Annotated in this window: 52 protein-coding genes and 4 tRNA genes (1 of these 56 running past the window's edge); 47 read left to right on the top strand and 9 right to left on the bottom strand. The window is 63.5% G+C overall.

The genetic code is table 11. The features are described 5' to 3' along the window. Positions 1–1,239, top strand: the 3' end of a protein-coding gene (gene gyrA, locus KHZ24_07740) for a DNA gyrase subunit A (GenBank protein MBS5451084.1). 1,581 nt of this gene lie to the left of the window's left edge; the window shows 1,239 of its 2,820 coding nt (coding positions 1,582–2,820); its start codon lies off the left edge, out of view; it ends in the stop codon at positions 1,237–1,239. A gap of 283 nt (positions 1,240–1,522) precedes the next feature. Here the strand turns inward: gyrA and KHZ24_07735 are convergent, their stop codons facing one another. Both KHZ24_07735 and KHZ24_07730 read right to left on the bottom strand, forming a co-directional pair. After that, on the bottom strand, positions 1,523–2,029 hold the full coding sequence (locus KHZ24_07735; GenBank protein MBS5451083.1) for a GNAT family N-acetyltransferase: 507 nt from the start codon (positions 2,027–2,029) through the stop codon (positions 1,523–1,525). Between the two features lie 17 nt (positions 2,030–2,046). Next, positions 2,047–2,547, bottom strand: a complete 501-nt coding sequence (locus tag KHZ24_07730) for a bifunctional nuclease family protein (protein ID MBS5451082.1) — start codon at positions 2,545–2,547, stop codon at positions 2,047–2,049. A 136-nt stretch (positions 2,548–2,683) separates the two neighbouring features. Between KHZ24_07730 and KHZ24_07725 the strand changes: the two genes are divergently transcribed. The 8 genes from KHZ24_07725 to KHZ24_07690 all read left to right on the top strand — a co-directional run bounded on the left by KHZ24_07725 (position 2,684) and on the right by KHZ24_07690 (position 8,477). Beyond that, positions 2,684–2,760 (top strand) — tRNA-Ile (locus tag KHZ24_07725). A gap of 62 nt (positions 2,761–2,822) precedes the next feature. After that, positions 2,823–2,898, top strand: a tRNA-Ala gene (locus KHZ24_07720). Between the two features lie 212 nt (positions 2,899–3,110). After that, positions 3,111–3,953, top strand: coding sequence for a hypothetical protein (locus KHZ24_07715; GenBank protein MBS5451081.1), 843 nt, complete (start codon positions 3,111–3,113; stop codon positions 3,951–3,953). Then, positions 3,950–4,447: a hypothetical protein gene (locus KHZ24_07710; protein MBS5451080.1), complete on the top strand. Its 498-nt coding sequence runs from the start codon at positions 3,950–3,952 to the stop codon at positions 4,445–4,447. The genes KHZ24_07715 and KHZ24_07710 overlap by 4 nt, the downstream gene beginning before the upstream one ends. 93 nt (positions 4,448–4,540) lie before the next feature. After that, entirely contained in the window at positions 4,541–6,394 is a 1,854-nt protein-coding gene (gene typA / locus KHZ24_07705; protein ID MBS5451079.1) for a translational GTPase TypA, read from the top strand. A gap of 195 nt (positions 6,395–6,589) precedes the next feature. Next, on the top strand, positions 6,590–7,861 hold the full coding sequence (locus tag KHZ24_07700; protein MBS5451078.1) for a DNA recombination protein RmuC: 1,272 nt from the start codon (positions 6,590–6,592) through the stop codon (positions 7,859–7,861). A gap of 60 nt (positions 7,862–7,921) precedes the next feature. After that, on the top strand, positions 7,922–8,212 hold the full coding sequence (locus KHZ24_07695; GenBank protein ID MBS5451077.1) for a hypothetical protein: 291 nt from the start codon (positions 7,922–7,924) through the stop codon (positions 8,210–8,212). A 37-nt stretch (positions 8,213–8,249) separates the two neighbouring features. After that, positions 8,250–8,477 carry a type II toxin-antitoxin system RelE/ParE family toxin gene (locus tag KHZ24_07690; protein ID MBS5451076.1) on the top strand — a complete coding sequence of 76 codons (228 nt, stop codon included), beginning with the start codon at positions 8,250–8,252 and terminating at the stop codon, positions 8,475–8,477. Between the two features lie 107 nt (positions 8,478–8,584). On the opposite strand, the gene KHZ24_07685 is transcribed toward KHZ24_07690, so the two are convergent. Further along, a complete protein-coding gene (locus tag KHZ24_07685; protein ID MBS5451075.1) occupies positions 8,585–9,481 on the bottom strand; it encodes a nitroreductase family protein in 897 nt (298 codons plus the stop codon). 202 nt (positions 9,482–9,683) lie between these two features. Between KHZ24_07685 and KHZ24_07680 the strand changes: the two genes are divergently transcribed. From KHZ24_07680 to KHZ24_07670, 3 genes are all read left to right on the top strand, one after another. Then, positions 9,684–11,027, top strand: a complete 1,344-nt coding sequence (locus KHZ24_07680) for an adenylosuccinate lyase (GenBank protein ID MBS5451074.1) — start codon at positions 9,684–9,686, stop codon at positions 11,025–11,027. A 158-nt stretch (positions 11,028–11,185) separates the two neighbouring features. Further along, positions 11,186–12,595 carry a cation:proton antiporter gene (locus KHZ24_07675; GenBank protein ID MBS5451073.1) on the top strand — a complete coding sequence of 470 codons (1,410 nt, stop codon included), beginning with the start codon at positions 11,186–11,188 and terminating at the stop codon, positions 12,593–12,595. Positions 12,596–12,763: 168 nt separating this feature from the next. After that, a complete protein-coding gene (locus KHZ24_07670; GenBank protein ID MBS5451072.1) occupies positions 12,764–13,999 on the top strand; it encodes a peptidylprolyl isomerase in 1,236 nt (411 codons plus the stop codon). On the opposite strand, the gene KHZ24_07665 is transcribed toward KHZ24_07670, so the two are convergent. Further along, the gene (locus tag KHZ24_07665) at positions 14,000–14,914 is read right to left on the bottom strand and encodes a trimeric intracellular cation channel family protein (protein ID MBS5451071.1); all 915 of its coding nucleotides are present in this window, start codon (positions 14,912–14,914) and stop codon (positions 14,000–14,002) included. 177 nt (positions 14,915–15,091) lie between these two features. Here KHZ24_07665 and KHZ24_07660 point away from each other — a divergent pair. From KHZ24_07660 to KHZ24_07575, 18 genes are all read left to right on the top strand, one after another. Further along, positions 15,092–15,182 (top strand) — tRNA-Ser (locus KHZ24_07660). A 48-nt stretch (positions 15,183–15,230) separates the two neighbouring features. Then, positions 15,231–15,323: transfer RNA gene (locus tag KHZ24_07655), tRNA-Ser, on the top strand. A 324-nt stretch (positions 15,324–15,647) separates the two neighbouring features. Next, on the top strand, positions 15,648–16,193 hold the full coding sequence (locus KHZ24_07650) for a hypothetical protein (protein ID MBS5451070.1): 546 nt from the start codon (positions 15,648–15,650) through the stop codon (positions 16,191–16,193). Between the two features lie 349 nt (positions 16,194–16,542). After that, a complete protein-coding gene (gene pstC, locus KHZ24_07645) occupies positions 16,543–17,436 on the top strand; it encodes a phosphate ABC transporter permease subunit PstC (protein ID MBS5451069.1) in 894 nt (297 codons plus the stop codon). A 15-nt stretch (positions 17,437–17,451) separates the two neighbouring features. Then, the gene (gene pstA, locus KHZ24_07640; GenBank protein ID MBS5451068.1) at positions 17,452–18,417 is read left to right on the top strand and encodes a phosphate ABC transporter permease PstA; all 966 of its coding nucleotides are present in this window, start codon (positions 17,452–17,454) and stop codon (positions 18,415–18,417) included. Positions 18,418–19,190: 773 nt separating this feature from the next. Beyond that, positions 19,191–20,138, top strand: a complete 948-nt coding sequence (locus tag KHZ24_07635) for a phosphate ABC transporter substrate-binding protein (protein ID MBS5451067.1) — start codon at positions 19,191–19,193, stop codon at positions 20,136–20,138. 307 nt (positions 20,139–20,445) lie between these two features. Then, positions 20,446–20,745 carry a 30S ribosomal protein S6 gene (locus tag KHZ24_07630; protein MBS5451066.1) on the top strand — a complete coding sequence of 100 codons (300 nt, stop codon included), beginning with the start codon at positions 20,446–20,448 and terminating at the stop codon, positions 20,743–20,745. Between the two features lie 47 nt (positions 20,746–20,792). Next, positions 20,793–21,269 carry a single-stranded DNA-binding protein gene (gene ssb, locus KHZ24_07625; protein ID MBS5451065.1) on the top strand — a complete coding sequence of 159 codons (477 nt, stop codon included), beginning with the start codon at positions 20,793–20,795 and terminating at the stop codon, positions 21,267–21,269. Between the two features lie 96 nt (positions 21,270–21,365). Beyond that, positions 21,366–21,629, top strand: coding sequence for a 30S ribosomal protein S18 (gene rpsR / locus KHZ24_07620; GenBank protein MBS5451064.1), 264 nt, complete (start codon positions 21,366–21,368; stop codon positions 21,627–21,629). Between the two features lie 9 nt (positions 21,630–21,638). Beyond that, positions 21,639–22,637: a DUF2232 domain-containing protein gene (locus KHZ24_07615; GenBank protein MBS5451063.1), complete on the top strand. Its 999-nt coding sequence runs from the start codon at positions 21,639–21,641 to the stop codon at positions 22,635–22,637. A gap of 90 nt (positions 22,638–22,727) precedes the next feature. Continuing rightward, entirely contained in the window at positions 22,728–23,273 is a 546-nt protein-coding gene (gene rplI / locus KHZ24_07610) for a 50S ribosomal protein L9 (protein MBS5451062.1), read from the top strand. A gap of 152 nt (positions 23,274–23,425) precedes the next feature. After that, positions 23,426–24,817 (top strand): replicative DNA helicase, encoded by a 1,392-nt coding sequence (gene dnaB / locus KHZ24_07605; GenBank protein ID MBS5451061.1) that lies wholly within the window; start codon positions 23,426–23,428, stop codon positions 24,815–24,817. Between the two features lie 148 nt (positions 24,818–24,965). Then, positions 24,966–26,249, top strand: coding sequence for an adenylosuccinate synthase (locus tag KHZ24_07600; GenBank protein MBS5451060.1), 1,284 nt, complete (start codon positions 24,966–24,968; stop codon positions 26,247–26,249). Between the two features lie 133 nt (positions 26,250–26,382). Further along, positions 26,383–27,681, top strand: coding sequence for a phosphoribosylamine--glycine ligase (gene purD, locus KHZ24_07595; GenBank protein ID MBS5451059.1), 1,299 nt, complete (start codon positions 26,383–26,385; stop codon positions 27,679–27,681). Between the two features lie 5 nt (positions 27,682–27,686). Continuing rightward, positions 27,687–28,286, top strand: a complete 600-nt coding sequence (locus KHZ24_07590) for an NUDIX hydrolase (GenBank protein ID MBS5451058.1) — start codon at positions 27,687–27,689, stop codon at positions 28,284–28,286. A 93-nt stretch (positions 28,287–28,379) separates the two neighbouring features. After that, complete coding sequence (locus tag KHZ24_07585) at positions 28,380–30,230, top strand: ABC transporter ATP-binding protein (GenBank protein ID MBS5451057.1); 1,851 nt, start codon at positions 28,380–28,382, stop codon at positions 30,228–30,230. 576 nt (positions 30,231–30,806) lie between these two features. Next, positions 30,807–31,508 (top strand): hypothetical protein, encoded by a 702-nt coding sequence (locus KHZ24_07580; GenBank protein ID MBS5451056.1) that lies wholly within the window; start codon positions 30,807–30,809, stop codon positions 31,506–31,508. A gap of 334 nt (positions 31,509–31,842) precedes the next feature. Next, positions 31,843–33,093 (top strand): ATP-binding protein, encoded by a 1,251-nt coding sequence (locus KHZ24_07575; protein ID MBS5451055.1) that lies wholly within the window; start codon positions 31,843–31,845, stop codon positions 33,091–33,093. Positions 33,094–33,305: 212 nt separating this feature from the next. Here KHZ24_07575 and KHZ24_07570 read toward each other — a convergent pair whose 3' ends face one another. Beyond that, on the bottom strand, positions 33,306–34,982 hold the full coding sequence (locus tag KHZ24_07570) for a hypothetical protein (protein ID MBS5451054.1): 1,677 nt from the start codon (positions 34,980–34,982) through the stop codon (positions 33,306–33,308). A gap of 260 nt (positions 34,983–35,242) precedes the next feature. Between KHZ24_07570 and KHZ24_07565 the strand changes: the two genes are divergently transcribed. From KHZ24_07565 to KHZ24_07555, 3 genes are read left to right on the top strand one after another with little or no spacing between them, the layout of a single operon-like run. Next, positions 35,243–36,880: a molybdopterin-dependent oxidoreductase gene (locus KHZ24_07565; GenBank protein MBS5451053.1), complete on the top strand. Its 1,638-nt coding sequence runs from the start codon at positions 35,243–35,245 to the stop codon at positions 36,878–36,880. Further along, positions 36,873–37,775 (top strand): molybdopterin-dependent oxidoreductase, encoded by a 903-nt coding sequence (locus tag KHZ24_07560; protein ID MBS5451052.1) that lies wholly within the window; start codon positions 36,873–36,875, stop codon positions 37,773–37,775. The genes KHZ24_07565 and KHZ24_07560 overlap by 8 nt, the downstream gene beginning before the upstream one ends. 12 nt (positions 37,776–37,787) lie before the next feature. Beyond that, positions 37,788–38,069, top strand: coding sequence for a molybdopterin-binding protein (locus KHZ24_07555; GenBank protein MBS5451051.1), 282 nt, complete (start codon positions 37,788–37,790; stop codon positions 38,067–38,069). Between the two features lie 18 nt (positions 38,070–38,087). Here the strand turns inward: KHZ24_07555 and KHZ24_07550 are convergent, their stop codons facing one another. Next, positions 38,088–39,203: an endonuclease/exonuclease/phosphatase family protein gene (locus KHZ24_07550; GenBank protein ID MBS5451050.1), complete on the bottom strand. Its 1,116-nt coding sequence runs from the start codon at positions 39,201–39,203 to the stop codon at positions 38,088–38,090. 173 nt (positions 39,204–39,376) lie between these two features. After that, the gene (locus KHZ24_07545) at positions 39,377–40,243 is read right to left on the bottom strand and encodes a bifunctional hydroxymethylpyrimidine kinase/phosphomethylpyrimidine kinase (GenBank protein ID MBS5451049.1); all 867 of its coding nucleotides are present in this window, start codon (positions 40,241–40,243) and stop codon (positions 39,377–39,379) included. A gap of 123 nt (positions 40,244–40,366) precedes the next feature. Between KHZ24_07545 and KHZ24_07540 the strand changes: the two genes are divergently transcribed. The 8 genes from KHZ24_07540 (at position 40,367) to KHZ24_07505 (ending at position 48,517) form a co-directional block, all read left to right on the top strand. After that, complete coding sequence (locus tag KHZ24_07540; protein ID MBS5451048.1) at positions 40,367–41,740, top strand: coproporphyrinogen III oxidase family protein; 1,374 nt, start codon at positions 40,367–40,369, stop codon at positions 41,738–41,740. Positions 41,741–41,936: 196 nt separating this feature from the next. After that, positions 41,937–42,590, top strand: coding sequence for a hypothetical protein (locus KHZ24_07535; GenBank protein MBS5451047.1), 654 nt, complete (start codon positions 41,937–41,939; stop codon positions 42,588–42,590). Positions 42,591–42,907: 317 nt separating this feature from the next. After that, a complete protein-coding gene (locus KHZ24_07530; protein MBS5451046.1) occupies positions 42,908–43,174 on the top strand; it encodes a hypothetical protein in 267 nt (88 codons plus the stop codon). Positions 43,175–43,198: 24 nt separating this feature from the next. Beyond that, positions 43,199–43,909, top strand: coding sequence for a helix-turn-helix transcriptional regulator (locus tag KHZ24_07525; protein ID MBS5451045.1), 711 nt, complete (start codon positions 43,199–43,201; stop codon positions 43,907–43,909). A 123-nt stretch (positions 43,910–44,032) separates the two neighbouring features. Next, positions 44,033–44,893, top strand: a complete 861-nt coding sequence (locus KHZ24_07520; GenBank protein ID MBS5451044.1) for a methyltransferase domain-containing protein — start codon at positions 44,033–44,035, stop codon at positions 44,891–44,893. 166 nt (positions 44,894–45,059) lie between these two features. Next, complete coding sequence (purE, locus tag KHZ24_07515; protein MBS5451043.1) at positions 45,060–45,527, top strand: 5-(carboxyamino)imidazole ribonucleotide mutase; 468 nt, start codon at positions 45,060–45,062, stop codon at positions 45,525–45,527. A 192-nt stretch (positions 45,528–45,719) separates the two neighbouring features. Beyond that, positions 45,720–47,615, top strand: a complete 1,896-nt coding sequence (locus tag KHZ24_07510) for a molybdopterin-dependent oxidoreductase (protein ID MBS5451042.1) — start codon at positions 45,720–45,722, stop codon at positions 47,613–47,615. A gap of 5 nt (positions 47,616–47,620) precedes the next feature. Further along, positions 47,621–48,517, top strand: a complete 897-nt coding sequence (locus KHZ24_07505) for a molybdopterin-dependent oxidoreductase (GenBank protein ID MBS5451041.1) — start codon at positions 47,621–47,623, stop codon at positions 48,515–48,517. Here the strand turns inward: KHZ24_07505 and KHZ24_07500 are convergent. Further along, positions 48,514–49,491, bottom strand: a complete 978-nt coding sequence (locus tag KHZ24_07500; protein MBS5451040.1) for a MerR family transcriptional regulator — start codon at positions 49,489–49,491, stop codon at positions 48,514–48,516. The two genes, KHZ24_07505 and KHZ24_07500, sit on opposite strands and share 4 nt — an antisense overlap. A 117-nt stretch (positions 49,492–49,608) precedes the next feature. On the opposite strand from KHZ24_07500, the gene KHZ24_07495 reads away from it, so the two are divergent. The 4 genes from KHZ24_07495 (at position 49,609) to KHZ24_07480 (ending at position 54,181) form a co-directional block, all read left to right on the top strand. After that, a complete protein-coding gene (locus KHZ24_07495) occupies positions 49,609–50,046 on the top strand; it encodes a helix-turn-helix transcriptional regulator (GenBank protein ID MBS5451039.1) in 438 nt (145 codons plus the stop codon). A 161-nt stretch (positions 50,047–50,207) separates the two neighbouring features. Continuing rightward, entirely contained in the window at positions 50,208–51,026 is an 819-nt protein-coding gene (locus tag KHZ24_07490) for a tyrosine-protein phosphatase (protein ID MBS5451038.1), read from the top strand. 508 nt (positions 51,027–51,534) lie between these two features. Further along, a complete protein-coding gene (locus KHZ24_07485) occupies positions 51,535–53,589 on the top strand; it encodes an indolepyruvate ferredoxin oxidoreductase subunit alpha (GenBank protein MBS5451037.1) in 2,055 nt (684 codons plus the stop codon). After that, positions 53,582–54,181, top strand: a complete 600-nt coding sequence (locus KHZ24_07480; GenBank protein ID MBS5451036.1) for a 2-oxoacid:acceptor oxidoreductase family protein — start codon at positions 53,582–53,584, stop codon at positions 54,179–54,181. The genes KHZ24_07485 and KHZ24_07480 overlap by 8 nt, the downstream gene beginning before the upstream one ends. A gap of 21 nt (positions 54,182–54,202) precedes the next feature. Here the strand turns inward: KHZ24_07480 and KHZ24_07475 are convergent, their stop codons facing one another. Next, a complete protein-coding gene (locus tag KHZ24_07475; protein ID MBS5451035.1) occupies positions 54,203–55,255 on the bottom strand; it encodes a carbohydrate kinase in 1,053 nt (350 codons plus the stop codon). A gap of 320 nt (positions 55,256–55,575) precedes the next feature. On the opposite strand from KHZ24_07475, the gene KHZ24_07470 reads away from it, so the two are divergent. Both KHZ24_07470 and KHZ24_07465 read left to right on the top strand, forming a co-directional pair. Continuing rightward, positions 55,576–57,195: a molybdopterin-dependent oxidoreductase gene (locus KHZ24_07470; GenBank protein MBS5451034.1), complete on the top strand. Its 1,620-nt coding sequence runs from the start codon at positions 55,576–55,578 to the stop codon at positions 57,193–57,195. 17 nt (positions 57,196–57,212) lie between these two features. Further along, positions 57,213–57,671 (top strand): molybdopterin-dependent oxidoreductase (locus KHZ24_07465; GenBank protein MBS5451033.1); only part of this gene is annotated, 459 nt, incomplete at its 3' end.

Below are 57,671 nucleotides of genomic sequence, written 5' to 3'. Positions count from 1 at the left end.
CACCCCGTTAAGATCCTGGGCGTCATCAAGGAGGAGATGCTCGAGATCAAGGAGAAGTTCGCCGATCCGCGCCGCACGGAGATCTCCGTCGAGGGCACGAAGGAGCTCAACGTCGAGGATCTCATTGCCGACGAGGACATGGTCGTCACGATCACGCACTCCGGCTACGTCAAGCGCCTGCCTGTGGCAACGTATCGCTCGCAGCACCGCGGCGGCAAGGGCATGCAGGGCGTCAGCCTCAAGGACAACGACTTCGTCGAGCGCATCTTCGTGGCCTCGACGCACGAGTACGTGCTGTTCTTCTCGACGAAGGGCAAGGTGTACCGCCTCAAGGTGCACGAGCTGCCGTTGGCGAGCCGCACGGCGCGCGGTACGGCAATCGTGAACCTCGTGCCGTTCGAAGAGGGCGAAAAGATCTCGGCCGTCATCAACACGCGCGACTTCCCCGAGGACGACTACCTCATGTTCGCGACGCGTGAGGGCATGGTCAAGAAGACGTCCATGAGCGAGTACAGCCGCAGCCGCCGCGACGGCATCATCGCCATCAACCTGCGCAGCGACGACGAGCTCATCGCCGTGCGCCGCGTCCAGGCCGGCGACAAGGTTATCCTCGTGAGCGATGCCGGCAAGGCCATCAAGTGGGACGAGTCGCAGGTCCGCGGCATGGGACGCGCCACGTCGGGCGTCAAGGGTATGACGCTGACTGACGGGGCTCACCTGCTGGGCATGGAGATCTCCAACGACAAGGGCGACCTGTTTGTCATCACGGAGAAGGGCTACGGCAAGCGCACGCCCGTCGCGGACTACCCCGAGCAGAACCGCGGCGGCCAGGGCGTGTTCACGATCCAGATGACGATCAAGAAGGGCCTGCTCGCTGCTCTCAAGGTCGTGGGCCCGCAGCATGAGCTCATGATCGTGAGCGTCGAGGGCGTCGTCATCCGCGTGAAGGTCAAGGACATCAGCCAACTTGGCCGCTCGACGCAGGGCGTCAAGATCATGGATGTGGCCGAGGGTGACAAGGTGGCTGCGCTTGCTCGCATGAAGCAGGCCAAGCCCAAGGCTGCAAAGCCGCTGCCCGAGGGCCAGAGCGCGCTCGACCTGGGTGCCGTGACGGAGAACCCCGACGAGGTCGACCTGGGCGACGGCGAGGACGACACGATCGACGAGGAGCTTGACGGCCTGTCTGAGGGCACGAGCGGTGCCGACGACGAGCCCGCTTCCGAGGGCGACGCCGAGTAGGGGTCGCTGAGCGTTTCGGATTGAAGGGGGAGGACGGGGATCGAACCGTCCTCCCTTTTTTGTGCGACAGGGGGCGAGATGTGGCCCGAAAGCGGACCTGTGTATGGCCTACCGATCGTCAGCGTGCCTGGCTGGGCGCAAACTCCCAGGTCGCAACCGGACGTCATCGCCTATTCGGGAATGTCCCCATACATAAGGTCATTTCTTGCCCGCGAGGTACCCCCTACGAGCAGAAATACCAAGAAGCCGACCGGGGCATGTCAGTGAGGTTCGGGCGCGTCCTCTAGAGCGAGATCCAATACCGTTTCACGGCGACGTTCTCCTCAGGATCGAACAGCTCATTCTCGAAGACGCCGCCGTTGTTGAGAATGACGCGCTCCGAGGCGATGTTGTCCTCGTCGCAGACGCACAGGACGCGCGAAAGTCCAAGCTGGCGCGCCTTCTCCAGTCCCTGTCGAAGTATCCGCGTCGCCAGGCCGCGGTTTCTCACGGACGGGCGAACGGCGTAGCCAACGTGCCCGCCGAAGTTCAGCAGATAGTCGGTCAGCTCGAACTTCAGGCTGAATACGCCAACAAGGCGGTCACCGTCGAAGCAGAGGTAGAAGTCCTCTTGGACATATCCCTCCGGCAGGTCCTGCCCCGTATGCCTGTTCTGCATCCCGAGGAGCCAGGAGTCGTATTCTTCGTATCCGGCGTGACCGATGCATGCGTCTCCGGCCAGCCCGCATTCCCGATAGAACGACAGCACGTCGTCCCTGTCATCGACGGTTGGCATACGTAGGATCAGCACAGGCCGCCTCTCCGGAGCTATAGAGTAAAGTCGCTGGGGGAGAGATGTTCCACGAAGTCGTGGAACTCGCGCATCTCGGCCTCGTCGCGCTCTTTTTTGACGTTGACCCACGCGGGGAAGCTCGCTGCCTCCATGACGTCCTCGCTAACGTACATGGGTACCTTGAGCCTCACGGCGAGCGCGATTGCGTCGCTGGGACGGGCATCGATCTTGTGGGTGACATCACCCTGCTTCACGTGGAGGTTGGCGTAGAACACCGTGCCGCGCACGCGCGTAATCACGATGCGCTGGAGCTTGCCACCGAGCGTGCCCATGACGGTAGACAGCAGGCCATGCGTCATGGGGCGCGTACTCGGCTCGCCGGATACGGCCTTACCGATGGCAGCCGCCTCGACCGGCCCTATGCAGATCGGCAGGACGCGGTCGTGCTCTCCCTCGCGAGAAATGGGACGCAGGATGAGCATGGAGGCACCGGGGATGGCACCCATCACGAGAGTCTCGAGCGTGACGCGTATCATGCGAGCCCTCCCCTCTGTCGACACGGCTCTCGTTTCGCATTCTATCCAAAGAATGTGATGAATTGTGATGATGGCAAATTCTCAAAATTCGTTGTTGACCTGACGGGATTCCTTGCATATGATAATCCAGAACTTCGGGCCCGTAGCTCAGTTGGTCAGAGCGTACGGCTGATAACCGTAAGGTCACAAGTTCGAACCTTGTCGGGCCCACCATTTCTTTTACAATAAACGTCCCAGCGTGAGCCGAGTCGCCGCTGGGACGTTTATTACTAACTGGGGATGTAGCTCAGCTGGGAGAGCGCGGGCTTTGCAAGCCTGAGGTCGTGGGTTCGAACCCCATCATCTCCACCAGGTGTGATTGACGGGCCGAGGCGGATTCCTCGGCCTTTTTTTGTGCGCGCCCGCATAGTGGCCAGATCTTGTCCTTGCGGAATTCGGTTCGCCCCGCCGGTCGTTTGCCTCCCTTTACCCTGTTCTGCTGGTACCTCAGCCAGATGGTGTATCGTTACATAAACGTCCACACGTGGAACGAGCCGCTCGTATGTCGTGAGAAGGGGGCCGTCGTGAACAGGTTCGAGGCGCTCAATGTGCTCGGTTTGGACGAGCAGGCATCCGACACCGACATCCGCATGGCGTACTACGGTGTCCAGAAAGCGGCCGAGACTCAGGACTTCTCCGACAACGAGCACATCGCCGTGCGCGTGAACGCCCTCCTGGACCGCACGAAAGAGGCGCGCGACTTTCTGCTCACGCACGGCACGGGCGCACCGAAGCCCGGATCGTCTTCCGGCCCTCGCCGTACGGGAGGCGCCGTCGGTGCGGCGTTCGGGCGTAAAAAGAGGGCTCCCGAAAAGCTTTCGGTCACGAGCGACGAGGAGAAGAAAGCCCGCCTCGACGGACTCGAGTCCCTGCGCGTTTGCCTGCTGACGTATCGCGACGGCCAAGCCTCGCGTAGACTTACGTGCCTGGTCATCATCCTGTGCTGCATCGTTGTCGGCTTCATCGTGCTGCGTTATATCCGCGCTATGCCGCCGCGTATTGTGTCGTTCTCTGCCATCGCCATTGCCGCCATTGCGGGCTCAACGGGCTTTACGGCCGCTCACCTGCAGTGCCGCAACACGAAGCGTCACGTGCTCGACATAGATGAGCGCATCCATGAGCTGAGGGTCGACCTCGGTCTTGACGATCCCGACGGCGATTTCGACGGCGACGGCATCCCTAACGGGGACGAGAAGCGTACGGGTATGGCGGGGCTTGCTGCGGCGCATGCGGGGAGTGCGTTTGGCTCGGCCGTCGTGGACGATGTTCTTGACGATCTGGAAATACCCATCGACGAAGATGCTGACGAAGAAGACGACGAGAGCGATCCGCGCGCATCTCACGCGGAGAAGGAGGTCACTCGATGATACAGGAGCGTCGCAGCTCGGGTGCTGCTGAAGAGCCCGAGCCCATATCGGCTGAGATGGAGGCGCTGGCTGACGCACTTATCGACTATGGCCTTGACCTCCTGGGAGAGACAGGTCAGCTCGTTCCCACCGTTGCGGTCGAAGATGCGTCAGGCGGGCAGGCCATTCTGTCGCTTGACGGGGACGAGGATATCGAGGAGTGCCTGGACGAGGCACACGATCTCGTGCGATCGGCTGCGCGCGGCAAGGGGGCCTCTTCGGGCCGTCGCATCGACGGGCTGTCCGGACGCCCGGTGCGCTATGCCATAGCGTATGACGGCGCCATTCGCGAGGAAGAGGGGGGCGCCTACCGCCCGGCCCTCATCGTGGAGTACGGTGAGCAGGGCCTGGCGAGCGGTTACTCGGCCTACCTGCTGTACAAGCATGCGGGACACCCTCAAAAATTTGTGTGGACGGACCCCGCCGCAGCCGGGGAAGTCGAACTGCTCGTGTGATTGGGATTATAGTTCGTAGGTTATCGACGAAACTCTACCCATCACTTACCAGCCCATCCGCCGATGCCTTATTGCACGAAAGGTAGCCTCGCTATGCGTCAGGATCATTTGAGGAATATCGCCATCATCGCGCACGTCGACCACGGCAAGACAACGCTGTGCGACAAGCTTCTGCGCGCGACGGATGCTTTCCGCGCCAACCAGGAGGTGCAGGATCGCATCCTCGACTCCAACGACCAGGAGCGCGAGCGCGGCATCACGATCCTCGCCAAAAACATCTCCATCGAGTACCAGGGCGTCAAGATCAACGTCATCGACACGCCTGGCCACGCGGACTTCGGCGGAGAGGTCGAGCGCGTCCTGCGCATGGCCGACGGCGCCTTGCTGCTCGTCGACGCCTTTGAGGGCCCGATGCCCCAGACGCGCTTCGTGCTCCAGCACGCTCTGAGCTGCGGCCTGTTCGTCATGATCGTCGTCAACAAGATCGATCGTCCCGGCGCTGACCCCGATAAGGCGTACAACGACTGCCTCGACCTCATGGCAGACCTGGGCGCCAACGACGAGCAGCTCGAGTTCGCCATGGAGCACGTCGTGTACTGCTCGGCCATGAACGGCTACGCGCGTCTCGATCCCTCTGACGACAACATGAACATGTATCCGTTGCTCGACATGATCGTCAACGACATGCCGGCGCCCGATGTCGACGTGGATGCTCCGCTTGCCATGCAGGTTGTCAACGTCGACCACTCGCAGTTCGTCGGCCGTATCGGCGTGGGCCGCATCTACTCGGGCACCATTCACGACGGCGACCAGATCAAGGTCATCAAGAACGACGGTTCCGAGTCAACGGCGTCCGTGCGCAAGCTGTACACGTTTGACTACCTGGGCCGCAAGGAGTGCACCGAGGCTGTCGCCGGCGACATCTGCGCCGTCGTTGGTGTCGAGGGTACGGACATCGGCGACGTCTACACCTCGCCTGAGAATCCCCAGCACCTCGAGCCCCTGCGCGTTGATCCGCCGACGCTCTCCATCATCTTCGAGGCTTCGACGTCGCCGCTCGTGGGCCGCGAGAGCCAGAACAACATCGTGGGCGCCCGCCAGCTCAAGGAGCGCCTCATGCAGGAGAAAGAGGCCAACATCACGATGGCCATCAACGAGACGGAGGACCACACCGGTGTCGTCGTCTCGGGCCGCGGCATCCTGCACCTCTCCGTCCTGATGGAGACGATGCGTCGCGAGGGCTATGAGTTCCAGGTCGGCCGCCCCCAGGTCATCTACAAGAAGGAAGGCGGCAAAACGCTCGAGCCGTACGAGGAGGCCGTCGTTGAGGGCCCGGCCGAGTACGCCGGCAAGGTCATCGAGCTGTTCGGCAACGTCGGCGGTCTCATGACGCACATGGAGACGTACGACGACCGTGCAAACGTCAAGTTCAAGATCCCGACGCGCGGCCTCATGGGCATGAAGACGCGCGTGCTCAACGTGAGTCACGGCGAGTCGATGATGTACCACACGTTCCTCGAGTACGGTCCGTACGCTGGTGATATCAACGCCCGCAAGAACGGCCTCATGATCTCGATGACGACGGGCAAGGCCGTGGCCTACGCCCTTGGCACGCTGCAGGATCGCGGTCAGCTGTTCGTGGGCCCCGGTGACGAGTGCTACGAAGGCATGATCGTCGGCGAGCGTCCGCGCGAGGGGGACATGGTCGTCAACGTCGAGCGCTCGAAGAACCTGGGCAACCAGCGCTCCTCGACGGCCGACATCGCCGTGCAGCTGACGCCGCCGCGCACGTTCACGCTCGAGGAGTCGCTCGAGTACATCGCGGACGACGAGCTCGTTGAGGTCACGCCGCAGCACATCCGCATGCGCAAGCGTCTGCTCACGGAGACGGAGCGTCGCAAGGCGAAGGTGCGCGCGATGAACGCGGCCGCCGGCGAGCTGGGCTAGGCGATTAAGGGGCGTTGCCTCAGCGGGATTGAGGTCGTCGTACGGGCGAGCACTGCTCCGACGGATAGCTGAGCATTTCTGTCGGAGGCATGGCGTAGCATAGGGGCGGCTGCAGGCCTGGATTTCCAGGCAGTGCAGCCGCCCTTTTTCGTACGCGCGCGAAAGACTGCGCGATGATAGTGGGAAGGTGAGGGCATGGAATCCATAGTGGACATTCCCGGGTTTGGTGAGGTGCCGGTCGGCGTGCTCATCGCCGTTGTGGTGCTTGTCGCTCTGCTGGTGGTCGCGGTCGTGCTGTTGGCGCTCGTCCTGGTACGCCTGCCGAGGCGTGGGGTTCCGGGACAGCCGGGCCCCGACGGCCTGTACGCTGCCGACCAGATGCGTCAGGCCGTCGGCGGCTTGGTGTCTCAGAACCAGGCAACGACGCAGTGGCTTGCCGACAGTCTCTCTGCCATCAGTGGCGGCCTGTCGACGCAGGGCGCCTCAACGGCGGAGACGGTGCGTCAGGTGCAGGAGCGCCTCGTGCAGCTTGCTGCTCAGCTCGAGCCGCAGGCTGCCTCGACGGCGACGGACGTGCGCGGCGTCCAGGAGCAGCTGCGCTCTCTGGCCGCCTCGCTTACGCCGTCTGCCGAGGCAACGCGGGTTTCCGTTACCGAGCTGCAGCGCGGTCTTGCCGACCTGCGGGCTTTTGTGGGGGCTCAGGGCACGCAGACGTCGGACACGCTGGCGAGCGTGCGGCGCAGCGTCGAGGACATGGGCGCCATCATGCTCAACCACAAGACGCGTGGGACGTGGGGCGAATATCAGCTCGACGTACTGCTCGGGGACTATGCCGGGGCGAGTCGCGATGTCTATGAGACGCAGTATCACCTCGCCAACGGAACGATTGTCGACGCGGCACTTCACCTGCCGGGGACGGACTGCGTGCTGGCCATCGATTCGAAGTTCCCTCTCGAGAACTACGTGGCCATGCAGCAGCCGGGACTTGACGAGGCGGCGCGCAAGGCTGCCCACCAGCGCTTCGTGGCAGACGTCAAAGAGCGCATCCGCGAGGTGGCGGACAAGTACGTCAATGCCGAGACGGACGACCACGCGCTGATGTTCGTGCCGAGCGAGGCCGTGTTCGCGCAGATCTGCGCCGATGATGCCGATCTATTCGACGTAGCACTGCGCCGGCACGTGGCCATCGTATCCCCGACGACACTCATGGGCACGGTCACGACGATCGTCGCGCTGACGAATGACTTCAACCGCTCGCAGAACGTGCGCGAGGTCGTCGAGCTCATCGTGGGGCTCCAGGAGAACGCGCTACGCCTCGCCGAGCGCATGGAGGATGTCGAGCGTTCGTTCAACGCGCTCGATCGCAAGGTGCACGACGTCGGGGTTTCGGCTCGCAAGGTTGCCCGCGACATCGACCGCATCGGTAGCGGCTACCTCGATGACAACGTCGATGAGGAGATCGGCTAGGTTATATCTATAGTAATATATATAGATATAATCATACCTATCTCTTATAGGAGGTTTCCTATGGAGGCAATCTACTCGTCCACCGCGTTGCAGACCCAACAGAGAGAAATCAAGGACATCGCCCGCAAGCAGGTCGTTCACATCACTGAGAACGGGAACGGCGCCTTTGTTTTCTGCTCGGAAGAGCTGTTCCAACAGGCGATAGACGAGGCTCGAATACAGGCGGCTGAGGAGGCTCGCCTCTCGTCGATCATCGAACGTGGTGAGGCCGACTTTTCGGCCGGGCGCGTCTATGAGTCTTTGGATGCCGCCTTCGGGGAGATAGAGGGGCGCGTGGCTGTCCGTGGCTAGGCTCAGGTTTGCCGAATCGTTTGTGGAAGCTGTTGCCATGAATGTAGAGCCGGCGTCAAAGCGAGCTCAGATCCGGTCGAGCGTAGAACTCCTTGCCGCGTTTCCCGAGATGGGGTCACCTATCGTGACGTCGTCGATTGTGCGTCGCTATGGCCAGGGGGTTCGCAAGCTCGTGGCCTCGCCGTTTGTCGTTATCTATCGCTACGTCGAAGACCTCGATGAGGTGCGCGTCCTCGGTCTCGATCACCAGCGCACGATTTTGTAAAAGGACATTCTTTTGCGGTGAGATGCGGGATCCTCGCTTCACTATCGAAGCGAGGACCCCACGTTGGTTTGGTTGGCAAGTCAACGCCTACCTCGTGCGTTGGATCCCTATTCGGTGCTCTCTGCCTGCCCATCGGCGTGCCATCGGCGGACCCACCAGGCACCGGAGCGGTTCATCTCAGCCATGAAGTCCGAGGTGTGCTTGCGGTGGTAGAGTTTGCGGACGCGCTCGCCGGCCGGCGCCCCGGCCGCGATGGCATGCGGCGTGAACTTGGCGTCGAGCTCGGCGATGACGGCGTCGGACGTCTCGTTGTCGGGCAGCACGTAGCGATCCTGCATGACGAGGCTCGTCACGGGGTGCGGCGTCTGGGGGTAGGTGGGCACAGCAGTGCCCGTAGCCTCTCGACTCTCCCCTTCGGCGGGAACGTCGTCAACGGTGCACGAAACGGACTTCGCGCCGGCCTTGGCGAGGCGCTTGTGGCCGAACACGAGCAGTGACAGCGGCACGGTCGCCGGTGGCATGTCGAGTAGCTCGGCCACGCGCTCACCCTGCTCAATGACGTCGCCGATGTAGCAGCTGCCGATGCCGAGCGACTCCGCCGCAATGACGGCCGTCTGGGCGGCGCACATGGCGTCTTGGCAGCCGAGCATGAAGTCGCCCATGCCGGGTTGGCGATAGCCTGCGAACTCGGGGAACGATGCGAGCGACGGGTCGTCGTAGCAGCCGACGCGCTCGTAGAGGTCCTGCCACTTGCGCACGTCGCAGGCGAACAGCACCCACAGCGGCGCTTTGAGCATGAACGGCTGGTCGCCGCAGATGCGGCAGAGCTCGGCGCGCGTGTCCGGGTCGTCGATGACGATCATGGAGTAGAACATCATCGCTCCGGCAGAGGGTGCGCGGCTTGCGGCGTGGAGGATGGCCTGACGCTGCTCGTCGCTGACGGGCTCGTCAGTGAAGGCGCGCGTCGACGTGCGGCGCTCGATGGCTTCGAGCACGGGGTTCATGAGCGCGGGAACGGGCTCGTCAACTGTTTTGGCAGGGTAGCGCCCGGATGCGTCAGCAAGTGTCATGGGGACTCCTTGGGAAGGGGTGTCAGAACGCTGCCAAGTTTATACTGAACAAGAGAAGTCAAAAGGACGTGCCGTCGCGCGCAAGGCATGTCTGCACATCCGACCCCGCCACGAGGAGCCCAAGGAGGCCGCCGTCATGATCGACCGCTACACCCGTCCGGAGATGGGCCACATCTTCTCGCTTGAGAATAAGTATGCCGTGTGGCAGGAGATCGAGGTTCTGGCCTGCGAGGCCCAGGCCGAGCTTGGGAACATTGGTATCACGCGCGATGAGGCTGCGTGGATTCGTGACCATGCGAAGTTCGTCAAGGAAGAGGTCGACGAGATTGAGGCGACGACGAACCATGACGTCATTGCCTTCCTCACGAACATGGGCTCCTACATCGATGCCGAGGTGCCCGAAGGCCAGCCTAAGCCGAGCCGGTGGGTCCACTACGGCATGACGAGCTCCGACCTCGGCGACACGTCGCTGTGCTATCAACTCACACAGGCCTGCGACATCATCATCGAGGACGTGCGAAAGCTCGGCGAGATTTGCAAGCGTCGCGCCTTTGAGGAGAAGGACACGCTGTGCGCTGGCCGCACGCATGGTATCCACGCCGAGCCGATGACGTTTGGCATGAAGTTCGGCAGCTGGGCTTGGGAGCTGCGCCGCGATCTCGACCGCCTGCTTGACGCGCGCAAGAACGTTGCCGTTGGTGCCATCTCCGGTGCCGTGGGCTCCTATAGCTCCATCGATCCGTTCGTCGAGGAGTACGTCTGCAAGCACCTCGGCCTTGAGCACGACCCGCTGTCGACGCAGGTCATCTCCCGTGACCACCACGCCTACCTCGCCGGTGTCCTCGCCACGACGGCTGCCACGTGCGAGCGCATTGCCACGGAGGTGCGCAACCTGCAAAAGACGGATACGCTTGAGGCCGAAGAGCCGTTCAAGAAGGGCCAGAAGGGCAGCTCCGCCATGCCCCACAAGCGCAACCCCATCACGATGGAGAAGGTTTGCGGCCTGTCGCGCGTCGTGAAGGCCAACGCCCAGGTCGCCTTCGATAACGTGGCGCTGTGGCACGAGCGCGACATCTCGCACTCCAGCGCCGAGCGTGTTGCGCAGGCCGATAGCTTTATCGCGCTCGACCACATGTTCCAGTGCCTCATCCGCGTCATCGACGGCCTGCAGCTCTATCCGGCGCGCATGATGGCCAACCTCAACAAGACGCGCGGCCTCATCTTCTCGTCCAAGGTGCTGCTCGCCCTCGTCGACACGGGCATCACGCGTGAGGAGGCATACAAGATCGTGCAAGAGAACGCCATGGCGACGTGGCATGAGGTGCAGGACTGCGAGCCGGGCACGACGTTCCAGGAGAAGCTCGAGGCCGACCCCCGCTGCACGATCGCCAAGGAGAAGCTCGACGAGATCTTTGATCCGTGGGACTTCTTGACGCGCATCGACGTGCTGTTCAAGAGGCTTGAGGGGCTGACGTTCTAAGCGGCGTTCTGAGGTGCCGGCTTCCAAAGCGAGGCCGGCACCTTTGTATAGGGGAGCGTCTAGAGAAGCGCTCGGATAAGAATTAGAATGCGAGACTGTCGCGGCGGGGCTTCCCGACGCGTCCGAATGACTCGCGTCTCCGAAGGCTGGCCTTCTCTATGACTACCACGCTCATCTCGCTGCTCATTATCTCGATCGTCGCCCTTGCTGGCCCGCTGGTTGCCGGCCTCATCCCTGGGAAGCCTGTCCCAGAGGTTGTGTTCCTCATCATTCTCGGTGCCGTGCTCGGTCCAAACATGCTGGGCGTTTTGCAGATCACGGAAGGTGTTCGGACGGTTGGCCAGCTTGGTTCGGCCTTCCTATTCCTCATCGCAGGATACGAGGTCAACCAGAACGATCTGCTGGGAGGACTTGGAAAAACGGCGGCCATCGCGTGGGTTGGCTGCTTTGCATTGGGCTTTGTCCTCATTGCCCTGCTTGTCGAGGGGCAACCGACGAGCCTGCACGACCTTGCACTCACGATCGTGCTCACGACGACGGCATACGGCACGCTGGCGCCAATTCTGAGGGAGCGCAGCATCACGGGTACGCCGGTGGGACGTGCGATTGTCGCCCACGGTGTTGCCGGAGAGCTCTTCCCCATTCTCGCCATCGCCATTCTGCTCACGACGCGCGCTCGCTGGGAGTCTGCGCTCATCGTCGTCGCCTTCTTTGTTGTGGCTGTCTCGATGGCCGTCATCCCCGCACGGGCTCGGAATGTTGGTAGCCGTATGTACGGCGTTGTTGAGCGGGTTCGTGAGACGAATACGAACTCCCAGACGCTCGTGCGTGCCGTGCTCGTGCTGCTGTTCGCACTCGTTGTTTTCTCCGCCGTCTTCGGCCTTGATGTCGTGCTCGGCGCTTTTGCGGCTGGTGGGGCCCTGCGCTATATCATTCCCGACGGTAACGTTTTGCTCGAGCAGAAGATCCAGGCACTCGGCTTCGGGTTCCTCATCCCGGCCTTCTTCGTCGTGTCCGGCGCCGGTATCAATTTGCCGGCCGTCGTTGGTAACCCGGTCATTCTTCTGGGCAGCGTCGCCATCATCCTTGTAGTGCGCGGCCTTCCGGTGTTCCTCTCGACGTTTGTCAGCGCTGAGACCCGCGCGTTCACGATGATGCAGCGCGTCGAGGTCACGCTGTACTCAGCGATGGCACTGCCTCTTGTCGTCGCCGTGTGTGAAGTCGCCGTTGCCGGCGGTTTCATGACGGAGGAAACGTCGAGCGTTCTTGTCACTGCCGGCGCTGTTACCGTGCTCATCATTCCCGTGCTTGCTTCTCTGACGCGTCAGATCTCGGCGGCTCATCCCCTGTCCGAGCTCCACGATCTCCTGCTGTACCCCGCGCATAGGGAACAGATCCGATCTCTCTATCACGAGTCCCGTCTGAGCGCTCGCGAACGGTTGCGCTCCGTTGCCCGTGACGGCGAGTCCGATGAGATGGATCGCTTTGACGAGTCGGGACGCCTGCAGGGGGAGTTTGAGCTCCGACGTTCCGAACTGATCGAATCGCTGGTCCGGTCGAAGAAATAATGCGCCACGGATGTCTATCTGTATTTTGACTGTCCCCGCCTGCGATCCATAACTCCTGCATCAAGCGTGCATTGCTGCTGGATATCGTCATTGCAAACGGTGAGGTCCTCTGATAGGGCCCCGGCCGGTGGCATAGCACAGGCCTTTGGGCCGTCGCGAGGGGGACGCATGCGAATTGCTTCCGGGTGGGCATACGGGTGTGTCGGCGTGGCGCTGGGAGTCATGCTGACCGTCGGCGCGGCTGGTTGCGCCGCCTTCCCCGGAGCCACGTCTTCCGAGGCAACGGAAGGCTCGACGGAGGACATCGTGCGTCAGGCCGCCGACTCGGCGGGCATTTCACAAGAAGACGTTGCCATCGTCGTGGATGGTCGCGTCTTTACCCAGCAAGATGTCGATCGCTATGTCAAACAGTCTCGCGCCATACTCGGCTTCTCTGATGATGAGGCTTACTCCGACTATCTCGAGGGCGCGGGCATCAGCTCGTGGGATTTTCGCAAGCAGGTTATGCGAACGCTCATCCGCAATACTCTGATCAAAAGCGATGCCGATGAGCATGGCGTAACGGTGGATGACGCCACGGTGCAAGCGTATATCGGTCGTCTCGAGGAGCGCTACCCTTCACGTAGTGCCTGGCTGCAGGCCCTCTCAAACAGCGGGTATACCGAAGAGTCCTATACGACGACCGTGCGCCTCGACCTGTTGTCAAAAGCTCTCAAGGACGCTGTCATCACTGCCCCCGAGCTCACGGAGGAGCAGATTCAGCAGTATACCGTCATGGTGGCGCCAACGCTCGCGGGGCGCCGCTCGTCGCACATCTTGTTCTCAAACGACGATTTCGAGACAGCGGTCGATGTCTACCAGCGACTACTTGACGGTGCCGACTTTGCTGAAATGGCGCGCGAGTACTCCATCGACGGAACAGGTGCCAACGGCGGTGACGTGGGCTGGGACAGCGTTGGCAATTTTGTCTCTGATTATGAGAGTGCCCTCAGGAAGCTTGAGCCGGGAGAGATGTCTCCGGTCGTGAAGAGCCAGTTCGGCTATCACATCATCCTGTGCACGGAGAAGTACGAGCCTACATATCTTGATGACGGCACCATCGACTTGAGTTCCATTCCCGACGACCTCATGGACATCATCAAGGCTTCCATGTCCGAGAGCCTGGAAGACCAGATGTTTAACACCTATCTGTCGAACCTCGAGGCGACGGCGACGCTGGCGGCGTTCGACGAGAACGGTAACCAGGTGAGTCCTGATGAGCTCGGTCTCTCCACGGAAGAGATTCCGCTCAACGGAGACACAAGCTCCGACGAGGCCATCGATGACGTTATCGATCCCAATGTGGACAATGACGTCGACAGCGTCGTCTCCACGTCCAAGGGCGCCGTATCTCTTGCTGGCTAGCTACTTCGCGTCGTTATCTGGCCTGTTGACGTCCCCGTCGTGTCGCTGAAGACGGAAGCCTGGCTTGACGGCGGGCATCGCTCCCGTTTGCCCCGGTCGTTCGTCCTGGGTGGTCTCGTCTCGATGGGCGGCAAGGGGATTGTCCTTGCTGTGGCGGATGGTGTGCCATGCTTGCTTGAGGGGTCCGGCAACGCGTGGGGTCAGGTCGACGGGCGCCGTCGTTTGCAGGTTGAACTTCACTGAGGCGTAGCGTAATCCCACGGTGACGACGACGCAGGCAAAGGCTGCCAGCGCCTTCACGACATGCGCCTCGACGAGCCCCATATATACGGCCGAACCGGCGACGGCGGTGATGGCGTAGTAGTTGCTCCCCTTGAAGATGCCGGGCACCTCGCCCAGGCAGATGTCGCGCAGCATGCCGCCGCCCACCGCTGTGATCGTGCCCATGAGGACACAGGGGAGAAAGCCGTAGTCCAGGCGCAACGTTTTGTCCGCGCCCGCGTAGGCAAACAGCGCAACCGCAAGGATGTCGAAGAAGAAAACGAGTCCGTCGAGGCGCCGAAACGCTGATCGGAAGAAGAATACGATCAGGGCAACAACCGTGCTCGTGATCATCGTGCTTGGGCTGTCGAGCATGTAGATCTGGTCTGTTGGCAGCGCCATGTCGCGTAGCAGACCGCCGCCCAGACTCGTGACCATGGCGAGAACGATGACGCCGACGATGTCGAGCCGGCGATCGACAGCGACCATGGCGCCAGAGATGGCACCGGCGACGACGGCGGCGTATTCGAGGATCCAGGGCATGGCGGCGATGGAGACGTGCGGGTCGATCGTCGTGGTGACAGCATCGACGATGGCTTGGGGGAAGCCCGAGCCGCCGACATCGGATAGCAAGAAGAGGCCGAACGTTCCCATGGCGAGTCCTCCAAGTCCGACTCAGCGAATCCGTAGGGCTCCGCATTTCGGGCCCGATGTCGCACCTCAGTGATTGTATATGGCGAAACGTGGTGGATTGGACGAGGTATTGCGGATTTGGAAGAATCTCTGCTCTGTTGCCTTCGTCTTAGGTATAATACCTCTGCTATTTCGATTGGAGAGCTGTCCGAGTGGCCGAAGGAGCACGATTGGAAATCGTGTAGGCGGCAAAACCGTCTCTGGGGTTCAAATCCCCAGCTCTCCGCCAGAGAATTCCGGCAGCGCGCTCAGAGATGGGCGCGCTGCCTCACCCCACGGAGGGGTGGCAGAGTGGTTGAATGCGGCGGTCTCGAAAACCGTTTAGCCGGTACTCCCGGCTACGAGGGTTCGAATCCCTCCCCCTCCGCCAGTTTTACTTTCGAACCCGGCTAATTGGCCGGGTTTTTGTTAATGCGAGTCGATGGGATTCGAACCCGTGAGGGCGCGAGCGTTAAGCGAAGGGCGCAGTGTGCCGTTCGTAGCGAGCGGGCGAGAGAGCGAAGCGAACGAAGCAAGGTGCGGCTGCCGAAGGCAGGCGTGGAATCCCTCCCCCTCCGCCAGCTTTACTTTCAAACCCGGCATAACAGCCGGGTTTTTTGTTAATGCGACGCCAAGGGCCCGACATCCCAGTCGGACCCTTTTTCGTATATGGTATCTGCCATCGAATGCATCGTCGGAATGACAGGAGTACCCAATGGAACAGATCACGCTCGACATCAGCGACAACGTGCAGCGCGCCATGGACTACGCGTTTGACGAGGCCCAGCAATATCTCTCGTCTAACGGTGGCTTCCAGCCGTTTACGGTGACGGTCGTCGACGAGGGCCTTGAGGTTAACGCGCATGAGGGAGACAGCCCCGACGCCATTCGCGAGTCGGTGAAGGGCCTGCTCGCCACCGACATGCCCGAGGGCTATGCGCTTGCCTACGACGGCTACATCGACACGGACGACGGCACGCTTGACGCTATCATCGTTGAGGTCGCGGGCCGCGGCGCCGCCAAGGCTGACGCGCTGGCCATGATCTACACACGCGAGGCCGACGGTAGCTACACGTTTGACCCCACGTATGGCTACATCGGTTCGGAGGCCCAGCTCTATCCGGCTGGCACGAAGCCGATTGTCAGCGGCCTGGCGATGCTCAAGGACGAGGAGACCTCCGACGCTGAGGAGTTTGCTGACGACGAGCCCGTCGAGGCCGAGGAAGCTCCCCGTTCTGAAGAGGACGCCCCCCTCGCGTAGGCGGTATCCCCGCGCCCTCGAGCGCAGCATGTTCACAATCGGGGGCGCGGGGTAACGTCGCGGCCATCGCAACGTCAGGGCTTCGTAAGCCCACATCACCCCGGCGTAACGTTTACCTGAACGGCCTTTTATGAGCCGTTGTTCCTTCCTATGCTGCCCGCAAAGCCCGGAATGGGCTTTCCCCGTTGCCTGCGCTGCGGGGACGTTTGCGAGCGGGATGGGACCTATGACAGAGCACGATATGATCGACGGGGCTGCGGGCCGGGAAAGGCCGGCTCCGGTGGGAGGGCCTGCACCGAAGGCTGACTTCTCTACATCGTTCGGCGCCGGCTGCGACATCAAGTCCGTGATGCCCAAGAGGCGTGTAGAGACGTTGGGCAAGACCGTCTCCGGTATTTGCATCGCCGTGATGGTCATTCTCGTGCTGTCGCTCATCTTCATGGTTGCCCAGAAGGGCCTCGCCACGTTTCTGTCCGATGGCGTGTCTCCCCTGGCGTTTCTCACGGGCACGAGGTGGTCACCCAGCTCGGTTGACGAGACGACCGGCCTGCCTTATCTGGGCTCGCTGCCTATGATCGTCGGATCGTTCTCCGTGTCACTGCTTGCCGTTCTCATTGCCCTGCCTGTTTCCCTATGCTGCGCCATCTTCGTTTCCGAGATCGCGCCTGGCTTCGGGCGCAAGGTGTTCCAGCCGTTCATCGAGCTGCTCGTCGGTATCCCGTCTGTCGTTTACGGTCTCATCGGCTTGACGGTTATCGTTTCGTTTACCCGCAGCTTTGCTGGCGGCACGGGATACGGCATCTTCTCGGGCTCCATCGTGCTTGCCCTCATGATCATGCCGACGATCACCTCCCTTTCCATCGATGCTCTGGCCGCCGTTCCTCAGGACTATCGCGAGGGTGCCTACGGCCTGGGCTCCACACGCTGGCAGACGATTTATCGCGTCGTGTTGCGTAGCGCCCTGCCTGCTCTGGGAACGGCTGTCATCTTGGGCCTGACGCGCGCGTTTGGCGAGGCGCTTGCCGTGCAGATGGTCATCGGCAACGCGGCACTTATGCCGACGGGCCTGTTCACGCCTGCATCGACGCTTACGAGCGTGCTGACGATGGGCATGGGCAACACCGTGTCGGGCACCGTGCAGAATGACGCGCTGTGGACGCTGGCGATGCTGCTCATGATCATGTCGCTTGTGTTCATCGCGATCATCCATCTCATCGGCCACAAGAGCACCGTCAAGGCGTAAGGGGCGCACATACCAATGGCTACCTCAAATAACGGCACCCCCAAGGGAACTGCGAACCTCTCCCCTGCTGCGCGCCAGCTTGTTGAAGAGACGCGCTCGCAGATTCGTTCCGACAAGATTGCGACAGGCGTGTTCGCTGTCGTCGTGGGCCTTGTCTGCCTGCTCGTTGTCGTCCTTGTCGGTGGGATTCTCGTACAAGGTGTTCCGCATCTGAGCTGGAGCTTTCTAACGAGTGATCCCGAGCAGTTCAAGGAGGGCGGCGGCATCGGCCCCGAGTTGTTCAACTCGTTTTACCTGCTGGTGTTGACGCTGCTCGTCAGCGTGCCCATCTCTTTGGGCGCGGCAATCTATCTGTCGGAATACGCTCCCGACAACAGGCTTACGCACGTGCTCAAGACGCTCATCGAGGCTCTGTCGTCGCTGCCGTCCATTGTCGTGGGCCTCTTTGGCTTCCTGCTGTTCGTTATCTATTTCAAGTGGAACTTCTCCATCCTGTCGGGTGCTATCGCGTTGACGATGTTCAACCTGCCGATTCTCGTGCGCGTCATGCAGCAGTCGCTCGAGGCCGTGCCCGACGCCCAGCGCGAGGCGGGCCTGGCTCTGGGCCTGTCCCGCTGGGAGACTACGGTTCGCATTCTGCTGCCCGCTGCCCTTCCCGGCATTGTGACGGGCGTCATCCTGTCGGCTGGCCGCGTGTTCGGCGAGGCTGCGGCGCTCATCTATACGGCAGGCCAGTCCGCCCCGTCGCTTGACTTTGGCAACTTTGACCTGTCGAGTCCGGCCTGTCCGTGGAATCTCATGCGTCCGGCCGAGACGCTGGCTGTGCACATCTGGAAGATCAATAGCGAGGGCGTCGTGCCTGACCTCGATGCCGTGTCCAACGGCACTGCTGCCGTGCTGATGATCTGCATCCTGGCGTTCAATCTGGGAGCGCGTTTCATCGGGCGAGCGGCCAGCCGGAAGCTCACAGCTGCGGAGTAACTGAGGGGCGCTCGCTGCTGCGACGCCTCTCCGCCACGCAAGATCCCGGCCCCTCCCCGCGTGTTGAACGCGGGGAGGGGCCGGTTTTGTTTTGCAGCTTGTTGCGGCGATGAGATCTGACGCTAGGAGAAGCGTATGGGGTTGGTCAATTTCGTCGGTGCTGCAGCATTTTGCAAATCGAGGCGCTGAAAGTGGGCGCAAATCACGGCTGTGCGGTGTTTGCGGGATGCCCAAAGGATGGCGGAGGTATGCGGTGCAGCGTTTCCGCAGGTGACGCTCGGGACAAGCGGGAATGATGCGCAGACCAAGCTAAGCAAACCTTGCACAGACGCAAAACGCGCCCATTTTCAGACGCGCGGTTTGCAAAACCTTGCACAGGCGGCATTAGTGACCATCCCGGGCTGGTCCGAGCGCGAACGCCGGCCGGTGGAGGCTTGCTCGGACTGGATATGCCCTTCCTTTGCGGATATGTGGCGCAAATGCGCACGGCATGTAAAGGACGTGCGGGCCGCCATGTCTTTGCAACGCCATCGCCGCAGGTAAACAACGAAGGGACAGCGTATGCCGTAACGTCGGAGTTACCTAAAGTTCATCGGTATGTAAGGCCTCGTCAGCGCAGGGTAACGCTCCGTCGACGAGCATCTTCCGGCGAGCAGCACTCCCTATCCTAGGCAGCGAAAGGTCACAAGGGCTCCGCCGACCGGCGGGGCTCGGCACGGGTGGAACGCCTGCCCGCAACCCAGAGAAGAAGGGTTTCACGCATGACTGATTCGATGTCTCGCCGTTCGTTCCTCGGCATGGCCGCCGGCGTTGCTGCTGTTGCAGGCCTGGGTGTCATGAGCGCGAACGCCTTCGCCGCCGAGGCCGCCTCCTCCGCCAAGGACAAGGGTGCTTCCGCTGCTAAGGACGCCGCGAACGTCTGGAACAAGACCGAGGTTGCTGCCGGCAGCATCACCGCTGTGGGCTCCACGGCCCTGCAGCCCCTTGCCGAGGCCGCTGCCGAGCAGTACACGGCTGAGTACACGAACGTCCAGATCAGCGTTCAGGGTGGCGGTTCTGGTACGGGTCTTTCCCAGGTTTCCCAGGGCGCCGTTCAGATCGGCAACTCTGACCTGTTCGCCGAGGAGAAGGACATCGATCCGGCCAACCTCGTCGACAACAAGGTCTGCGTTGTGGGCATGGGCCCGATCGTCAACGCCGACTGCGGCGTGAGCGACGTGAAGATGGAGGATCTGAAGGCCATCTTCACGGGCAACATCACGAACTGGAAGGATCTCGGCGGCAACGACGAGGCTATCACCGTCATCAACCGTGCTGCGGGTTCGGGCACGCGCGCCACGTTCGAGGCCGCTGTTCTCGGTGGCGACGAGGCCATGACGGCCCAGGAGCAGGATTCCTCCGGCACGGTTGCCAAGATGGTTGCCGAGACGCCCGGTGCGATCAGCTACCTGGCCTTCTCCTACTTCGAGGGTGCCAAGTTCACCGCTCTCAAGGTCGATGGCGTCGAGCCTGCTGCGGCGAGCGTCGAGTCGGGCGAGTGGAAGATCTGGGCCTACGAGCACATGTACATCTCGAAGGATGCCGATCAGGCCACGAAGGACTTCATCGAGTACATGCTCTCCGACAAGGTCCAGGGCGAGCTTGTCGAGAAGATGGGCTACATCCCGATGACGGGCATGAAGGTCGAGAAGAACGCCAAGGGCGAGGTCACTGAGCTCTAAACAGCGCGCCAAAACAAAACGATGTACTCCCAGCCCCGATCGGCGATAGGCCGGTCGGGGTTTTGCGTGCCAGAAGGTTTTTTTTCTCGGGGTCAGTTGCGTGTCAGGGCGCCGTCAGATTGGCATGAGGCCCGTGTCAGACGTCGGGGTGTACGCTGATAGGGCGCGAACATATGGAAACGTCGTGGGAGAGACCGAATGACTTGCTCGGGAGAACGGGACAGAGTAGAGTAGATTGGTCATTCCCTGCCCCGGGCGTCTGCCTTCATGAGTCTCGGGGCCACTTTAGCCCAGAGGAGGTGACACCATGAAGGCTTATGAACTGCTGTTCTTTGTGAACCCGTCCATCACCGACGAGGCTCGCGCCGGCGTTATGAAGAAGATCGACATCGCCATTACGGAGAACGGTGGCGTTGTCGACGACGTCGACTCGTGGGGCAAGCGCAAGCTCGCGTTCCCCATCGACCACCTGACCGAGGGCGATTACACCCTGATCAACTTCCACGCTGATCCCACCAACATTGCCGAGCTGGACCGCATCCTGCGCATCTCCGACGACGTGATCCGTCACATGATCGTTCGTCGCGACGACAAGGACGTGGCGTAGGCACGCGCGCGTGAGCGCGCAGGTGGAATGTGAGGAGTTGTGGGCGTATGAGCAACATCAATCGCGTCATCATCAGCGGTCGTCTCACGCGTGACCCCGAGGTCCGCGCGACCGCCGGCGGCACCACGGTCATGGGCCTGGGCGTCGCCGTCAACGACCGACGCCGCAACCAGCAGACCGGCCAGTGGGAAGACTACACGAACTTCATCGACTGCACGATGTTCGGGAACAGGGCTGACTCCCTGGGCCGCATCCTCACCAAGGGGATGCTCGTGTGCATCGAGGGTCGACTGCGCTGGAGCAGCTGGGACGGCAAGGATGGCCAGAAGCGCAGCAAGATCGAAGTCATCGTCGACGAGATCGAGCTGCCGTCGCGCTCGCAGGGCGCAGGCCAGGGCGGCTATGCCGACCAGGGCGGCGCTCCCTCACAGGGCGGATATGCCCCGCAGGCCCCGGCGTACAGCGCCGCTCCCCTGCAGCAGCCGCCCATGGATACGACTTACGACGACGAGATTCCCTTCTAAGGGGCTTGTCGAAAACTCGCACCTGTTCGGCTGCTCGCATGAGAGATGGTCGACGGGTGCATAACCCCGCACACAGCGGAAGGAGGTATGCACATCATGGCTCAGCAAGATTTCGCTCGTCAGCCTCACAAGAAGGCCTGCCAGCTCTGCAAGGACCGCGTCGAGTTCATCGACTACAAGGACGTGCAGCTGCTGCGCAAGTACATGACTGACCGCGGCAAGATCAAGCCCCGTCGCGTGACGGGTGCTTGCCGCCAGCACCAGCACGAGATGGCCATGGCCATTAAGCGCGCCCGCGAGATGGCGCTCGTCCCCTACACGGTAGCCGTCGTCAGCGGCAACCGCGAGCGTCGAGGCTAACGAAGAATCATGGACGAGAGTCCCGCCGATACCGCGCTGGCTCGAAACGACGAACAGAAGGCTTCTTGGCCTGCACGTCCGTTGATTGAGATCGTCCTGTGTGTCGTCGGTTCTCTCCTCTCGACGTTCTTCGCGCCCCTTGGCGTTGGCCTCATGGTGGTGGGCGTCTATCTTCTTCGGAGACCTGAAGAGGGTAAGGCGCTGTGGGGGGTCGCGGCATGCCTCGTGCCGTGTGCGCTTCTCTGCCTGGCAGATTGGGTGAACCTCGGTTCACTCGCACTCCCCCAGGTTGTTGGTGCACTTGTCATGGGGCTTGTTCTCCCGGGACATATTGGCATCACTTCGGTGTGTGCCTGTATCCTCGGGTTGACGGCTCTCTCCCTGGGGACGGATGCGGCTTTGCTTGCATCGTTTGGATCGAGCCTTCCGTCTTACGTCAACGCGACGTTTGACGAGATGGCACAGATCACCCAGGACGCTGCCAGCAGCACGGGCGTGGGAATCACGGTTTCCGCGGCCATGCAGCAGAGTATTGACTACATGCGAAGCATCTGGCCTCTCATTTATGTGGGCCAAGCAGCAATGTCGGTACTCATGGGGCTTGTCGGGCTCGGAATCGCTCGGCGCACCTCCATGGCGCGGCTTTACGAGGCGTACGTACGCTTCGACGTGCCCCTGTGGGGTATGGTGCTCATTGCGGTGTGTGCGGTGTGCTGGGCGGTGTCACGTCTTGGCGTGACGGGTGCGGCGACGTTTGCGAGTGCTGCGCTCTGCTTGTTCATCTGCCTGCGGGTGCTGTACTTCCTGCAGGGCATGGCGGTTGCCATGAGCATAATGGACAAGCGGGGATACGGTTCGATCGCCAGGATCCTCGTGATCATGGCGCTTCTGCTTCTCGAGGGTTCGTTCTATGTCGTTTGCGTCGCTGGCGCAATCGATGCTTGGGCAAACTTCAGGAAGCTTCCTCGGCACGAGCGGGACGTCACGGCGCAGAGCGTCGAGCGATAGATAGAACCAACGGTGCGGCTGATCGTACCGGAGCTAGACAGACGTGTCGGCCGACACCTCGGCCATGGTTTCAAGTGAGGAGTTTCAATCATGAAGGTCATTCTCATGGGCGAGCTCAGGGGGAAGGGCGGCGAGGGCGACGTCATTGACGTTGCCGACGGTTTCGCCAATAACTGGCTCTTCCCTCAGAAGATCGCCATCCCGGCGACTGCGAGCAACCTCAAGCAGCTCGAGCAGCGCCGCAATAACATCCAGAAGCGTGAGGCCGCCCGCCTGACTGACGCCAGCGCTATCAAGGCTCAGCTCGACGGCAAGGCCGTGCGCATCGAGACGAAGGTCGGCGACGAGGGCCAGCTGTTCGGCTCCGTTACGGCCGCCCAGATCGCCGAGGCCGCCCAGAGCCAGCTCGGCGTCGAGGTCGATCGCAAGCGCATCGTGATCAACAAGCCGATCAAGGTTGCCGGTAGCCATCAGGTGCCCGTCGCCCTGTATCGCGACATCGTGGCCACCATCACGGTCGAGGTCAACGACGCCGACGGCTTTGCCGCTGCCGACGCCGAGCCCGAGGCCGAGGAGGCTGTCGAGGAGGTCACCGAGGAGACCGCTGAGGTCGCCGAGGAGGCTGTGGAGGCCTAGTCCTCCGCGCGTTGCTTGTCACGAGCGTCCCGAGGGGCCGCCACCATTGGCATTCGTGTCGAGGTGGCGGCCCTTTGCTGTTTTGTGGGCTACAATCGCCTTCCTGAGACGCGAGGGGGCGTCTGGCTCTACACGGAAGGAAGCGCTGAGCGATGGCCATGGACATAAACGAGCCTGACAGTCGCCTGACGGGCGGTAACGTGATGCCGCAGAACACGGACGCCGAGGCGGCCGTCCTCGCTGCCGCGGTGTTGTCGCCCGAGGTCGTGCCCGACATCGTCTCACTGCTCAAGGTCGAGGACTTCTACCGCCCGGCACACCGCGTCGTCTATGCAGCCATCACAGACTTGTTCCAGCGCGACATCCCCATTGACCAGCTCTCGCTCGCAGACTACCTCGAGGCGTCCAATCAGCTGCAGCTTGTCGGTGGCAAGACGTTCGTTATCGACCTTGCGAGTAACGGTGCCGTCGCACTCGTCAACTGGCGTCAGCACGCAGCCATCGTCAAGCGCTGCGCCGTGTTGCGCGCCATCATCGCAGCCTCGACGAGCATCACGGCCTTGGCGTTCGACGCGCCTGCCGACGACATCGAGTCCATCGTCGAGCAGTCCGAAGCCATGCTGCTCTCCGTCACGAACCGTGAGGTAGAGAGCGCCTCGCACCCGCTCGGCGACTTCGTGATGCAGGCCTACGACGAGATCGCCGCCATTGCCACGGGTAACGCGCACATCGCCGGCATCTCGACGGGCTTCACCGAGCTCGATAAGGTGCTGTTGGGTCTGCGACCGGGCACGATGCACATCATCGGCGCCCGCCCTGGCGTCGGAAAGACGGCTTTCGCCCTTTCGCTGGCGCTCAACGTGGCAAAAGCCGGCACGCCCGTCGTGTTCTTCTCGCTGGAGATGAGCGGCTCGGAAATCGCGACGCGTCTTCTGTGCAGCGAGGCGGGCATTTCGAGCGAGGCCGTGCGCCAGGGCAGCATCATGGACGACGAGTGGCAGCCGCTCGTCGAGGCCACAGAACGCCTGTCGAGTCTCGATTTCACCGTCGACGATACGGCTGGCACGAACGTCATCGAGATCCGCACGAAGGCACGCCGCCTGCTGCATGGCAAGGAAGGCGGTCTCATCATCGTGGACTACCTACAGCTCATCAACCCGGTGAACACGGGGCGCGAGAAGAACCGCACGAACGAGGTCGGCGAGATGTCCCGTGCGCTCAAAGTGCTCGCCAAGGATCTCGGTGTGCCGGTCATCGCCCTGTCGCAGCTCTCCCGAGAGGTGGACAAACGGCCCGACAAGCGCCCCGTCCTGGGCGACCTGCGCGAGTCGGGTTCCATCGAGCAGGACGCAGATACCGTTATGTTCATCGACCGCTCGCTGACGGAGGACGAGGCCAATGACGAGAAGCACGACCGCCCACCGCTGGGTACGGCCAACATCATCGTGGCTAAGAACCGTGCTGGCCGCTCTGGCGTCGACGTGCCGCTCGTGTTCCTCGCCGACAAGACGGCGTTCCGCAACATGTCCCGCTCCGAGGGCTAGGGCGCGGCTGACTCGCTGATTCTGTCGTGAGTGTCGGAAGCCCGGCGCGCTGTCGCATCAAAAACGCGCTCCGGGTATACTGCTGGAGTAACTGTCACCTGGGGCGATCGCTTGGCGTTCTCGCCTCACGCGAGAGAGAAGAGCATACATGCCCGCTACGATTCTTGTCGGCACCCAGTGGGGCGACGAAGGCAAGGGCAAGGTCACCGACCTCATCTCCGATAAGTACGACTACGTCGTGCGCTATCAGGGCGGCAACAACGCCGGCCACACGGTCATCACCCCCAAGTACAAGCTGGCGCTGCACCTCATCCCGTCGGGCGTCATGTACCCCACCATCACGCCGGTCATTGGCAACGGCTGCGTCATCGACCCCAAGGTGCTCATCGAGGAGATGAACATCCTGGAGGGCGAGGGCATCAGCTGCGAGCGCCTCAAGATCTCGGGCAACGCGCACATCATCATGCCGTATCACCGTGACCTCGACGGTGCGAGCGAGCGCCGTCTCGGCAACAACCTCATCGGCACGACGCGTCGCGGCATCGGCCCGGCCTACCAGGATAAGGCGAGCCGCATGGGCCTGCGCATGCAGGACATGCTCGACAAGGGCATCTTCCGCGAGAAGGTCGAGGCTGCGCTGCAGGAGAAGAACGACATCCTTTCCAAGGTGTACGGCCTGCCCACCTACACGGTCGACCAGATCTGCGATGAGTTCTTTGTCTACGCCGACAAGCTTGCTCCCTACATCACCGACACGGCTGCCCTGCTGCAGGGCGCCGTCGCCAACGACGAGAACATCCTGTTCGAGGGCGCCCAGGCCACGATGCTCGACATCGACTTTGGCACCTACCCGTTCGTGACGTCGTCGAGCTGCTCGGCCGGTGGCGCCATCATCGGCAGCGGTGTGGGCATGAAGAACATCGACCGCATCCTGGGCATCGCGAAGGCTTACATCACGCGCGTCGGCTCCGGCCCGTTCCCCACGGAGATTCCGGCTGATGAGCCGGCAGGCGAGCTCCTGTGCACCGTCGGCAGCGAGATTGGCGTGACGACGGGTCGCAAGCGTCGCTGTGGCTGGTTCGATGCCGTCGTGGCAAAGTACGCGGCCGCCGTCAACGGCCTGACCGACCTGGCCATCACGAAGCTCGACGTGCTGTCGTCGCTCGACAAGATCAAGGTCTGCACGGCTTACGAGTGCGACGGCCAGGTCTATCGCACCGTGCCGCAGAGCCAGACGTTGTTTCACCACGCCAAGCCGATCTACGAGGAGATGCCCGGCTGGAACGAGGACATCTCGATGTGCCGCAGCTTCTACGAGCTGCCACGCGCGGCCAAGGACTACATCGACTTCATCGAGGACCTCTCCGGCGTGAAGGTGTCCATCATCGCCGTGGGTCCGTCTCGCGAGCAGACGATCATGCGCCACTGGTAGGAGCGCTTGCCTGAGGGATCGCTTCGCGGCGACGCGGCCGGTACGGGTCCCTCTCACATCGTCGGAAATCATTCCGGCTCGGCGGCAGGCGCACAGGCCTTCGTCGGGCCGGATTTGTATGAAAGGGCAGGTCATGGATATCCTTTTGCTGGGCAGCGGCGGCCGCGAGCATGCGATAGCCGTGTCGCTCAAGAAGTCCTCCTCGTGCGGCACGCTCTACGTGGCCCCGGGCAACGGCGGCACGGCCTCCATCGCCAAGAACGTCTCGCTCGACATCAACGACGCGACGGCGGTCACGAAGTTTGCCCAGGAGCACAACATCGGGCTTGTCGTCATTGGCCCCGAGGCGCCGCTTGTGGCCGGCGTGGCCGACGCGGTGCGCGAGGAGGGCATCCCGTGCTTTGGCCCGGGTGCGCACGGCGCCCAGCTCGAGGGCTCCAAGCGCTTCTCCAAGGAGTTCATGGTGCGCCACGGCATCCCGACGGCGGACTACGAGGCGTTCACGGAGGCTGAGCCGGCGCGCGCGTATGTGAGCGAGCGCTTCGCGGCTGGTGTGGGCGTGCTTGTCGTTAAGGCCGACGGTTTGGCTGCGGGCAAGGGCGTCGTCGTCGCGAAGGACGAGCCGGAGGCGCTGGCCGCCGTTGACGCGTGCTTCGAGGGCCACTTCGGCGCCGCGGGTTCCACGGTCGTCATCGAGGAGGGCCTGACGGGCCCCGAGTGCTCCTACCTGGTGTTCACCGATGGCACGACCATGCGTCCCATGGCGACGGCCCAGGACCACAAGCGCGCCTACGACGGCGACCGCGGTCCGAACACGGGCGGCATGGGCTGCTACTCGCCGGTGCCCATCGTCACGGACGACGAGATGGCCCAAATGACGGCCATCATGGAGAAGGCCGTTGCAGGCATGGCGGCTGACGGCATCGACTATCGCGGCGTGCTGTACGGCGGCTTCATGCTGACGCCGCAGGGCCCGAAGGTGCTGGAGTTCAACGCGCGTTTCGGCGATCCCGAGACGCAAGTCATCCTGCCTCGCCTCAAGACTGACCTCGTCGACGTCATGATGGCGTGTGCCGAGTGCCGTCTGGCAGATGTCGAGCTGTCCTGGCGTCCCGAGTGGGCCGTCACGGTCGTGCTCGCTTCTAAGGGTTACCCGCTCAGCTATAAGAAGGGCTTTGCGATTACGGACATCGACAAGGCCAATGCGCTGCCGGGCGTCACGGTGTATCACGCGGGTACGGCGCTCGACGCCGAGGGCGTGCTGCGCACGGCCGGCGGGCGCGTGCTGGACGTTACGGCCATCGGCGAGACGTTCTCGGAGGCGCGCGACCGTGCCTACGAGGCGGCGGACGCCATCTCGTTTGACGGAAAGATGATGCGCCTTGACGTCGGCCTGCGTGCGTTGAGCGGCCGCGCTGCCTGGGAGGCGTAGTCGAGATGGGGGATGTTGAGGCTCAGGCTACTCAGGTGGGCGACGACGGCCTGTCCGAGGTTATCGAGAGCTCCGTCCAACAGTGGGCCGGCTCGTTTCTCGTTGCGGACGACGTGACGGTGCGCCTGCCTGATGGTCGCCTCGCCCATCGCGACGTGCTGCGCCACCCCGGCTCCGTTGGTGTCATTGCACTGACCGACGACAACAAGGTCGTGCTCGTGCATCAGTACCGCACGGCGCTCGAGCAGGTGACGCTGGAGATTCCCGCCGGCAAGCTTGACGGCGGCGAAGATCCGGAGAGCGCCATCCGCCGCGAGCTCAAGGAGGAGACGGGCTACGAGGCCGAGCGCGTGGCATTCCTCTGCCACATCGCGCTGGCGGCGGGCTACTCCGACGAGATCATGAGTCTCTACATGGCCATGGGCCTGCGCTTTACGGGTGCCGAGCCCGATGACGACGAGTTCATCCATGTTGACCTCGTCAATCTCGACGAGATGGTCGATCGCGTGCTTGACGGCAGGGTCATCGACTCGAAGACGATGATCGGCGTTCTGCTGTGCGATGCGATCGCGCGTCGTATGGGGCGAATCGAGCAGACCGCCTAAGCCGCGGTGCTGTGCCGTACACGGCTGTGGCGTATGGCCGCTCGGCGGCTCATCGAGCTTTCTGCAAGAAACGGCGTCGTCGGATGGGGCATGATGCATCCGACGGCGCCGAGTTGTTTTGGTAGGCGGATCGTGATTGATGAGGAGGCGCTCGTGGCTCAGGGCGGACAGGCAGGGGCACCGACGGCAGAGCCCCGCAAGAAGACGAGTGCGTTTGGGCGCTTCATCTCCTACTACGGGCCGCAGAAGCACCTTTTCTGGATAGACATGGCCTGCGCGCTCATCGTGGCCGCCATCGACCTGTCGTTCCCACAGATCTTGCGCACGCTGACGAACGGCCTGTTCGAGGGCCCGTCCGCCGAGATCTACTCTGCGCTGTTCCTGCTGCTCGTGGGCCTCGTCGTCATGTATGCCGTGCGCTACGGCTGTCGCTACTTCGTGGCAGCGTGGGGCCACATCATGGGCGCGCGCATGGAGAGCCGCATGCGCGCCGACTTGTTCGACCAGTACGAGCGGTTCTCGTTTTCGTGGTTTGATCGCGTGAAGACGGGCGACATGATGAGCCGCGTCGTCAGCGACCTGTTCGACATCTCCGAAGCCGCCCACCACGGCCCGGAGAACATCGTCATCAGCTCTATCGAGATCATTGGCATGCTCGTGATTATGGCGCTCATCAACTGGCAGCTCGCGCTGGCCTTGGCGCTGGTCACGACTGCCGTTGTTATCTACCTCATCCAGCGCAACAAGGCGCTGCAAGCGACGTTCCATGACAACCGCGTCAAGATCTCGGGCATCAACTCGCAGCTCGAGGATTCGCTGGCGGGCATTCGCGTCGTCAAGAGCTTTGCGGCTGAGGACTACGAGCGCGGCAAGTTCTACCGCTCCAATGACGCGTACCTTGCCTCGAAGGAGCGCACGTACCGGTGCATGGGGACGTTCAGCGCCGTGAGCTCCACGATGTCGGGCATGCTGTACACCGTCGTCATCGTGCTGGGCGGCTACCTCGTGGCGTCGGGACAGATGGTGGCATCTGACCTGGCCATTTTCGCACTGTACATCGGCATCCTGAACACGCCGATCGAGACGCTCGTCAACTTCACGGAGGTGTTCCAGAAGGCGTCGGCCGGCTTCAAGCGGTTCTGCGAGATTCTCGACACGAAGCCGGACATCGTCGACCGACCCGGTGCTCCCGACATCGCCGTGAGAGAGGGACGCATCGACTTCGACGACGTCTGCTTCTCCTATGACGGCGAGACCGATGTGCTCGACCATCTCGACCTGCACGTGGAGCCGGGGATGACCGTGGCGCTCGTCGGGCCCTCAGGTGGTGGCAAGACGACGACGTGCTCGCTCGTGCCGCGCTTCTACGACGTGCGCTCGGGTGCGGTGCACATCGACGGCGTTGACGTGCGCGACGTGACGCAGGACAGCTTGCGGCGCAGCATCGGTATCGTGCAGCAGGACGTGTACCTCTTCGACGGAACGATCGGTGAGAACATCGCCTACGGTCGTCCGGACGCGTCGCTTGAGGAAATCATCGACGCGGCGAAGAAGGCCAACATCCACGAGTTCGTGATGAGCCTGCCGGCGGGGTACGACACGATGGTGGGCGAGCGCGGGGCGAGGTTGTCCGGCGGCCAGAAGCAGCGCATCTCTATCGCGCGCGTGTTTCTGAAGAACCCGCCGATCATCATCCTCGACGAGGCGACGAGCGCTCTGGACAACGAGAGCGAGCGGGCCGTGCAAGCGTCGCTTGCGCACCTGTCGCGCGGGCGCACGACGCTTGTCATCGCGCATCGCCTCTCGACGATCCGCAGTGCCGACCGCATCGTTGCCATGCAGGACGGCCAGGTCGCTGAGAGCGGCACCCACGATGAGCTCGTGGCGGCCAACGGCATCTACGCGAAGTACTATCGGATGCAGTTCGAGGGGGTTGTTGACTAAAGAAGTGCCGGCCGGGGACCACGGCACTCCATCTGCTGCGTTGGACCGGGGCTTACGTAGCGTCTAGTACGCTACGCCCCGGTCCGCCTTGCATCTGGGGTACTGTGGCCCCGGCTAACGAAGTCGATTTGAAATTGCAAGCGGCGGTGCCCCGTCTTGTTTGCTACGTTCTTGGCGGCTCGCGTATTCCAATACGCATCGCCGCCGGGCGCCTTGCAGCTGGGGCGTCGTGACGCCTGCTAACGGGGTAGTTTTGTGCGGCACTCCACCATCTGCTGCGTTCCCCGGCGGCTCGCGTATGTCCAATACGCTTCACCGCCGGGTGCCTTGCATCTGGAACACTGTGGCCCCGGCTGATGTGGTTGCTTCAAAAATGATCAAATCCCTGTGGACGGCAGGAATTGGGCGACGGACGGATTTGCGGTGCGTAGAATCGCTGGCAGGGACGCCGTTTGCGGGGGTCAAGGTTGTTCAGACGCGGGTAACTGCGTATAGTTCAAGATCGTCGAAGTGTGCGCGGCTTGCGTGGCTGCGCACTTTCGTGCGTTGATGTCCGGCTTAGGAGAAGGCAGGCCCATGGAAACTGACAGCCATCGACCCGAGGAGGCGTCCCAGGAGGCGCATCCGCATGGGTATACGCTGGCCGATGCAGAGATGGAGCGCCTGCGTGCCAAGCGCGAGTCGGGCGACGTGCTCGACCCTCTCGCTCTGGACGATCCCAAGGGGGAATCTGTCGAGCGCGTTGTCATGCGCGTCGGCATCACCGTTGTTGTCATTCTCGTTGTTGGTATCCTGCTCGCTCAGGTTGCCTGCAAAAACATCCGCCTTTCCATGGTGCCCGACCTGTCGTCCGGTGTCACGCAGGAGCGCGTTGAGTCGGCACTGTCGAACGGCATCCTCTGGGGCAACGAAATCGTGACGTTCCCTGGAAACACGCAGGTTGATGCCGTTGATACGACGACGGGCACGCTCCGCGTCACCATGAGCGACGACACGGCTCGCTCTCTCGAGCAGATGGCCTCCTCGGCGCAGACGCGTGCCATGGCCTTGGCGATGAACGCGTTCGAGGATGCGGCCGTGCAGAACGTCGTCGTTGACGTGCAGGGGCACGTGTCTGCCGAAGACGGCAAGCTCAGCGGCAAGGCGAGCGACCCGATGCAGACCGTCCTGACGTTTACGTGGGCGCGAAACGCCGACGATCCGACCGGCTTCACGATGAGCCTGTCCGGCTACGACCTCTCTGCCACGACAGGCGCGACCGATCCTCTCGCGGAGTAGCGCCGCCGAACCTCATCCCCTACGCCCTAATACGGCGGCCGCCCCATCCTTCCGGGCGGCCGCCTTTTTCGTTGCTGGGGCCGTTCTCGCTGCCGAGACATCGCAGGCGCCGGATGCCGTGGGAACGTTGCGGGGCGCTGGAAGTGCCGGGTGCCGCTGGCATGCTGAGGGCCCCATCGCTGGCTTCGTGAGAGTGACTTTAGAATCTTGGGCAATTGGCAAATATTCTACAGTCTCATGTAGCTACGAGGCCTGGAGCCCATCTGACTCAGCCTAAGATAAGTTTATAATCAGTGGCAATTGGCAGAGATTCTAAAGTAAAGTGAGTAGTGCCATGAGAATTGACCGCGCTCTCTATCTCGGCAAGCTGATTGATCGCAAGCACAACGGACTCGTCAAGGTTGTGACGGGAATCCGCCGCTGCGGCAAGTCCTTCCTGCTGTTCGACCTCTTCAGGGAGCACCTTCTTGCCTCCGGGGTCCCGGCGGACCATATCATCGAAATCAAGCTTGATGACCGGGCAAATAAGGGGTTGCGTGACCCCGACGCCTGCTACGCCTACGTGAGGTCTCGTTTGGTTGACGGTGCCATGTACTACATCCTGCTCGACGAGGTACAGCTCATGGATGAGTTCGAGGACGTGCTCAACGGCTTTCTCCACTTCGAAAATGCCGACGTGTACGTGACCGGTAGCAATTCGAAGTTTCTCTCCTCGGACATCATCACGGAGTTCAGGGGACGTGGCGACGAGGTTCGCATCCATCCGCTGAGCTTTGCCGAGTTCTACTCCGCTCGAGGGGGCGAGTGGGATGAGGCATGGAACGAGTACTACACGTATGGGGGCATGCCGCGCGTTGTCGATATGGCGCGCGAAGAGGATAAGGTGACGTACCTCGACCGTCTTTTTTCGGAAACCTACCTGCGCGACATCATCGAGCGCAACGGCATCCAGCGACCGACTGAGTTGGGAGAACTTGTCGATTTCGTCGCGTCATCCATCGGGTCGCTGACCAATCCTGCCCGGCTTGCTGCTACGTTTAAGAGCGTGAAGCGTATCGACATTTCCGAGGTGACAGTCGCGCGTTACCTCGACTGCCTTGAGGATGCGTTCATGGTGAGCCATGCTGCTCGCTATGACGTGCGGGGCCGCCGGGCGATTGGCTCGCCATTTAAGTACTACTTCGAGGACGTGGGGCTGCGCAACGCCCGGCTCAAGTTTCGCCAGCAGGAACAGACGCACATCATGGAGAACGTCATCTACAACGAGCTCGTCATGCGGGGATTTGCCGTGGACGTCGGCGTCGTCGACATCCGAAAGATGAAGGACGGCGAGCGCAGGACGATTCGCACGGAGATTGACTTCGTGGCCAACCTGGGGAGCCGGCGCTATTACATCCAGTCCGCGCTTTCGCTGCCTACCGAGGAGAAGCGGGCCCAGGAGGTGCGTTCACTGAACGGGGCGGAGGATTCGTTCAAGAAAATTGTCGTCGTGCGCGACAACGTGATGCTGAGCCGCGACGAAAAGGGCATCGTGACGATGGGGCTCAAGCAGTTTCTGCTCGACCCGAACAGCCTTGATCTCTAGCAACTTCAGAATCACGGGCAATTGGCAGAGATTCTAAAGTCGTTTGGTGCGATGGGGATTTAGGTGCGATGGGGGTACCGGATGCTGCGGGGCGTTTGGAGCGCCGGGCGCCGCGGGCTCGTTGGGGGCGTGCTGCGGGCACCAGGACGCCTCGGACTGTTTGGGAATGCCGCGGGACACGCTACGCTTGCGGGCGCCGGGCTCCGCGGGCGTTAGGCGCTGACGGAGTAGGCTTCGGCGGGGTCGATGGCCTGCACGAGGGCGTCGAGCTCCTTGAACGAGTGGACGCCGACGGAGGCGTAGAGGTTGCGCACGTGCGTCCTCGTCGTGTTGACGCTCACCATCATCTCCTCGGCAATCTGACCGACGCGCCTGCCTTCGACGAGCAGCTGGGCAATCTCGCGCTCCTTGGGCGTCAGATGGTACCTTCGCGCCAGGTAGTTGCACTTCGCCTGCAGCTCGACCTTCTGGGGGTTGCGGGGACCCCTATCGAGCCGAAGGCCCCACACCTTGCGCGCCTGGTAGTCGTCGCCGACCCAGATGGTGCCGGCCATCAGCAGCAGGAATGCCGCGAGGGTTGACGTTGGCTCCTGCAGGATGTCGGATGACAGCAGGTTGATCTCGAGGTGGCACAGCACGGTGCCCAGTAGGAAGAACGCCATCTTGACGCCGATGGCGATGCGGGCGAGGCTCACGATGCCCAACGACGTCTCTCGGGCCACGTAGAGCAGGGCGAGCACGAGCGCCATGTCATAGAACAGGCTGGCTCCGTTAATCGAGGTCACGGGCAGGTAGGACTCGCTGCCACCGAGCAGGGGCAGCATCAGAAAGCTCGCGGTCGTGAGTGGGAAGACGACCGTGCGCATCCGTGGCCAGACAAACGAGCTGGCTGACGCGCGCATGAAGCAGCCGTAGAACAGGGCGACGGCCAGCAGCGCGCCCGCGGTGTAGGGCAGATTCCGGTCGAAGAACCCGACGATGAGGCTGCTCGCCTCGACGTGCATCATTCCGAACAGAAGGCTGTAGATGGCGAGGTGGAGCAGGGGCTGCCAGGGTAGGTGGACGGCGGCTTGTGCGCCCAGGCCCGCGGAATCGGCGGCGGCGCGGGCAGACGGGGAGCTCGCTACTCCTGACGTGGCATCGTCGTCTTTCGTCGGGCGGTCTGCGATAAGAGGCGAGGGGCCCTTGACGAGGGAACGATCCAGCCCGAGGACGTCATGGACGCGCCGTGCCAGGGGTCCCCACTGGGCCCTGCCGGCCGTGCGATGCAGGCAGAGGACGGAGAGTCCCAACATGGCGACGAGCACGGGCAGGACGGCGATGAGCGCCCCTCCCAGGTAGATGACGAGCGGGAGTGCCACATTGTTCACCAGCACGCTCGTGGCCAGGCAGGCGAACAGGATGAGCGTCGCGTTGCTGAGCGCGAGTTGGGACAGCATGGCGATGCCCAGGATGATGGGGACGATGGCCAGGGCGTTGATGAGCGTCTGGATGAGGGCGGCGGCGAGATAGGCGTCATATCCCAGGCACAGGAAGAACAGCAGGGTGAAGACGAGCAGGGCCGCGCCCGTCGCGTAGACGAGTCGCATGGTGCCGGCGCGCTCGCCGGCAAGACGTCTGGCGCCGTGCAGAATCGGCCGTGTGAGCGCGGCGCCCAGGATGCAGCCAATGGCGTGCGCGTAACAGCTCATGTACGTATAGGGAAGGGGCACCTCGAGGCGGATGGAGATGCCTCCGCACGCGATTTCGTGGAAGGCGGCCCACCAGCTGACGAACAGGCCGGACGTGAGGGCGAGGCCCATTACGAAGCCGTCGAATCGCGTCGCGTGTTCGGGCGTGCGCTCCGGCGTGCTCGCTTCGGCCTCATGCGTACCTTGCGATGAGGACATGCCCATCTCCCTCCGGTGTCGCCTGCGTGCTTTCGCGCCACGTGTCACGCGGTGGTGGCGGCCCGTTTGTCCCGCTTTTTCGCACCGTATCGTGCTCGCGCGTGAGGGCTTTATTGAAGCGCTGAGGTGCGGGGATGTCACTACCAAAAATTTGATGAGGCGCCCTGCGCGCAGATACCGAACTCCTGACGTGGCTTCGCGCGGCCTCGCGGGCGACGATGGGGCCACGTTGGTTAGGTCCCGAGGAGAGAGGAAGCGCGATGATACGAACGACGGGGGAGGGCGGGACGAGGTTGCTCCGCCTTGGCCTGAGGGGGTTGGCCTGCCTGGCGGCGGGCGGCCTCGCTCTGATGCTGGCGCTGGCCAGTCCCGGACATGCCTGGGCGGACGAGGCGACGACGGATGGCGATGCTCCCGTCGTGGGATTTGCGGCGCGCGATGCCGGTCTTCTGCCCGACAACGAGTGGAACACGACGTATGTGAACGCCGGTAACCGCGGATGCAACTCGTGCCACACCGACCTGAGCGACGTGATGGAGTCCGCGCACTCCAGCCTTCCGTTCGACCACCCGATCACGCGCAACGGCTTTTCGGACACGCACAACGCGACGCTGCTTGACGGGTGCCTCTCGTGCCACGACGTGCACAGCGCCGACTACGGCAACTACTTCGCCGACGCCATCCACACGCGCCACTTTAGCAGCACCCAGTTCACCGACACGTTCGGCGGCAACTGCTGGAGTTGCCACGTCGTCACGGACAGCGCCTCGCTGACCGAGCTGGGCACGTGGGACATGAAGCTCTGGGAGGAGGTCATGTACGACGGCGGGCTCGGCGGCTACCCGGACGCCTCGACGAACCCCCTCACACGCGAGTTCCTGCGCCTGCGCGGCCATGAGTCCGGCTACGTCACCGACGTGAGCGCTCCCGAGACGCCGGCCGTCAACGGCGAGATCAGCGTCGAGATGAACCAGGACGTCATCGACGATTTGGGAGACACGTTCACGGCCCTCAACCACAGCGGCGTCTACAACGAGGACAATCTGTACGACAAGAGCCATGACGTGACGCTGACGGGCGTGAAGAACCCGCGCTCGTTCACGTACGACGAGCTGGCGGCCATGCCCCAGACGGAGGTCACGGCGACGAACCAGTGCGTCGTCGCGGGTAGCGCCGGCCACAACATCTATAACGCCACGTACACGGGCGTGAGCCTGAAGTACCTGGTCGAGCAGTGCGGCGGCCTGGCCGATGGCGTGAACCAGGTGTACCTGACGGCCTGGGACGAGTGGGAGAACTGCGCCCTGCAGCAGCCGCTGGCCAACTATTACGACTACGGCATGATCGCACTCAAGATCAACGGCGAGGATCTGCCCTACGACCTGGGCGGCCCGATGGCGCTCGTGTCCCCGGGCGTCGGCGGCGCCTTCTGGACGAAGTGGGTCAAGACGATCGACTTCAACGTCGGCGAGAACCCCGTGGACTTCGTGGCGGCAAACGCCGACGCCATCCCTGGTGACGAGCTCAACTACGTCTCGGCGGCATGGTTCGAGAACGACGGGCTCAACTTCGATCTGGGCCAGCCCATCGAACTGACGGGCTACGCATACGCCTACGCGGTGTCGGTCGCGCCTCTTGAGGCCATCGAGTTCTCGACCGACTTGGGCGCCACATGGCAGCGCGTTGACGTGCCCGAGGATTTTGACCCGCTGCAGTGGGTGCTCTTCGATTTCAGCTGGACGCCTCAGGAGGCCGGCACGTACGTCCTCAAGGTACGCGGCGTCAATGCCAACGGTGCGACGAACGAGGTCGAGGGTGGCATCATCGTGACGGTGAGCGATTCGGACGAGGACGGTGCTGCTGAGGCTGCGGCTCCCGAGGAGGGTTCTGATGAGTAAGACGAAGCGGATTACTGCGGGCGCCGTGGCGGGTGCAGTTAGCATGTCGGCTCTGGCGATTGGTGCCGTGGGCGCGGGAGTGGGCCTGACGGCGGTGTTCGGCGCGGATGGCCTTGGCATGGGGTCTGGTGGCATCGCTCTGGCCCAGGATGCGAATGCCACCGCGCAGTCTGTGGCGATGAGCCAGGGGGCCGAGGCTGCGCAGGTGCGGGTCGCGAGCCACGTCCAGCCTGACGAGGTGCAGGGCACGTTCTCGTTCACGCAGAATGCGCTCAGCACCAACGAGGAGATTGCGGGCACGTTCCGCAAGACGACGGCCGTGCTGTGCAGCTCGCCGTACTACGAGGTGAGCGACCTGTCGTCGTGGGACATCGAGGTGTCTGGCGACGTGGCGACGCCCTACGCGGTCTCGCTGGCGGACCTGGCCCAGGAGAGCGGCCAGACGAGCGTCATGACGTGCGCCTGCTCGAACAACGGGGCCGGCGGGGCAGCCATCATCAACGCGCAGGTGAGCGGCGTGAAGGTGACCGAGCTGGCGGCGCGCGCCGGCATCGACCCTGCGGTGAACGCCGTGCGCTTCACGGCCGCTGATGGCATGCAGAACACGCTGCCGCTCACGTACCTCATGGCGCATGGGGCCACGATCGCCTACGCGGTGAACGGCGAGGGGCTCGATCAGAGCGTAGGCGGCACGAACCAGCTGTGGATCGAGTCGTCCGCGGGGCGCTACTTTACGCGCGACATCGTGAGCGTCGAGTTCCTGGCGCTTGACGAGGCGCCTGCGGAGCCCTCGCTTGACCCAACCGAGTACGAGTACGTGAACCGCCCGAACGTGAGCGCGGAGCTGGGCGCGTCGCCGATCACCGACGAGCTCACCGCGGCGACGGCTGCATAAGGGGGCAGGGACGTGGGAGAACGAACGCAGACGCACCGCGTCGGGCAGCCCGTCGAGCTTTCGGGCTATGCGAGCGACTATGACCGCGCCATCGTGGCCATGCAGTTTAGCCTCAACGGGTGGCGCTCGTGGACGACGTATCCGGTTGAGGGCGCCGACAGCCGGCGATGGGTGCGCTGGTCGTTCTCCTACGTGCCCGAGCAGGCGGGGACGTATCTGTTTGAGGCGCGCAGCGTCAACGAGCTCGGGCAGGTGAGCCCGACGCCCGCCCGCGTCCAGTTTGACGTGGCGTGACGCCGGGCTTCGCGGGCTCTAGGGCCCGACGTCGAGGGTGAAGAGCAGGGCCTGGTGGTCGGAGCCGGCGACGGTGATGGTCTGCATGTCGGCGGCGCGCACGCCCTGGTCGAGGACCATGTGGTCGATGGTGATGAGCTGCGGGATGCCGACGCGGTTCGACGGCCACGTGAAGTCGACGCCTGAGCCCGACGCCTGGGCCGCGTCGACGAAGCGCTCCCCGAGCATCTCGCGGAAGACGCGGTGGTCCATCGTGGCATTGAAGTCGCCCATGAGGACGTAGCGCGCATCCCCCTGTTGGTAAGGCTGTCGGCCAAGCTGCCCCACGAGCTCAATGCTCGACGCCCACTGCGCGCCCCAACGTCCAGTGGGCGCCGTCGTGTGGATAGCGACGAAGCGCAGCCGCTCCCCGCCTGCGAGCCGGACGCTGGCGGCGCAGGCCGGCGAGACCTCGAAGCCCGTCTCGTTGGCGGCTTTGTCTTCGAGTGGCAGGCTCGACCAGATCTGCTGGCCGCGCTCTTCGCCGATGCGGTAGGGGAGTAGGCCAGGAAGCTCGCTTGCCTGCAGGCGGGCGGCGAGCTCGGGCGTGACCTCCTCCAGGGCGAGCACGTCGACGCCCTGCTCGGCGACGATGGCGCAGATTTGGTCGACGTCGGCCTGACCGAAGTACGTGTTGAGCGTCATGGCACGGATGGTGGATGGGGGCGTGGCGGCTGGGGCGTCGGCGGTTCCGGGCTCGCCTGCTGCGGAGGTCCCGCCTTCTGTGGCTTTCGGCTTGTCCGTCCGGCTCGCCGCAAGCGTCTCGTCGGAGAGGTGGCGGCTCGTGTCCAGGTAGAACGGCAGCTGCCAGCAGGCCTGGAGCACGAGGCATGCCGCCGTGAGGGCCGCGACGACGCGGGCGCGCCCCGCCACGGCGAGCACGAGGGCCAGCGCCAGCGGGATGGCGAGCCACGGCGTTGCCGACACGAGCGCCGGGATCGGCCCCACGTGGTCGAGCGGGGCTGGCACGAACCGCAGCGCCACCCATGCCGCCGCCCCGATGCCGATGACCCGTGCCGCCCAGCGAAGCGCCGGCCGGGCCTGACGCGGGCGGAAGAGGGTCGCCTCGCTCGATCTGTTCGCTGCTGTGCCCATCGGCATCCTCGTCTCGCGTTACTGCGCTTCGATTCGCGTACTGTGCCTACGCACTGTGCCCGTCCTGGCTCATGTGCCTTTGCGCGCCGCTTTTCGTGCTCAACTTTATATGAAAAAGCCCGCCTCGCGCGATGGGTGCGAGGCGGGCTTGCGTGCTCGTGGGGTATGCTCGCTTACTTCAGCAGCGCCGCGACCTCGCCGAGGACGGGCTCGAACGAGACGCCGCGCATCTCGTAGTTGGGCTGGTAGCGCGTGATCTCCATGGCGTCGCGCACGAACTCGCCGGCGAAACGCGCTGCCTCGACGAGACCGCGTCCGGCCATGACAGCCGCCGTGAGCCCCGAGGCATACAGGTCGCCCGTGCCGTGCAGCATGTACGGCAGCTTCTCGTGGGCAACCTCGGTCATCGGCAGCCCCTCGCCGGCCACGAAGTTGCGCAGCTTGCCGTCGCCGCGGTCGATGCCCTTGAGCACGACGTTCTTGGCGCCCATGCCCAGAAGCTTCTCGACGATGTCACGCACCTGCTCGTCAGTGAGGTCCTGGCCCGGGTAGTCGCATCCGATGAGGATGGACGCCTCCGTGAGGTTGGGCGTCAGGATATCGGCCCCGTTGGCCAGTGCGCCCATGGCAGCGCACAGCTCGGGCGTGTACGTGGGGTACATCTGACCGCCGTCGCCCATGACGGGATCGACGACGCGCAGAGCCTTGGGATACTCGCGATAGAGGCGCTGGATGACCTCGACCTGCTCGGGTGCGCCGAGGAAGCCGGAGTACACGGCGTCGAGGTCAACGTCCTCCTTCTGCCAGGCGTCGAGGTAACCGGGCAGGATGTCCGTCGTGTCGTGCATCGTGAAGACGGGGTACTTCGTGTGGGCCGAGAACAGCGCCGTCGGCACGGGGCACACGTCGCAGCCACCGGCGGACAGCACGGGGATGGCAACCGTCAGCGAGCACTTGCCGTAGCCACACATGTCATGCACGGCGGCGATGCGGGGAATGTAGTGCTCGGGGCGCTGGTAGAGCGTGGTATCGTTGGGCATGTACAGGCCTCCCAGGGTGTTGGATTCGTGTGCGCATCAGCTTAGTCATTCTCTTGGGTGCACACAATCTATCATCGAAAGAAGACCTAAGAACTTAACAGACCGCATTCGGAGGTTTTCCCGATGCTCTCAGAGAAGCTGCTTTCCAAAACGGTCGAGATCCTGGGCAACAAGTACTTCCATCTGCGCCCCGAGGAAGGTCTCACTGAGTTGCCCGGCCCTGAGCCCGGCCGCAAGTACATGCTCTACATGCATGTTCCGTTCTGCGAGGTGCTCTGCCCCTACTGCAGCTTCAACCGCTTCCCGTTCTCCAGTGAGCGCGCGTTGCCGTACTTCGAGGCCATGCGCGAGGAGATGCGGATGCTCGCGGACAAGGGCTATACCTTCCACGAGGTGTACGTCGGCGGCGGTACCCCGACCGTACTCATGGACGAGCTCGCCAAGACGATCGGCCTGGCGCGCGATCTTTTCCCTACGATCAAGGACGTCTCGAGCGAGACGAACCCCAACCACCTCGTGCCCGGCTACCTCGAGCAGCTCAGCAGCCTCGTGCAGCGCCTGTCTGTCGGCGTGCAGAGCTTCGACAACGGCCTGCTCAAGCGCATGGTGCGCTACGACAAGTACGGCAGCGCCGAGGAGATTCTCGAGCGCATCCAGGCCGTGGCCGAGGCCAAGCTGTTCAAGTCGCTCAACGTGGACATGATCTTCAACTTCCCTGGCCAGACGCCTGAGATGATCGAGCACGACATCGCGTGCGTGAAGAAGTCGGGCGCTAACCAGACGACGTTCTACCCGCTCATGGTGTCGCCGGCCAGCCGCGCTTCCATCGAGAAGACGGTGGGACACGTCGACTACAAGCACGAGGCCGAGTTCTACCACCAGATTTACGACGGCTTCTGCGGCGGCAAGAACCCCGAGTTCCGTCCGAGCAGCTGCTACACCTTCTCGCGCGAGGAGGGGCAGATGATCGACGAGTACGTCGTGAACTACGAGCAGTACCCGGCTGTCGGATCCGGCGGCATCTCGTACCTCAACGGCACGCTCTACATCAACACGTTCAGCCTGCGCGACTACTCCAAGCGCATCTCTGAGGGCCACATGAGCGTCATGGCGCGCACGGTATTCCCCAAGCGCGACGAGATGCGCTACCGGTTCATGATGGACCTGTTCGGTCTGTCTATCGACAAGAAGGCCTGGAAGGAGCGCTTTGGCTGCTCCGTTGCCGCGGGCCTACCGGTCGAGTACATGTTCATGAAGCTGAACGACGCATTCGACCGCGATGACGACGAGATGCTGACGCTGTCTCCCAAGGGCCGCTACCTCATGGTCGTCATGATGCGTCAGTTCTTCATCGGCGTGAACTCTCTGCGCGATCAGGCCCGCGCGGCTCTTCCTGGCGATGAGCACGCGCTCGTGTTCGATGCCTGCGAGGCCGGCAAGAAGGCGAGCGCCGACGCAGTGAACGGTGCGCCGACGGGCATGCCGCCCGTACACTAGGCAAAAAACGCTCGGCTGCGGGGAAGCCACATGCTTTCTTTGCAGCCGAGCCCCGCTAGCACGATCTGTCATCCCACTCACCCTGGCGATGCCCTCTACCTGCGTATATGCGAAGGTACCTTAGGGTCGCGCAAACAGGCGCCACGATGTATGCTTGCACGCATTCGAACGTCGAGGGCGTTTGCGAGGGGGAGCCATGTTCGTGCAGTGCAGCTCGGGTGCGCAAGGTAATGCGTCAGACTTCAGGGCGACGGTGCCGGGTGGGCCGGCTCGCGTGAAGGTGCACAACGTTCAGGGTTCCTTCTCGTTTTCTGCGGCAGGCGGTTCCTCAAAGTCAGAGGTTGCGTGTGTCTCTGCCACCCAGGACGGCGATCTTGCGATAAGCGGCGCCGTCTCTCGCGCGTTTACCGTTCGCTTGGGGGATCCCTGCTGCTCTGCCGTCGGGCCTGTCATAGCGCGTGCTGGCGTCGAAGGGGCCTCCGTCGCCGACCTGCTCAAGCGTGCCGAGGTGTGGGAGGGCGCCAACGTCGTCTCGTTCACGTCGGCCGACGGCTTTGTTGTGCGTCTTCCCCTCGAATACGTGCTCGGCCGTGCGAGTGTCGTGGCCTCGCGCATCGGTGGCGTGCCTGTCAAGGAGAGCGAGGGCTGCGCCAACCAGCTGTGGATCGAGGGCGCTCCGTCCCACTATGCCGTGCGCGATGTCGTTCGCATCGGCGTCGAGCGCGTGCCCGCCGCCAAGGTGCCTGGTTCACCCGCTGTCCCGCTTGCCGGCGGGGCATTCGCAATCAATCCCAACATCGGCGTGCTCAACGGCATTCTCAAGGGGGCGCAGCAGGGCGCGATCGCGTAGAGCGCATCCGTATTTCGAACATCCTCACATGCCCGAATCCCCTCTGTCACGTGTTCTGCAGGGGTAAGTTTTCTATGCGTCAGTTATCTGCGCCGTTGGTATGAACTGGTATCCGTTGTTCTTCTTTGCGCCGTCTTATCATCAGTCTATAATTACCTCAGAGCGCTTTCTCACTACCTGTTCCACACATGGTTGTTGGCGGGTATGATGGCTCAAAGGGATGAAGCGCGCTGCGCGGTAGGTCGGTTTTCCGCAGAGGCGCAATGATGAGGAGCGAGTGAGCGAACGGGGGCGGATTATCTCCCATGGTAGGTGGCGTGCATGGCGAGGTTGGTCGCCCCCTGGTGTTCGAAGGGTATGCCAACGACTATGACCGACGCGTCCGAGCGGTGCAGTTTTCGCTCGACGACGGCGAGACGTGGACGACGTACGAGACGCCCGGCACCGTAGCCGACGCCAACCTCTACTGGCGCTTCGAGTACACACCCGAGCTTCCCGGCGCATACCAGCTGCTCATCCGCTCCGTCAACGAAGACGGCGTCGAGAGCCCCATTCCGGCGTATATCGATTTCTGGGTGGAGTGAGTCGCGGTGAAGGACGTTTATCTGGTGAGTATGGTTCGCGTGACCGTTCCCGAGAACGCCTCAGAGCGACTCGAGCAGGTTCTCGCGTTCATGTCCCAGCACTGCTCTGACGCGACGCTGGCAAGCGTGGCCGCTCACTTCAACTTCCACCCCAACACGGTGTCCGGCCTCATCAAGCGCGAGACGGGCAAGTCGTTTGGCGAGACGTTGCGAGAGATTCGCATGGAGCGAGCTCTGACACTGCTCGACGCGCGAGAGATCCCGGTGGCCCAGGTGGCACGTCTGTGTGGGTACGAGAATCCCAGCAACTTCTACCGCGTGTTCAAAGAGACGTTCGGCATGACGCCGCGCGTCTACATGGCGCAGCGCGACAAGGAGCTCGCGGCTGCAGACAAGCAGGGCACGGCCGAGGCCAGCCTTGTCGAGGACGCTTTTGAGCAGGAGCCTTCTTCCCGTGGGCAGGAGTCTGACGACGCTGATCTCAATGTGCGCTCCGTCCCCGTTGCCCTCTCGACGCCAGTCATCACGGGTATCGATGGCACGCCCCTTCCCAGGGTCCGCGTGAGCGCGCGCGACGGCCAGGGCCGAATTCGCGGCGGGGTGGCGTTGGCGTCTGCCGTGGCCACGCGACAGGGTAGCGCGACGCTGGGCGCGCGCGATGCCGATGCGCCTCGTGTGGGCGATCTTCCCGAGGGCGTGGATCTCGATGTTCTGGGTAACGAGCTGGAACGCTAAGCCTCTCTCGCAGCCTGATCTTGGCATGTGACGCGACCGGGCGTGCCTGATAAGATGGCAGGCCGGGAATGGCGCGATGCCGAGGAATCGGGGCGCTCGCAGCGAGCGCGGAGGGACGTCAGCATGGACAACCTGAGCAGGGGAATCAGCGTCGGCGTCGGCGGCGTTGACTGGGAAGCAGCCTGGCATGCTTACCAGGACGCTCGCACGAAGCCCGGCAACGTCGAGCACTGGGACAAGCGAGCCGCCAGCTACGGTAGCCACAGCAGCAGCGGCGAGTATGAGCGCACGTTTATCGAGCGCTCGGGCATCCAGCCGGGGGAGACCGTGCTCGACATGGGGTGCGGCGTGGGCCTGCTCGCAGTACCGCTTGCACAGATGGGTTGCCGCGTCGTGTGCGCCGACTTCTCCACGAAGATGCTCGAAGCGCTCGACTGCCGTGCGCGTGAGGCCGGAGTGGCCGACCGCATCGAGGCGCACCACCTGGCCTGGGATGATGACTGGCGCGCCGCGGGGATCTTGCCCGAGTCCGTCGACGTGGCCATCAGCTCCCGCTCCATGGCGACATACCATCTCACGTCCGCGATGACGAAGCTCGACGAGACGGCCCGGCGCCGCGTGTGTGCCACGGTGGCGTCAGGGCGCTCCCCGATGAAGGACGAGCGCGCCTATGAAGCCGTGGGCCGCGCTCGCAACGTCGTGAGCGACCACGTGTTTGTCATCAACGTCCTGCTCGCGCACGGCGTATATCCCGAGGTCTCCTACGTCATCACGCACAGCCTGCCCGGCTTTGCCAGCCATGACGAGGCGTTCGAGAAGCTCTCCGCCATGCTGGGTGACGACCTCAACCCTACGGAGCAGGGGCTGCTGCACCGGTTCCTCGACGAGCACTATCGCGACAACCCGGCGGCTTCCGACTACCGTACGTTCGAGGCCGATGCCGAGCGCGAGGTGCGCTGGGCGTTCATCTCCTGGGGGAAGTAAGGCGCATCCTGCGGTCCTGCGAGTGTGATCGTTGCGCTGAATCGCTGGGCTCGGCGAGGGGCGCTCGAGCGGGCCAGACGGCGCGATACCATGGTGGGAGTTGCCAGAAAGCACGGGTGTCGCGCTGGTCGGATGGCTGCGCGGCCTGTCAGAGAGGTGTCCCAGCATGGCTGAAAACACGCCGGTCGTCGGCATCATCATGGGCTCGAAGAGCGACCTCCCTACGATGGAAGGCTGCACGAAGGAGCTCGAGGAGCTCGGTGTTCCCTATGAGCTCGTCATCGCCAGCGCTCACCGCAAGCCTGCCGTCGTGCACGAGTGGGCCGAGTCGGCGGCGGATCGCGGGATAAAGGTCATCATCGCGGCGGCTGGCAAGGCGGCACACCTTGGTGGCGTCGTCGCGGCGTTCACCCCGCTGCCCGTCATCGCTGTGCCGATGAAGACGAGCGACCTGGGTGGTCTGGACTCGCTGCTCTCGATGGTGCAGATGCCCAGCGGCGTGCCCGTGGCGACCGTCGCCATCAACGGCGCCAAGAACGCCGCCATCCTCGCGTGCCAGATCCTGGGCACGAGCCTGCCCGAGTACCGCGAGAAGATCGTTGCCCTCAAGCGGCAGATGGCCGAGGCGGAATAGGCTAATCGCGCGCTGAAGACGCCACGATACGAGCAAAACCTTGCCCCTGGGGATGTCTGCGAACCCCCAGGGGCTTGTTTGTTTCGGGATTGTGGGTAGCTCCCGACCCTCTGAAAATGAAATGCGTACAGATTGCCCCGTCCGCGCTTGGGCGCGCAGGGGATTACGCATGGGAAGGGGAGGGGATTGGCTATGGAGCATGCGCGGCGCCTTCACGTCATCTCTGCAGCGTGTGCGGGGTGCTTCCTGATAGGGGCCCTCGCGTTTGCCGGTTCGGGCATCGCTGAGGAGGCCACGGCATCCAACCAAACGGACACGACCGCATCGACCGCTCAGGAGACGTGGACTTCCGACGACGGAACGACGTACACCTATCTGAACAACCCGACGGCTGCCTCGGGCATCGCCCTCAAGAACAAGGCCTACAGTCCGGACGGCCCCATCGTGACCGAGCTTGCCGACGGGCGGTTCGTGCAGCGCACGCCAAGCGAGGATATCTCGGCTAACTACTCGGCCGAGGGCGCCTACTCACATCCCGCCAGCAACGTGCTGTTCAACGACGCATATCTCAAGGCGGACGAGCGCGGGTGCAACGCGTGCCACGATGACCTGGGTGCCCTGCTCAACAGCGGAGGCTATGGGCACACCGACCTGACGAACGGCATGGGCATCGACGTCACCGTTCAGATGTGCATCGACTGCCACACCGTCGGCGAGGGCTACCAGACCAGCTTCTACGACTTTGGCACGCTCATCCACGGCATTCACCAGGATGTCGCGGACGCCAACTGCATGAGCTGCCATAACGTCACGGAAGACGGCGAGGGCTTCACGCTGTGGGACGTCTCGAAGCACTCCCTCATGCGTGGCATCACGAACGTCTCTGAGCTCGACGGCGACTTTTCGTGGAACCAGACGGACGTCGTGCCTGCTGAGGACCTGTTCAACTACAGCTGGTACTACCGCGGCAGCGACTACCTGCGCAACGAGCGCCAGGCCAATGGCGACGAGCGCGACACGTCCATCTACGACACCTGGACGATCACGATGTCGGGCGAGGTAAACAAAGAGGTCACGTACACGCTGGCCGACCTGATCGCCAACGCGCCGTCCGTGACGAAGGCCGTGACGATGCACTGCACGCTCAACCCGACAAACGGCCCCTACATCGGCAACTGCGTCGTGACAGGCATCCCGCTGTCGTGGCTTATCGAGCAGGCTGGCGGCCTTACTGATGCGGCCTACGGCATGTACGCCTCATCTTCCGACGGCAACGCCAACTCCATGCTTGTCGAAAACCTCGAGGGCAAGGACGCGCTGCTCGTCTACGAGATAGATGGGGAGCCGCTCGAGTGGGACGAGGGCTTCCCCTGCATGCTGTGGGTGGGTGGCACCGGCGCCCCCATCAATGCAAAGGAGCTCTCCGACATCACCTTCGTCGACGATTCGGATGAGGGCGTGTGGGAGTACCTCGGCTGGACGACCGAGGACGGCGAGGGCTACTACAACAAGCCCAACGTCGGCCTCTGGGGAACGCCCGAGGGTCTGTGCGTGCAGGCGGGCGAGCCCTACACGTTCAAGGGCTATGCCTCGGCGTGGGATCAGCCCATCACGGCCCTCGAGTTCTCGATGGACGGCGGTGAGACGTGGTCGTCGTGGGACACGGTCGACGCGAGCGTCAGCCAGTGGGTGAGCTGGCAGTACACGTGGACGCCGCCTGAGGGCGTCGACACGGCCTACGTGCTGCAGGTTCGCGCTCGCACGGCCGATGGCGCCGTGACGCCGGAGCCCGTCGAGGTTATGGTGAACGCCAAGAGCGACCTTGACGCGTTTGCCCAGCAGGTGCGCGACGCCGAGGGCACGGTTGACGGGCTGGCCGACAACCAAGCTGTCATCCCCGGCAACATCGGCACGAACGAGGGCGGCCCGCTCGAGATCCTCGATGATCCCCAGGGCTATGCGGCAAACCTGAGTGACGGTACATCGACGCCGAACTTTGCACTGTGGACTGGCGCGGCCGACGCTACAACGGGCGGCACGGGCGATGGGTCCGCTGCGGGAGACGCGGCTAAGACGGAGGGGGAGTGATCGCGATGACGCAGGTAAAGGAGGGTATCGTGCGCGAGTCTGCACTTCAGGCGGCGCGTAAGATGTCGACGTTGGGTGTCATCGGCGGTGCGGGGCTTGTGAGCGCCGCGGCCGGTCTGGCTCTCGCTCAGCCTGCGCAGGCGCTTGCGGCTGGTGTGGATACTCTGGTCGATCAGCCCGCCACGGTCGTCGTCTCGTCGCACGAGGCCACCAGCCTCACGGGCGAGCGCGTTGAGTCGCCACAGGTCATCGGGTCGTTCTCGTTTAGCCAGGGCGTCGTCACCCCGACAAGCGATATCGCAACATCGCTGGGCAAGGGCGTCGACACCGTGCTGTGCTCCGGCGGGGAGGCCTCGGCAACCTCTGCGGAAACCCCAGCTGCCGATGCGGCCGACTGGCAGATCACGGTGGACGGCGACGGCGTGAACACCGCGTTTACCGCGACGGTTGGCGAGCTTGCCAAGGACGGCGCACAGACACAGGTTCTCGGCTGCACGTGCGCGGGCAACCCCGCCGACGGCCGCGCGACGGCGAACGCGCAGTGCACGGGCATCTCCATCGCGTCCATTCTCGACCTCGCGGGCCTGCAGGAGGAGGCAAACGCCATCACGTTCGTCTCGTCGGACGGCTATGAGGTGAGTCTTCCTCTCTCGTACGTGCGCCAGCGTGCCAGCATGATCGTCTACCAGGTGAACGGCGAGCCGCTCGAGAACAGCATGGGCGGCACGAACCAGCTGTGGCTCGGGTCGACGTCTGCGCGCTACTTCACGCGCGACGTGGTCGAGATCCGCGTGAGCTGCGAAGACGAGGCGAACATCCCGCCGATCCCCGGGACGCCGGAAGCCGGCGACTCGCGTACGAACCTGCCGAATGTCGGCGTGCTGAACGGGCAGTCGCTCTAGTGTGAGAGGCGGCCCGTCTCCCTCCAGCAGCTCATGGCGTCGTGCTGGGAGACGGGCCGCCAGCCTGACTGCCCCTTGAAGCGGACGGGCAGGCACATGCGATAGAACATCTCGCGCCCCTCGAACAGAAACGCCGGCCCGTCGGCAATGACCTCGCCGATGTAGTCCCCGGCGGGTTCCATGCCCCGGCGGTCGCACTCGTCAAACATCTTGAGGAGATCGACGTTTTCTCGCTCGCGCCCGTCGTCCGTGAAGATGCCGTCGTTGTATTTGACGAGGTAGCAGCCGGCGGGGATGCTTCTCGACCGAGCGTAAATGTCTTCGCCGAAGGCAGGCGTGACGAACACGAATGCCCTGCTGTATCGAATGCGGCGTGCGGCGAGGTCGCTTTGGGATATGACGCAGCCCACGTTTCGAAACAGCGAGACGGGCCATCCCTGATCGCAGATCTGCTGGCGCACGTGCCGCAGGTCGAGCTCCCACTTCTGGATGGCATCGATGCCCCTGTTCTCGGGAGAGGCCTCGCTGCATGCGAGCTCGAACTCGAGAATGTGGCGTTCGGGAATGGCCTCGAGAGAGATGGCGCCAAACGGGGGCTTGTTGAGATAGGTCTCGCATGAGCGCAGGATGTCCCCGCTTACCTGGTGCGCCATCTTGAGCTCACCCATGCGATCCTCTATTTGCTCGGCGTGCTCCCTCACCTGGTCGCGCAAAGAGACGACGTCCCTGTCCGCCAGCGTTTTTGCTATCTGGTTGAGGGAGAATCCCAGGATGCTGAGCTGCTGGATCATGTCGAGCGTAGCGCACTGGGCCAGGGTGTAATAGCGGTAGCCCGTCTGCGGGTCCGTCTTGGCCGGCTCGAGGATACCCTTGCTCTGGTAGAGCCGCAGCGCCTTCTCGCTCACGCGGTTGAGCTGCGCCATCTGGCCGATGGTGTACAGCCGCGTGCCATCCTCGTCCACGAGCTCCCTCATCGCGATCTCCCCCTTGCGTCTCGCGCCACCCTGGCATCTGGCATACATCTTATCCGCCCGATGCCCCTTGAGCTTGTCTCTGGGGCAAGGTTTACCGTCTCAAAGAGATTTGGCTTTGTGGGATTCGTGGGGGATGCGGGGGACGAGATGACGCAGACAAACGTGGTAAGCACGGTGCACCTGAGGGTGCCGGACGGTTCGATGTCTCCCTGGCTGCACGAGGTTCTTGCCTACATGGCACAACATTGCGCCGACGCGACGCTGACGGGCGTTGCTCGCGCGTTTGGATGCCACCCCAACACGATCTCGACGACCATACGTCACAAGCTGCGCACGACCTTCGCCGACCTGCTGCTCGAGATGCGCATGCAGCGGGCGGCGTCGCTGCTCTCTCACGGCATCCCCTCACGCAGCGTTGCCGAGTGCTGCGGCTACAGTGACCTTGCTTCTTTTGGGCATGCGTTTCGCCGCCGCTTCGGCGTGACGCCAAGCCAATGGGCTGGCGCAGAGCGGGATCTATGCGAAATGGACCTGGCTGTTTCTGCAGGTAGATAGCGTCTACGTAAATCTTTATGAGGAACATCGGCCGCAATGTCGATGGGTTATGCCTGCTAAGTTGTCGGAAGGGTATTGCGGATGACCCTGGGGCATGGAGTATCGTGAGGAATACAGAGCTGGGGTGAATGGTCCGCGGGCGCCGTGGGGAGGGAAATGCCGTGTCGAGAGGGATGTCCGCCGTTGTTGATGCGCCGTCGACGCATCTGACTGTTGTCGAGGGGGCGACGGCTCCTGACGTGCTGTATGCGCGCTTCGGACTGAGGCCGGCATTTACGAGCGCGGCCGGGGCTCCGGTGTGGCGCTCTCGCTCGCCCCACATGGCCGACGCTCGGGATGTGGAGTTCCTCGAGACGCTGGGGCTCACCGAGGTGTGGGATCTCCGCTCGCCCGTCGAGCGCGAGTCTGCGGGCGGCTTTCCGCTTGCTGGTTTGGGCGCGGACCTGCACGAAGCTGCCGAGCACCTGTATCCGCCGGCGCACCATGGCCCCATGACGACCAAGGACGTGCCTGGCGTGCCCGGTGCGGCCGGCGACGTGCTTGCCGGACAGCTCAAGCACGAGAGGCAGGGCAGGCGACAGCCGGGCGAGCGCATGCGCGAGGTCTACCAGGGGCTCGGCGAGCATGCTGAGGTGCTGGCGCCTACGATTCGCGCGCTGGTGGGCGCCACGGGGCCCGCGCTGGTGTACTGCACGTCGGGCAAGGATCGCACCGGGGTCGTGTGCTACTGTGCGCAGCGAGCGCTCGGTGCGAGTCACGACGAGGCGCTGGCGTCCTATCTGGCGACGAACAAGGCAAACGCGCGGGTGAACTCCGACGACTTGCTGGCGCTGGGGGAGCGCGGCGTGCCACCGTGGCGCTTGGAGGTGGCGCTGTCGCTGTTCCTTGCCAAGGAGGAGTACCTCGAGGTGTTCCTGGACGTCGTGTGCGCGGCGTATGGTTCCCTGGAGGCGTATCTCGAGCGCTGCCTACGGGGTTAAGGGCGGTAAGTTAGACGAGGGGCTATGATGTGCCCCGAATGTGGATTTATGGAAGCCACGGGTGCCAGACGAGGAAGTCCGCCTGCGTGCCGGGATTTGACTTGCTACAATGGGGGCAGAGCGACGGCCCGAGGGCGGCCCCTTTCTTACATGGTGCGGGGTCTTCGGGTTAGCCGTTCCTTGGTCCAGAGCCCCGTTGCAGCGGGGCTCTTATTTTTTGCGATCCCGCCGAACAATCTCGTAGTGATCAAAGAACTCAATCACTACCAACGCGACTGATGCGAGGGAGCCGACCAGTACGGCTATCTGATCAACGGACATAGGCCACCTCCTTTCCAGGAGCGGCCAACCCGCCCGCGCAGCCGTCGCTCTGCCCTTGTTTCAAAGGTACGCTCCAACGTGTGGGAACGGGAAGTTAACACTCCACAGTTGTGGCCAAAGAGCCGAAGTTCTCCACGAGCAGGGCTGGTATCATCGAGGCCTGCAACGGGAGAGAGGGCGGCGGAGTATGGGTGATCAACCAAGCGTAATCAACGGCGGGAGAGTCCCTGCGGAACGGCGATTGCTTGCTGGCAACGAGGCCATTGCGCTGGCGGCCATTGTCTCTGGCGTCAACGTGGCATGCGGCTATCCCGGCACGCCGTCGACGGAGATCGTCGAGACAATCGCGCGGCACAATCCCGCCAATGCCATCCACGTCGAGTGGTCTACGAACGAAAAGGCTGCCCTCGAGCTTGCCGCGGGCGCCAGCTACTCCGGTGCGCGCGTCATCATGACGTGCAAGCAGGTGGGCATGAACGTCGCGAGCGATCCGCTCATGAGCTTGGCATACGTTGGCTGTGTCGGGGGTCTCGTCATCGTCGTGGCCGACGACCCTGGCCCCATCTCGAGCCAGACGGAGCAGGACAGCCGCCAGTTCGCGCAGTTTGCGCACGTGCCGGTGCTCGATCCTGCCTCACCCGAGGAAGCCTATGCGATGGTCGGAGCGGCCTTCGAGCTCTCCGAGGCACACGGCTGCCCCGTTATCCTGCGCCCCACGACGCGCGTCGACCATGGCTGTGCCTCGCTTGAGGTTCCCACAGAGAAGGCGCTTGCGAGCATTCCGCGCCACCCCATCGCCGGCTTTAAGAAGGACCCGCGCTTCGTTATCTTCCCGCCGCTTGCACGCCGTGGACACGAGCGTATGGCGGCTGATCTGCCGCGCATTGCGGAGGAGTTCGACGCGAGTCCCTTCAATGTGCTCGAAGACCATGCGACACCCGATTGCGAGCTCTACCTCGGCATTGCGTGCGGTGGGGATTCCCGTGGCTACGTGCGCGAGGCGCTGGCCCGACTTGAGGCCCTCGCCTCTCGATACGACGGAGATTGCCAGGGCGTCGTAGCAGAAGGGGCCCTTCCGTCGTATCGACTGCTGGAGGTGGGCACGCCGTTTCCGTTCCCTGAGGGCCTGGGGCGTCGCTTCTTGGACGGCTTGGCTGACGTGCTCGTGGTCGAAGAGCTTGAGCCCGTCATCGAGCGCAACTTGCTGCAGCTCACAGGCCCCGTTGCCGCTGACGCTCCCATTCTGAGCTGTCCGGTGAGCATTCATGGTCGCCTGGACGGAACGACTCCCGCGGCTGGCGAGTACGGCGTCGATCGCGTGCTGCCGATCCTGGCTGACTTCCTGGGCGTGAGCGCACTGCTCGAGCCCAACGATGCTGAGGTCTTCGCCGAATCTCCCGCCGAGCTTCTGCCCCCGCGCCCGCCCGTGCTGTGCGCGGGCTGCCCGCATCGCGCGTCGTTCCTCGCGGTCAAGGCGGCCGTCGGGCGTCGAAACGCCGTCTATGCGGGTGACATTGGCTGCTATACGCTTGGATGCAACCATCCGCTTGATGCCACGGACACATGCCTGTGCATGGGTGGCGGCGTTACGGTGGCGCAGGGTCTGGCCACGGCGGCTCATCTTGCCGGCGATGACGAGACGCTGCACGTTGGCTTTGTCGGTGACTCCACGTTCTTTGCCAGCGCGATGACGGGCATCGCCAACGCCGTCTATAACCAGCACCGCCTCTGCCTCGTTGTGCTCGACAACGCGACGACGGCCATGACCGGTTCGCAGCCACATCCGGGCACCGGGGTCACGCTTATGGGCACGCGCTCCGAGCCCATCTCCATCCCCGAGGTGTGCCGCGCGTTGGGATGCGAGGTCGTCGAGGTTGCCGACCCGCTCGATTTCGAGGCAGCGCGCGCGGCGGCCGAGCGTGCCCTGGACTGCGAGCATGTGTCGGTTGTCGTGTACGAAAGCCCCTGCGTGCAGCTGTTCCGGCCCCTGCCTGCGGTGAGCGTACGCGCCGGCGCGTGCACGGGCTGCGGCGCCTGCGTCCGCAAGACGGGTTGCCCCGCGCTGTCGATGGGTGCCCCGGTGGCAGGAGAGCGGCGTGGCAAGGCACACGTTGACGCCTCGCTGTGCAACGGGTGTGACCTGTGCGTACGCTTGTGCGCGTTCGGCGCGTTGGAGACGCCGCGGGCTGGCCTGACACCCGAGCAGCGGGATCAGCTGAGAAGGGAGGCCGGCCGTGGCTAAGTTCAGCTGCCTGGTCGTGGGCGTGGGCGGCCAGGGCGTCGTTCTGGCAAGCCGGCTGATCGCCGACGCTTGCATGGCGCGCGGCGAGTTCGTGCGCACAGCCGAGACGATCGGCATGGCGCAACGTGGCGGGAGCGTCGCGAGTCACGTGCGCGTGGCGACGGACGCGGCTGATCTGCCGTCGAGCCTCATCCCTTCGCACGGGGCCGACCTTGTCCTGGCGTTTGAGCCCGGGGAGGCGGTGCGCGCGGCGGATTTCCTTACCCCGGGCGCGTCGGTCGTCTGTGCGGCGAGCCCCGTTGTCCCGAGCGTTGCAGCAACGTCGGGCTATGACGGGTCGGCCCAGTTGGCGTGGCTTGCGGACAACGTTGCGCCGGAGCGCCTTGCCCAGGTGGATCCCGCCGTGCTTGTGGCGGAGAGGCTCTCTCCGCGGTGCCTTAACGTGCTGCTGCTCGGGGCCGCCGTGGGTCTTGGCGCGCTGCCGTTCGGCGTTGACGAGCTCGCCGACGCCCTGCGCCGCCGCATGAAGCCGGCTCTTGTCGAGATGAACCTGCGCGCTCTCCAGCTGGGGCGAGACGGCGTCAGGGTCTAGGCTTCGATGCCGGTATCTCGGCTAACGGGAGCTTGCTGCCAGCTGTTCTTCGACCTGCGTGCGAGTCGGCATCGCGGGCATGCCGCCGCGACCCCGTACGCAACACGCGGCTGCGGCGCAGGCGAAGTTTGCACAGGCCGTCAGGTCGTCGGCGCCCAGCGCGTCAATGTCCGCTGCCGTGTGCACGCCACGATCGTGGAGTAGCCAGGCGAGCACGGCGCCCCAGAAGGCGTCCCCCGCTCCCGTGGTGTCCACGCTTCGCGAGGGACAAGCCGGGACGCTGACCTGTGCCGCATGCGTGGCGAGGTAGGCGCCCTCGCCTCCTCGTGTGATGGCGACGAGCCTGACGCCGCGGGCCAGCGCCATGTTAGCCGCCTCGCTCGCGTCTGCAGTTCCGAAGACGAGGTGCGCTTCGTCGTGGTTGAGCTTGAGCAGGTCTGCCGAGCCGAGCGGCCCGGTCATCTCCTCGATAGCCGTCTGGGCGTCGGGCCACAGCGCGGGTCGATAGTTGGGATCGTAGCTGATGAGCGCCCCGGCGTCGGCGGCCTCCCGAACGGCGAACATCGTGGCGGAGCGCGCGGGGTCGTTGGTGAGCGAGATGGATCCCACGTGCAGCACTCGGCAGGTGTCGAGCGCCTCAAGACTCACCTCGTCGGGGTGCAGCAGCGTGTCGGCGCCGGGCTTGCGAGCAAACGTGAACGAGCGCTCGCCGGTGTTCGGGTCAACCTCGACGAACGCGAGCGTCGTGCAGGCTTCGCAGTCCTGCAGCAGGCCGTTCGTGTTTACCCCCTCTGCTTCGAGGGTTGCGCGCAGGAAGTCCCCAAGGCCGTCGGCTCCCACCTTACCCACGAACTGGGTGCTTAGCCCTAGGCGCGCTGCCGCAACGAGCACGTTTGCGGGTGCACCGCCAGGGTTGCGCTCGAACAACGCCTGGCCGGTCGGGGAAGTGCCAGCCTGCGTGAAGTCGATAAGCAGCTCGCCGAGAGCGACGAGGTCCGTTGTCTTGGGTGCGCCTGCACCGAGATCGGACGCGATAGGGGCGCTCTCGTCAGGCAGGGGCGTTGCGATGTCCATGGGTTCTCCAATGCCGCGGTGCGGGGCAGGCGCCGGTGCGGCCTGTGTGCGATACGCTACCACCGAACAGTGCACTTTAGGTAGAGGACGCCCCAAATCTCGGGTCTGTTGTCGGGTCTGCAGCGTGCACTTGTGACCAAAAGCGGCCCCTGTCGTCCTATCTTTTCTATTACCCGGCACGCTTTTCTTCGGGGCCTTGCGCTCATAGGTTTCTTCGTTTCCGCAGCTCATATGCTCAGTAAATACGTATGATTGCCGCTTATCCCCCTCAAGCCCAAACTTTTTTCAGCGCATGAGCCACGACGAGAGGGAGGAAAGTGATGCGGAAGACGACGATCGTGAGGCGTACGCTGGGAGGTGCGTTTGCCCTGGCGCTTGCTTGCTGTGCGGTTGTGCCCGCGCTCGCAGACGAGGGCGCGGCGGGCTCGGCTGCCGACACGGCGGCGGCGTCGCAGCAGGGTTGGTCCGACGAGGCCAAGGAGCTCGCGGCCGAGGACACCCGCATGGGCAACACCATCGGCTACAACGGTGGCGTTGACTACTGGGGCGAGTACCAGAACTACATCGACAACGTGCAGTACGCCGACCGTGACGCAGCCAACGCCGAGGTCGAGGCTCCCAAGCGCTACGTCGACTACTACGGCAACATCTACCAGCCTGTCCCGAGCGACCCGTCCGGCTGGAACAACACGTACCTTAACGCCGACAACCGCGGCTGCATGAGCTGCCACAAGTCCATGGACGACATCATGATCAACATGGACACGCGCCACGACGTCTACGTCGAGGGCTATCCGGCGACGGTCACGATTGCCAACTGCATCGGCTGCCACAACCCGAACCCGATGCCGGGCAAGAACCCGATGTACGTGACGATGCACGGCCTTCACAACGGCAACGCCGCGTTCCAGGCCCTGGGCGGCTCGTGCGAGTCGTGCCACTTCATCAACTCCGAGGGCGAATTCGAGATGTGGGATCTCGCCAAGTACGATCAGTACCAGGGCCTGATCGACGTGGCGGCCGAGGACGCGAACCTCGACGTCACCTACGACCAGGACACGATCTCCGAGAACGACGAGCAGTTCTTCAAGTCGTTGTGGGAGGAGCCGTCGAGCTGGCGTGCAGACTCTGACCCGGCCGTGGCCGACGAGTGGATTGTCACCATCGGCGGCGACGTCGAGAACCCCATCGAGATGAGCGTCTCCGAGCTCAAGGAGAAGTTCGGCACCAAGACGTACACGATGGTGCAGCAATGCATCGAGAACGGCACCGGCAACCCCTGGATCTTCCAGGCGGAGTTCACGGGCATCCCGATGAAGGACATCATCGACTACGTGAAGCCGGCCGACAACGTCAACAAGTTCAAGTACAGCTCCGAGGACGGCTACAGCCTTATGCCCATCTCGCTGGCCGACGTCGAGCAGGACGAGTGCCTGCTCGTGACGGAGATCAACGGCGAGACGCTGCCGGCGACGCAGGGCTGGCCGCTGACGCTGGCCGTGCCGCGCGGCTCGGCTGCGAGCTACGTCAAGGCGCTGCAGGGCTTCGACTTCATCTATGACGAGGCGACGGCCAAGGCGGCCGAAGAGGCCTCTGGCGAGGAGGCCGAGGAGGAGGCCGGCATCCCGAACGCCGGCGTGCTGAACTACCCCGACGGCAAGGTGTTCGAGAACGGCGAGACCGTGCACCTCGAGGGCTTCGCTGACGCGTTCGGCGACCCGATCAGCAAGATTCAGTACTCGCTGGACGGTGGCGAGAGCTGGACGGAGCTCGACACGCCCGACAGCGACCCGATGAAGTGGGTCTACTGGCGCCTCGACTTCACGCCCCCGCAGGCCGGTAGCTACTTGCTGAAGGTTCGCGCGTACTGCCAAGGCGAGAGCGGCACCGAGTACGAGCCCGTGCGCGACACGAACTTCCTGTTCACGGTCGACGAGTAAGCGAGGAGGAGACACCCATGAAGAACTACACGAAGACCCTGCTCGCGAGTGGCATCGGCGCCTCGATGGCGCTCAGCGGCGCCGCGATGGCCCTGGCCTCCGACGCGCCTGCCGCCCCGTCCGCCGACCAGCCCGCCGCCGTCGCAAGCTCCGAGAGCGCCGTGGCCGGCGCGGTGGCCGCCGACGCCTCCGAGGGGACGTTCTCCTTCGACCAGGCCACGATCACGCCCAACGAGGCCATCGCCTCCACGTTCCGCGGGGCTGTGGGGACCCTCTGCCAGGCCACCGAGGACTTCGCCCAGGTGAACCCGCTGGAGTGGCAGCTGACGGTGAGCGGCGAGGTGTCCGAGGGGTTCACCGCCAGCGTCGACGAGCTTGCCGGCGAGAGCGCCGTCAGCCAGGTCATGACCTGCACCTGCGGCGGCAACCCCGCCGACGGCCGGGCCATCATCACGGCCGACGTCAAGGGCATCCCG

It is taken from the genome of Coriobacteriia bacterium (assembly GCA_018368455.1).
Lineage (GTDB): Bacteria > Actinomycetota > Coriobacteriia > Coriobacteriales > UMGS124 > JAGZEG01.
Note: the sequence above shows the minus strand (reverse complement) of the source record. Positions and strands in the feature narration are given on the sequence as shown.

Coding starts and splice junctions, on each gene's coding strand:
- purD (MBS5451059.1), top strand. CDS start 26,383: ATGGATATCCTTTTGCTGGGCAGCGGCGGCCGCGAGCATGCGATAGCC.
- KHZ24_07630 (MBS5451066.1), top strand. CDS start 20,446: ATGAAGGCTTATGAACTGCTGTTCTTTGTGAACCCGTCCATCACCGAC.
- KHZ24_07600 (MBS5451060.1), top strand. CDS start 24,966: ATGCCCGCTACGATTCTTGTCGGCACCCAGTGGGGCGACGAAGGCAAG.
- rplI (MBS5451062.1), top strand. CDS start 22,728: ATGAAGGTCATTCTCATGGGCGAGCTCAGGGGGAAGGGCGGCGAGGGC.
- KHZ24_07560 (MBS5451052.1), top strand. CDS start 36,873: ATGAGTAAGACGAAGCGGATTACTGCGGGCGCCGTGGCGGGTGCAGTT.
- purE (MBS5451043.1), top strand. CDS start 45,060: ATGGCTGAAAACACGCCGGTCGTCGGCATCATCATGGGCTCGAAGAGC.
- KHZ24_07570 (MBS5451054.1), bottom strand. CDS start 34,982: ATGTCCTCATCGCAAGGTACGCATGAGGCCGAAGCGAGCACGCCGGAG.
- KHZ24_07550 (MBS5451050.1), bottom strand. CDS start 39,203: ATGGGCACAGCAGCGAACAGATCGAGCGAGGCGACCCTCTTCCGCCCG.
- KHZ24_07575 (MBS5451055.1), top strand. CDS start 31,843: ATGAGAATTGACCGCGCTCTCTATCTCGGCAAGCTGATTGATCGCAAG.
- KHZ24_07695 (MBS5451077.1), top strand. CDS start 7,922: ATGGAGGCAATCTACTCGTCCACCGCGTTGCAGACCCAACAGAGAGAA.
- KHZ24_07505 (MBS5451041.1), top strand. CDS start 47,621: ATGACGCAGGTAAAGGAGGGTATCGTGCGCGAGTCTGCACTTCAGGCG.
- KHZ24_07485 (MBS5451037.1), top strand. CDS start 51,535: ATGGGTGATCAACCAAGCGTAATCAACGGCGGGAGAGTCCCTGCGGAA.
- KHZ24_07615 (MBS5451063.1), top strand. CDS start 21,639: ATGGACGAGAGTCCCGCCGATACCGCGCTGGCTCGAAACGACGAACAG.
- KHZ24_07680 (MBS5451074.1), top strand. CDS start 9,684: ATGATCGACCGCTACACCCGTCCGGAGATGGGCCACATCTTCTCGCTT.
- KHZ24_07635 (MBS5451067.1), top strand. CDS start 19,191: ATGTCTCGCCGTTCGTTCCTCGGCATGGCCGCCGGCGTTGCTGCTGTT.
- KHZ24_07535 (MBS5451047.1), top strand. CDS start 41,937: ATGTTCGTGCAGTGCAGCTCGGGTGCGCAAGGTAATGCGTCAGACTTC.
- KHZ24_07665 (MBS5451071.1), bottom strand. CDS start 14,914: ATGGGAACGTTCGGCCTCTTCTTGCTATCCGATGTCGGCGGCTCGGGC.
- dnaB (MBS5451061.1), top strand. CDS start 23,426: ATGGCCATGGACATAAACGAGCCTGACAGTCGCCTGACGGGCGGTAAC.
- KHZ24_07510 (MBS5451042.1), top strand. CDS start 45,720: ATGGAGCATGCGCGGCGCCTTCACGTCATCTCTGCAGCGTGTGCGGGG.
- KHZ24_07500 (MBS5451040.1), bottom strand. CDS start 49,491: ATGAGGGAGCTCGTGGACGAGGATGGCACGCGGCTGTACACCATCGGC.
- typA (MBS5451079.1), top strand. CDS start 4,541: ATGCGTCAGGATCATTTGAGGAATATCGCCATCATCGCGCACGTCGAC.
- KHZ24_07475 (MBS5451035.1), bottom strand. CDS start 55,255: ATGGACATCGCAACGCCCCTGCCTGACGAGAGCGCCCCTATCGCGTCC.
- KHZ24_07580 (MBS5451056.1), top strand. CDS start 30,807: ATGGAAACTGACAGCCATCGACCCGAGGAGGCGTCCCAGGAGGCGCAT.
- KHZ24_07545 (MBS5451049.1), bottom strand. CDS start 40,243: ATGCCCAACGATACCACGCTCTACCAGCGCCCCGAGCACTACATTCCC.
- KHZ24_07540 (MBS5451048.1), top strand. CDS start 40,367: ATGCTCTCAGAGAAGCTGCTTTCCAAAACGGTCGAGATCCTGGGCAAC.
- KHZ24_07670 (MBS5451072.1), top strand. CDS start 12,764: ATGCGAATTGCTTCCGGGTGGGCATACGGGTGTGTCGGCGTGGCGCTG.
- KHZ24_07470 (MBS5451034.1), top strand. CDS start 55,576: ATGCGGAAGACGACGATCGTGAGGCGTACGCTGGGAGGTGCGTTTGCC.
- pstC (MBS5451069.1), top strand. CDS start 16,543: ATGCCCAAGAGGCGTGTAGAGACGTTGGGCAAGACCGTCTCCGGTATT.
- KHZ24_07520 (MBS5451044.1), top strand. CDS start 44,033: ATGGACAACCTGAGCAGGGGAATCAGCGTCGGCGTCGGCGGCGTTGAC.
- KHZ24_07590 (MBS5451058.1), top strand. CDS start 27,687: ATGGGGGATGTTGAGGCTCAGGCTACTCAGGTGGGCGACGACGGCCTG.
- KHZ24_07675 (MBS5451073.1), top strand. CDS start 11,186: ATGACTACCACGCTCATCTCGCTGCTCATTATCTCGATCGTCGCCCTT.
- KHZ24_07700 (MBS5451078.1), top strand. CDS start 6,590: ATGGAATCCATAGTGGACATTCCCGGGTTTGGTGAGGTGCCGGTCGGC.
- KHZ24_07690 (MBS5451076.1), top strand. CDS start 8,250: ATGAATGTAGAGCCGGCGTCAAAGCGAGCTCAGATCCGGTCGAGCGTA.
- KHZ24_07710 (MBS5451080.1), top strand. CDS start 3,950: ATGATACAGGAGCGTCGCAGCTCGGGTGCTGCTGAAGAGCCCGAGCCC.
- KHZ24_07565 (MBS5451053.1), top strand. CDS start 35,243: ATGATACGAACGACGGGGGAGGGCGGGACGAGGTTGCTCCGCCTTGGC.
- pstA (MBS5451068.1), top strand. CDS start 17,452: ATGGCTACCTCAAATAACGGCACCCCCAAGGGAACTGCGAACCTCTCC.
- KHZ24_07685 (MBS5451075.1), bottom strand. CDS start 9,481: ATGAACCCCGTGCTCGAAGCCATCGAGCGCCGCACGTCGACGCGCGCC.
- KHZ24_07650 (MBS5451070.1), top strand. CDS start 15,648: ATGGAACAGATCACGCTCGACATCAGCGACAACGTGCAGCGCGCCATG.
- KHZ24_07730 (MBS5451082.1), bottom strand. CDS start 2,547: ATGATACGCGTCACGCTCGAGACTCTCGTGATGGGTGCCATCCCCGGT.
- rpsR (MBS5451064.1), top strand. CDS start 21,366: ATGGCTCAGCAAGATTTCGCTCGTCAGCCTCACAAGAAGGCCTGCCAG.
- KHZ24_07585 (MBS5451057.1), top strand. CDS start 28,380: ATGCATCCGACGGCGCCGAGTTGTTTTGGTAGGCGGATCGTGATTGAT.
- ssb (MBS5451065.1), top strand. CDS start 20,793: ATGAGCAACATCAATCGCGTCATCATCAGCGGTCGTCTCACGCGTGAC.